64 protein-coding genes and 1 pseudogene (1 of these 65 cut by a window edge) are annotated in these 55,969 nt (G+C 39.5%); 32 read left to right on the plus strand and 33 right to left on the minus strand.

Annotated features, from left to right (window positions below; all coding sequences use genetic code 11):
• Both I6E78_RS03550 and I6E78_RS03555 read left to right on the plus strand, forming a co-directional pair.
• Positions 1-91: pseudogene (locus I6E78_RS03550) on the plus strand (IS5/IS1182 family transposase); the annotation flags it as partial.
• A gap of 55 nt (positions 92-146) precedes the next feature.
• Positions 147-1,181, plus strand: a complete 1,035-nt coding sequence (locus I6E78_RS03555) for an AI-2E family transporter (RefSeq protein ID WP_197181942.1) — start codon at positions 147-149, stop codon at positions 1,179-1,181.
• Between the two features lie 50 nt (positions 1,182-1,231).
• Here I6E78_RS03555 and I6E78_RS03560 read toward each other — a convergent pair whose 3' ends face one another.
• From I6E78_RS03560 to I6E78_RS03585, 6 genes are all read right to left on the minus strand, one after another.
• Positions 1,232-2,326 (minus strand): flavin monoamine oxidase family protein, encoded by a 1,095-nt coding sequence (locus I6E78_RS03560; RefSeq protein ID WP_197181943.1) that lies wholly within the window; start codon positions 2,324-2,326, stop codon positions 1,232-1,234.
• Positions 2,327-2,416: 90 nt separating this feature from the next.
• On the minus strand, positions 2,417-2,827 hold the full coding sequence (locus I6E78_RS03565) for a hypothetical protein (RefSeq protein ID WP_197181944.1): 411 nt from the start codon (positions 2,825-2,827) through the stop codon (positions 2,417-2,419).
• Complete coding sequence (locus I6E78_RS03570; RefSeq protein WP_011327965.1) at positions 2,814-4,151, minus strand: ATP-binding protein; 1,338 nt, start codon at positions 4,149-4,151, stop codon at positions 2,814-2,816. The genes I6E78_RS03565 and I6E78_RS03570 overlap by 14 nt, the downstream gene beginning before the upstream one ends.
• Positions 4,145-4,819: a response regulator transcription factor gene (locus I6E78_RS03575; protein ID WP_007375447.1), complete on the minus strand. Its 675-nt coding sequence runs from the start codon at positions 4,817-4,819 to the stop codon at positions 4,145-4,147. Before I6E78_RS03575 ends, I6E78_RS03570 begins: the two co-directional genes overlap by 7 nt.
• Before the next feature lie 3 nt (positions 4,820-4,822).
• Positions 4,823-5,080, minus strand: a complete 258-nt coding sequence (locus I6E78_RS03580; protein ID WP_011327966.1) for a PepSY domain-containing protein — start codon at positions 5,078-5,080, stop codon at positions 4,823-4,825.
• Positions 5,081-5,239: 159 nt separating this feature from the next.
• Positions 5,240-5,542, minus strand: a complete 303-nt coding sequence (locus I6E78_RS03585; protein WP_197181945.1) for a YciI family protein — start codon at positions 5,540-5,542, stop codon at positions 5,240-5,242.
• 188 nt (positions 5,543-5,730) lie between these two features.
• Between I6E78_RS03585 and I6E78_RS03590 the strand changes: the two genes are divergently transcribed.
• Entirely contained in the window at positions 5,731-7,155 is a 1,425-nt protein-coding gene (locus tag I6E78_RS03590) for a sodium-dependent transporter (RefSeq protein WP_197181946.1), read from the plus strand.
• Positions 7,156-7,352: 197 nt separating this feature from the next.
• Positions 7,353-7,622, plus strand: a complete 270-nt coding sequence (locus I6E78_RS03595; RefSeq protein WP_058373229.1) for an HU family DNA-binding protein — start codon at positions 7,353-7,355, stop codon at positions 7,620-7,622.
• An 84-nt stretch (positions 7,623-7,706) separates the two neighbouring features.
• On the opposite strand, the gene trpA is transcribed toward I6E78_RS03595, so the two are convergent.
• The 6 genes from trpA to I6E78_RS03625 are packed head-to-tail and all read right to left on the minus strand — an operon-like array spanning position 7,707 to position 14,325.
• Complete coding sequence (trpA, locus tag I6E78_RS03600; protein WP_197181947.1) at positions 7,707-8,528, minus strand: tryptophan synthase subunit alpha; 822 nt, start codon at positions 8,526-8,528, stop codon at positions 7,707-7,709.
• Entirely contained in the window at positions 8,525-9,709 is a 1,185-nt protein-coding gene (gene trpB / locus I6E78_RS03605) for a tryptophan synthase subunit beta (RefSeq protein WP_011327971.1), read from the minus strand. The genes trpA and trpB overlap by 4 nt, the downstream gene beginning before the upstream one ends.
• Before the next feature lie 7 nt (positions 9,710-9,716).
• Positions 9,717-11,081, minus strand: a complete 1,365-nt coding sequence (gene trpCF / locus I6E78_RS03610; RefSeq protein WP_197181948.1) for a bifunctional indole-3-glycerol-phosphate synthase TrpC/phosphoribosylanthranilate isomerase TrpF — start codon at positions 11,079-11,081, stop codon at positions 9,717-9,719.
• On the minus strand, positions 11,074-12,096 hold the full coding sequence (gene trpD / locus I6E78_RS03615; protein WP_442960314.1) for an anthranilate phosphoribosyltransferase: 1,023 nt from the start codon (positions 12,094-12,096) through the stop codon (positions 11,074-11,076). The genes trpCF and trpD overlap by 8 nt, the downstream gene beginning before the upstream one ends.
• A gap of 56 nt (positions 12,097-12,152) precedes the next feature.
• Complete coding sequence (locus I6E78_RS03620; RefSeq protein ID WP_058373233.1) at positions 12,153-12,755, minus strand: aminodeoxychorismate/anthranilate synthase component II; 603 nt, start codon at positions 12,753-12,755, stop codon at positions 12,153-12,155.
• Position 12,756: 1 nt separating this feature from the next.
• Positions 12,757-14,325: an anthranilate synthase component 1 gene (locus I6E78_RS03625; RefSeq protein ID WP_197181950.1), complete on the minus strand. Its 1,569-nt coding sequence runs from the start codon at positions 14,323-14,325 to the stop codon at positions 12,757-12,759.
• A gap of 487 nt (positions 14,326-14,812) precedes the next feature.
• Between I6E78_RS03625 and rnm the strand changes: the two genes are divergently transcribed.
• From rnm to I6E78_RS03650, 5 genes are all read left to right on the plus strand, one after another.
• A complete protein-coding gene (gene rnm / locus I6E78_RS03630) occupies positions 14,813-15,667 on the plus strand; it encodes an RNase RNM (RefSeq protein ID WP_058373235.1) in 855 nt (284 codons plus the stop codon).
• On the plus strand, positions 15,664-16,284 hold the full coding sequence (locus I6E78_RS03635; RefSeq protein WP_011327977.1) for an L-threonylcarbamoyladenylate synthase: 621 nt from the start codon (positions 15,664-15,666) through the stop codon (positions 16,282-16,284). Before rnm ends, I6E78_RS03635 begins: the two co-directional genes overlap by 4 nt.
• 96 nt (positions 16,285-16,380) lie before the next feature.
• Positions 16,381-17,133: a segregation and condensation protein A gene (locus tag I6E78_RS03640; RefSeq protein WP_231617945.1), complete on the plus strand. Its 753-nt coding sequence runs from the start codon at positions 16,381-16,383 to the stop codon at positions 17,131-17,133.
• Between the two features lie 233 nt (positions 17,134-17,366).
• Positions 17,367-17,921: a cytochrome b gene (locus I6E78_RS03645; RefSeq protein WP_197181951.1), complete on the plus strand. Its 555-nt coding sequence runs from the start codon at positions 17,367-17,369 to the stop codon at positions 17,919-17,921.
• 67 nt (positions 17,922-17,988) lie between these two features.
• A complete protein-coding gene (locus tag I6E78_RS03650) occupies positions 17,989-18,567 on the plus strand; it encodes a YceI family protein (protein ID WP_197181952.1) in 579 nt (192 codons plus the stop codon).
• Positions 18,568-18,602: 35 nt separating this feature from the next.
• Here the strand turns inward: I6E78_RS03650 and I6E78_RS03655 are convergent, their stop codons facing one another.
• Positions 18,603-19,454 carry a transporter substrate-binding domain-containing protein gene (locus I6E78_RS03655; RefSeq protein ID WP_197182081.1) on the minus strand — a complete coding sequence of 284 codons (852 nt, stop codon included), beginning with the start codon at positions 19,452-19,454 and terminating at the stop codon, positions 18,603-18,605.
• A gap of 137 nt (positions 19,455-19,591) precedes the next feature.
• Complete coding sequence (locus I6E78_RS03660) at positions 19,592-19,759, minus strand: hypothetical protein (RefSeq protein ID WP_007375427.1); 168 nt, start codon at positions 19,757-19,759, stop codon at positions 19,592-19,594.
• 344 nt (positions 19,760-20,103) lie between these two features.
• Between I6E78_RS03660 and I6E78_RS03665 the strand changes: the two genes are divergently transcribed.
• Together I6E78_RS03665 and icd are read left to right on the plus strand one after the other, a co-directional pair.
• Positions 20,104-20,664, plus strand: coding sequence for a hypothetical protein (locus I6E78_RS03665; RefSeq protein ID WP_197181953.1), 561 nt, complete (start codon positions 20,104-20,106; stop codon positions 20,662-20,664).
• A 223-nt stretch (positions 20,665-20,887) separates the two neighbouring features.
• On the plus strand, positions 20,888-22,138 hold the full coding sequence (gene icd / locus I6E78_RS03670; protein WP_197181954.1) for an NADP-dependent isocitrate dehydrogenase: 1,251 nt from the start codon (positions 20,888-20,890) through the stop codon (positions 22,136-22,138).
• Between the two features lie 12 nt (positions 22,139-22,150).
• Here the strand turns inward: icd and I6E78_RS03675 are convergent, their stop codons facing one another.
• Complete coding sequence (locus tag I6E78_RS03675) at positions 22,151-22,597, minus strand: hypothetical protein (protein WP_058373237.1); 447 nt, start codon at positions 22,595-22,597, stop codon at positions 22,151-22,153.
• A 307-nt stretch (positions 22,598-22,904) separates the two neighbouring features.
• On the opposite strand from I6E78_RS03675, the gene I6E78_RS03680 reads away from it, so the two are divergent.
• Complete coding sequence (locus I6E78_RS03680) at positions 22,905-23,273, plus strand: MliC family protein (RefSeq protein WP_197181955.1); 369 nt, start codon at positions 22,905-22,907, stop codon at positions 23,271-23,273.
• 112 nt (positions 23,274-23,385) lie between these two features.
• On the opposite strand, the gene I6E78_RS03685 is transcribed toward I6E78_RS03680, so the two are convergent.
• Positions 23,386-24,333: a LysR family transcriptional regulator gene (locus I6E78_RS03685; RefSeq protein WP_058373239.1), complete on the minus strand. Its 948-nt coding sequence runs from the start codon at positions 24,331-24,333 to the stop codon at positions 23,386-23,388.
• A gap of 102 nt (positions 24,334-24,435) precedes the next feature.
• On the opposite strand from I6E78_RS03685, the gene aceK reads away from it, so the two are divergent.
• From aceK to I6E78_RS03725, 8 genes are all read left to right on the plus strand, one after another.
• Positions 24,436-26,214: a bifunctional isocitrate dehydrogenase kinase/phosphatase gene (aceK, locus tag I6E78_RS03690; RefSeq protein WP_197181956.1), complete on the plus strand. Its 1,779-nt coding sequence runs from the start codon at positions 24,436-24,438 to the stop codon at positions 26,212-26,214.
• An 89-nt stretch (positions 26,215-26,303) separates the two neighbouring features.
• On the plus strand, positions 26,304-27,266 hold the full coding sequence (locus tag I6E78_RS03695) for a zinc-binding dehydrogenase (protein WP_197181957.1): 963 nt from the start codon (positions 26,304-26,306) through the stop codon (positions 27,264-27,266).
• Between the two features lie 83 nt (positions 27,267-27,349).
• Positions 27,350-27,601 (plus strand): DUF2999 domain-containing protein, encoded by a 252-nt coding sequence (locus I6E78_RS03700; RefSeq protein ID WP_058373242.1) that lies wholly within the window; start codon positions 27,350-27,352, stop codon positions 27,599-27,601.
• A gap of 141 nt (positions 27,602-27,742) precedes the next feature.
• Positions 27,743-28,393 carry a signal peptidase I gene (lepB, locus tag I6E78_RS03705; protein WP_197181958.1) on the plus strand — a complete coding sequence of 217 codons (651 nt, stop codon included), beginning with the start codon at positions 27,743-27,745 and terminating at the stop codon, positions 28,391-28,393.
• A gap of 27 nt (positions 28,394-28,420) precedes the next feature.
• Positions 28,421-28,918: a nucleoside deaminase gene (locus I6E78_RS03710; RefSeq protein WP_231617938.1), complete on the plus strand. Its 498-nt coding sequence runs from the start codon at positions 28,421-28,423 to the stop codon at positions 28,916-28,918.
• Positions 28,919-29,009: 91 nt separating this feature from the next.
• On the plus strand, positions 29,010-29,426 hold the full coding sequence (locus tag I6E78_RS03715) for a thiol-disulfide oxidoreductase DCC family protein (protein ID WP_058373244.1): 417 nt from the start codon (positions 29,010-29,012) through the stop codon (positions 29,424-29,426).
• A 52-nt stretch (positions 29,427-29,478) separates the two neighbouring features.
• The gene (locus I6E78_RS03720) at positions 29,479-30,003 is read left to right on the plus strand and encodes a DUF2937 family protein (RefSeq protein WP_058373245.1); all 525 of its coding nucleotides are present in this window, start codon (positions 29,479-29,481) and stop codon (positions 30,001-30,003) included.
• 111 nt (positions 30,004-30,114) lie between these two features.
• Positions 30,115-31,665, plus strand: a complete 1,551-nt coding sequence (locus I6E78_RS03725; RefSeq protein WP_197181959.1) for a phospholipase D family protein — start codon at positions 30,115-30,117, stop codon at positions 31,663-31,665.
• 89 nt (positions 31,666-31,754) lie between these two features.
• On the opposite strand, the gene I6E78_RS18620 is transcribed toward I6E78_RS03725, so the two are convergent.
• Positions 31,755-32,117 carry a Tll0287-like domain-containing protein gene (locus tag I6E78_RS18620; RefSeq protein ID WP_331459139.1) on the minus strand — a complete coding sequence of 121 codons (363 nt, stop codon included), beginning with the start codon at positions 32,115-32,117 and terminating at the stop codon, positions 31,755-31,757.
• Positions 32,118-32,471: 354 nt separating this feature from the next.
• On the opposite strand from I6E78_RS18620, the gene I6E78_RS03735 reads away from it, so the two are divergent.
• On the plus strand, positions 32,472-32,654 hold the full coding sequence (locus tag I6E78_RS03735; RefSeq protein WP_058373248.1) for a hypothetical protein: 183 nt from the start codon (positions 32,472-32,474) through the stop codon (positions 32,652-32,654).
• Positions 32,655-32,682: 28 nt separating this feature from the next.
• Positions 32,683-33,471 (plus strand): hypothetical protein, encoded by a 789-nt coding sequence (locus I6E78_RS03740; RefSeq protein ID WP_197181960.1) that lies wholly within the window; start codon positions 32,683-32,685, stop codon positions 33,469-33,471.
• Positions 33,472-33,536: 65 nt separating this feature from the next.
• Here I6E78_RS03740 and metG read toward each other — a convergent pair whose 3' ends face one another.
• A complete protein-coding gene (metG, locus tag I6E78_RS03745) occupies positions 33,537-35,558 on the minus strand; it encodes a methionine--tRNA ligase (RefSeq protein WP_197181961.1) in 2,022 nt (673 codons plus the stop codon).
• A 176-nt stretch (positions 35,559-35,734) separates the two neighbouring features.
• On the opposite strand from metG, the gene apbC reads away from it, so the two are divergent.
• Positions 35,735-36,811, plus strand: a complete 1,077-nt coding sequence (gene apbC / locus I6E78_RS03750) for an iron-sulfur cluster carrier protein ApbC (RefSeq protein WP_058373249.1) — start codon at positions 35,735-35,737, stop codon at positions 36,809-36,811.
• Between the two features lie 6 nt (positions 36,812-36,817).
• On the plus strand, positions 36,818-37,402 hold the full coding sequence (gene dcd / locus I6E78_RS03755; RefSeq protein ID WP_011328000.1) for a dCTP deaminase: 585 nt from the start codon (positions 36,818-36,820) through the stop codon (positions 37,400-37,402).
• Between the two features lie 17 nt (positions 37,403-37,419).
• Here the strand turns inward: dcd and I6E78_RS03760 are convergent, their stop codons facing one another.
• On the minus strand, positions 37,420-38,205 hold the full coding sequence (locus I6E78_RS03760; protein ID WP_197181962.1) for a CLCA_X family protein: 786 nt from the start codon (positions 38,203-38,205) through the stop codon (positions 37,420-37,422).
• Between the two features lie 33 nt (positions 38,206-38,238).
• Positions 38,239-38,832, minus strand: coding sequence for a tRNA-uridine aminocarboxypropyltransferase (locus I6E78_RS03765; RefSeq protein WP_197181963.1), 594 nt, complete (start codon positions 38,830-38,832; stop codon positions 38,239-38,241).
• A 137-nt stretch (positions 38,833-38,969) separates the two neighbouring features.
• On the opposite strand from I6E78_RS03765, the gene I6E78_RS03770 reads away from it, so the two are divergent.
• Complete coding sequence (locus tag I6E78_RS03770; protein WP_058373251.1) at positions 38,970-39,314, plus strand: Hpt domain-containing protein; 345 nt, start codon at positions 38,970-38,972, stop codon at positions 39,312-39,314.
• A 129-nt stretch (positions 39,315-39,443) separates the two neighbouring features.
• A complete protein-coding gene (locus I6E78_RS03775) occupies positions 39,444-40,661 on the plus strand; it encodes a pyridoxal phosphate-dependent aminotransferase (RefSeq protein ID WP_197181964.1) in 1,218 nt (405 codons plus the stop codon).
• A 72-nt stretch (positions 40,662-40,733) separates the two neighbouring features.
• Here the strand turns inward: I6E78_RS03775 and I6E78_RS03780 are convergent, their stop codons facing one another.
• The 4 genes from I6E78_RS03780 to I6E78_RS03795 are packed head-to-tail and all read right to left on the minus strand — an operon-like array spanning position 40,734 to position 43,648.
• Positions 40,734-41,201, minus strand: a complete 468-nt coding sequence (locus I6E78_RS03780) for a glycine zipper 2TM domain-containing protein (protein ID WP_197181965.1) — start codon at positions 41,199-41,201, stop codon at positions 40,734-40,736.
• 16 nt (positions 41,202-41,217) lie between these two features.
• A complete protein-coding gene (gene lpoB, locus I6E78_RS03785) occupies positions 41,218-41,838 on the minus strand; it encodes a penicillin-binding protein activator LpoB (protein WP_197181966.1) in 621 nt (206 codons plus the stop codon).
• An 11-nt stretch (positions 41,839-41,849) separates the two neighbouring features.
• The gene (locus tag I6E78_RS03790; protein WP_058373255.1) at positions 41,850-42,275 is read right to left on the minus strand and encodes a YcfL family protein; all 426 of its coding nucleotides are present in this window, start codon (positions 42,273-42,275) and stop codon (positions 41,850-41,852) included.
• Between the two features lie 8 nt (positions 42,276-42,283).
• The gene (locus tag I6E78_RS03795) at positions 42,284-43,648 is read right to left on the minus strand and encodes a COG3014 family protein (RefSeq protein WP_197181967.1); all 1,365 of its coding nucleotides are present in this window, start codon (positions 43,646-43,648) and stop codon (positions 42,284-42,286) included.
• A 205-nt stretch (positions 43,649-43,853) separates the two neighbouring features.
• On the opposite strand from I6E78_RS03795, the gene I6E78_RS03800 reads away from it, so the two are divergent.
• Positions 43,854-44,735 (plus strand): DMT family transporter, encoded by an 882-nt coding sequence (locus I6E78_RS03800; protein WP_197181968.1) that lies wholly within the window; start codon positions 43,854-43,856, stop codon positions 44,733-44,735.
• Here I6E78_RS03800 and I6E78_RS03805 read toward each other — a convergent pair.
• Genes I6E78_RS03805 through I6E78_RS03825 form a run of 5 tightly spaced genes read right to left on the minus strand, consistent with a single transcriptional unit; the run spans position 44,722 to position 47,771 of the window.
• Complete coding sequence (locus I6E78_RS03805) at positions 44,722-45,405, minus strand: M15 family metallopeptidase (RefSeq protein ID WP_197181969.1); 684 nt, start codon at positions 45,403-45,405, stop codon at positions 44,722-44,724. The genes I6E78_RS03800 and I6E78_RS03805 overlap by 14 nt on opposite strands.
• Positions 45,405-46,535 (minus strand): succinyl-diaminopimelate desuccinylase, encoded by a 1,131-nt coding sequence (dapE, locus tag I6E78_RS03810; RefSeq protein ID WP_197181970.1) that lies wholly within the window; start codon positions 46,533-46,535, stop codon positions 45,405-45,407. The genes I6E78_RS03805 and dapE overlap by 1 nt, the downstream gene beginning before the upstream one ends.
• Positions 46,535-46,879, minus strand: coding sequence for an ArsC family reductase (locus I6E78_RS03815; RefSeq protein ID WP_197181971.1), 345 nt, complete (start codon positions 46,877-46,879; stop codon positions 46,535-46,537). Before I6E78_RS03815 ends, dapE begins: the two co-directional genes overlap by 1 nt.
• 4 nt (positions 46,880-46,883) lie before the next feature.
• Positions 46,884-47,381: a PTS glucose transporter subunit IIA gene (locus I6E78_RS03820; RefSeq protein ID WP_197181972.1), complete on the minus strand. Its 498-nt coding sequence runs from the start codon at positions 47,379-47,381 to the stop codon at positions 46,884-46,886.
• Positions 47,382-47,384: 3 nt separating this feature from the next.
• Positions 47,385-47,771 (minus strand): ACT domain-containing protein, encoded by a 387-nt coding sequence (locus tag I6E78_RS03825; RefSeq protein WP_058373262.1) that lies wholly within the window; start codon positions 47,769-47,771, stop codon positions 47,385-47,387.
• Between the two features lie 411 nt (positions 47,772-48,182).
• Here I6E78_RS03825 and yfbV point away from each other — a divergent pair, with 411 nt between their 5' ends.
• Positions 48,183-48,629, plus strand: coding sequence for a terminus macrodomain insulation protein YfbV (gene yfbV, locus I6E78_RS03830; protein ID WP_011328017.1), 447 nt, complete (start codon positions 48,183-48,185; stop codon positions 48,627-48,629).
• A 13-nt stretch (positions 48,630-48,642) separates the two neighbouring features.
• Here yfbV and I6E78_RS03835 read toward each other — a convergent pair whose 3' ends face one another.
• The 3 genes from I6E78_RS03835 to xthA are packed head-to-tail and all read right to left on the minus strand — an operon-like array spanning position 48,643 to position 50,919.
• Complete coding sequence (locus tag I6E78_RS03835) at positions 48,643-49,464, minus strand: putative RNA methyltransferase (RefSeq protein ID WP_197181973.1); 822 nt, start codon at positions 49,462-49,464, stop codon at positions 48,643-48,645.
• Entirely contained in the window at positions 49,461-50,108 is a 648-nt protein-coding gene (locus I6E78_RS03840) for an energy-coupling factor ABC transporter permease (protein ID WP_058373264.1), read from the minus strand. The genes I6E78_RS03835 and I6E78_RS03840 overlap by 4 nt, the downstream gene beginning before the upstream one ends.
• A gap of 4 nt (positions 50,109-50,112) precedes the next feature.
• Positions 50,113-50,919, minus strand: a complete 807-nt coding sequence (xthA, locus tag I6E78_RS03845) for an exodeoxyribonuclease III (protein WP_058373265.1) — start codon at positions 50,917-50,919, stop codon at positions 50,113-50,115.
• A gap of 315 nt (positions 50,920-51,234) precedes the next feature.
• On the opposite strand from xthA, the gene I6E78_RS03850 reads away from it, so the two are divergent.
• The 3 genes from I6E78_RS03850 to rluB all read left to right on the plus strand — a co-directional run bounded on the left by I6E78_RS03850 (position 51,235) and on the right by rluB (position 53,368).
• The gene (locus I6E78_RS03850; RefSeq protein WP_197181974.1) at positions 51,235-51,756 is read left to right on the plus strand and encodes an EF-hand domain-containing protein; all 522 of its coding nucleotides are present in this window, start codon (positions 51,235-51,237) and stop codon (positions 51,754-51,756) included.
• A gap of 152 nt (positions 51,757-51,908) precedes the next feature.
• Positions 51,909-52,499 (plus strand): SMC-Scp complex subunit ScpB, encoded by a 591-nt coding sequence (scpB, locus tag I6E78_RS03855; protein ID WP_197181975.1) that lies wholly within the window; start codon positions 51,909-51,911, stop codon positions 52,497-52,499.
• Positions 52,496-53,368, plus strand: a complete 873-nt coding sequence (gene rluB, locus I6E78_RS03860) for a 23S rRNA pseudouridine(2605) synthase RluB (RefSeq protein ID WP_011328023.1) — start codon at positions 52,496-52,498, stop codon at positions 53,366-53,368. Before scpB ends, rluB begins: the two co-directional genes overlap by 4 nt.
• Before the next feature lie 86 nt (positions 53,369-53,454).
• Here rluB and I6E78_RS03865 read toward each other — a convergent pair whose 3' ends face one another.
• The gene (locus I6E78_RS03865; RefSeq protein WP_011328024.1) at positions 53,455-54,201 is read right to left on the minus strand and encodes a YciK family oxidoreductase; all 747 of its coding nucleotides are present in this window, start codon (positions 54,199-54,201) and stop codon (positions 53,455-53,457) included.
• A gap of 206 nt (positions 54,202-54,407) precedes the next feature.
• Between I6E78_RS03865 and I6E78_RS03870 the strand changes: the two genes are divergently transcribed.
• Positions 54,408-55,969, plus strand: partial view of a VolA/Pla-1 family phospholipase gene (locus tag I6E78_RS03870; protein WP_197181976.1) — the 5' portion only. Its footprint extends 868 nt past the window's final position; 1,562 of the gene's 2,430 nt are visible here — the first part of the coding sequence; its start codon is at positions 54,408-54,410; its stop codon lies beyond the right edge, outside the window.

Consider the following 55,969-nt stretch of genomic DNA (forward strand, 5'->3'; position numbering starts at 1 on the left):
AGCCACGCGGTATGAAAAGCTTGAACGAAATTATCATTCAATGCTCGCTTTAGCATTTACTATGATGTGGCTACCAATGTGGGCTGATTGATATATGTACTACAAAGATCAACAGCCCCTAATAAAAAATAATAAGGATCATAATATTGGCAAGTTTAACTGGGGTAAATAAAAGCTTAATTATTTTTGCTGCACTGGTTATTGTGCTCGCAGGGATCAAGTCGGCCAGCGCTATTATTATTCCCTTTATTTTAGCGGCGTTTATTGCAATTATTTGCAGCCCGCTAATTAAATTTTTTGCTCGCTATCGTATTCCCAAAGGCATTGCTGTTATTTTTGTGGTGCTTATTATTGTTGGGCTAGGAGTCAGCCTTGGCGGCTTGGTAGGGCAGTCAGTTAATGATTTTTCGCAGCAACTTCCGCAGTTTAAAGTTAAATTAAAAGAAGAATTTGTTTGGCTGGTTGATATAGCGTCACAGTACAATATTTTAATTAATAAAGAACAAATATTATCTATGTTTGATCCAGGTAAAATGGTTGATGTTGCCACTAATATGCTCACCGGCTTAGGTGGGGTAATGGCGAATATGTTTTTAATTATTTTAACCGTGGTTTTTATGCTATTTGAAGGGCCGTCACTTAATTATAAAATACATTCGGCGCTTAACGATCCTGACAAAAAAATGAAACAAATTAATCGTTTTTTAGACTCAATTAACTCTTATTTAGCTATTAAAACCTTAGTAAGTTTAGGAACGGGTATATTAGCTGCTTCTTTGCTGTGGTTTTTAGATGTCGATTATTTTGTATTGTGGGGCGTATTAGCCTTTATGTTTAATTATATTCCCAATATAGGTTCAATTATTGCCGCTGTACCTGCGGTATTATTAGCACTTATAACACAAGGCCCATTAGTTGCTGGTTTAGTGGGAGCCGGATATTTAGTTATTAATACTGTGATGGGTAATATAGTAGAGCCTAAATTTTTAGGTAAAGGGCTGGGGCTTTCTACCTTAGTGGTGTTTTTGTCTTTGATATTTTGGGGCTGGTTATTAGGCTCTGTAGGTATGTTGTTGTCGGTACCTTTAACTATGATAGTTAAAATAGGGCTTGAGGCAAGTGACGAAGGCCGCTGGGTGGCAACTTTACTAGGTACAGGCGAAGAACTTACTGAAAACTAATTTATAGCAAAGTAGTATATTACTTTGCTATAAGTATTACTTTACGGCTATTAAACTTTTAAAGCGTAAATAGCCGTATCTGCTGCGTTTATTGCACCTTCTAAGTATCCTGCCTCTTGCTGCGCAAATTCACTGCCAACAAAATGAATATTTAAGTTAGCTAACTGTGAACTTAGCCCAGAGTAGTTAAACTCTGGGTGTTGCGAAGGCCCTGTTTTATCATCTTCATTTGCCACATAGGAGTCAGCTGCCCAGTCCTTAATAAAATACCCTGTAGCTGCGTATACTTCATCGCCATAAAAATAAGCAAGTTGCTCTATACATGCTTGTTTTAATTGCTCAGTGGTTACTGTACTGCGCGTTGAATAAGGTACACCAATAAAGCCAAATAGGGCGGGGTGACCATTATGACAGGCGCTTGCATCGTGAACTTCTACTAATGGGCCAACACGGCTAAAACATTGGCCAGATAAGTTTTTATCACGCCAAAAAGCATGTTCAAAAGTTGCTATAAATTTAGCTTGGCCTGCCATCCAAGTAGGCACTGCAGTTAAGCGATTTATAAGTGTTTGGTTAGCCCAAAGATCAGGGGTTAAGTGTTGGGTTATCATACGCGGGGGGAGCGCTGCAATTAGTTGCTTTGCGCTAAAGTGCTTAACTTCGCCATTGTGGTTAGCAGTTATATGCCAGGTATTTTGTTGTTTATGTAATTTAACAACGTGATGTTCTTTTAGGATTGAAGCCGGGTTAAGCTGCTCATACAAGGCTTTAATTAAGCTGTACATGCCGCCAGTTAATCTTAGGAGATGCATTTCGCCTGCACCGGCTATTTGTTGCGGCTTTAGCGTTTGCGATGCCTGATATAACACATCACCTTGTGTATATTGTGCAAATACAGGTAAGCGTAATAACGAGATAAGTTGTTGGATTTTAGGTTGATGCTCAAAAATCCAAGTTGGTCCTAAATCAAAGCTAATAGCGCTATTGTGAGTAGCATGTGCTGCTTCAATTCGCCCGCCTAACTGTGGTTTTGCTTCTAATAATAGGTAGGGAATATTGCGTTGCTGTAGCAGGTATGCACTATACAACCCAGCTAAGCCGCCACCAATAATAATAACGGGTTTATTTGTAGTGGGTTTACTCATAGTAACGTTTTATACCTTTGTGATTTGCATTGTTAGGCGCTGCACTATTTATTAGTATCGCTTGTAATATCGCAGCACTTATTTTGAATATTAAAGAGGCCGCTTTAAGTCTAAAGTAAATTGCTCTACTAGTGATAGCTCGCAGGTTTTATAGGTTATTGCGGCGCTCAAAGCATTAGGTAACTTTAATAAGTAGCGCCACTGACAACTACGCTCAATATAATTTTCGTTACTAGCAATACTTTTTATAAACAGCTGTAAAATTTGCGTATTGCCGGTTTCAAATTCTAATTTGTTTAACTCAAATTTGCGTTTTTGGATCCAAGTATTTTGTAGTTGTTTAGCTGTATTTAATTGATCATCAAGGCACTGAATATAACGTTTAGTAACATCTGGAGTTGCTTGAGCAGGTAATTTACATGTTTTTTGGGCAAAGCTTACAGAGCTAAAAAATAATAAAACTAAGCTTAATGAATAAATTATAGGGTTACTTTTTTTCATGGTAATTAAACTCTAGCATAAACTTGGCTCCGCCTAATTGCTCAGACTTAGAAATTGTGAGTAATCCACGATACGACTTAACTAAGTCAGATACGATTGCCATACCTACACCATGGCCGCTTTCGTAGGTATCTAAGCGTGTTCCTCTGGTAAGTAGAGATTCGCGTTTGTCCTGTGGTACACCTGGGCCGTCGTCGCTAATACTAATACACAGGGTTTTACCTTGCGCTACTTTAATAGTTACTTGTGAGCGACATGCTTTACAGGCGTTATCAATTAAATTACCGAGTAATTCCATTAGGTCGGTTTTATCACCTAAAAAGTAATCTTTTTTACCTACTTTACAATCAAAAATAATATCTTTATCGCGGTATACTTTACCCATAGCGCTTAAAATAGAGTCTAAAACAGGTTTAATAACGGTTTGTTTTTTCCAAGTGTCGGAAGCACCTGTAGCAGCACGTTTTAATTGATGCTCGATCATCACATTAATGCGATCGAGTTGTTCTTGTGCATCGGCATCATTTGCCAATGGGCTGGACTTTAGTACGGCCAATGGTGTTTTAAGTGCGTGTGCTAAGTCGCTTAATGACGCTCTGTATCGCTCTTTTTGGCGTTGTTGCGACTCAAGTAATAAGTTTAAATCAGCTTTTATTGTTTGTAACTCTACAGGGTATAAGCCTTTTATTTCTTGTATATCGCCAGACTCTATCGCTTTAATTTCTTTATCTAGGCGCTGTAGTGGGCGAGCACTCCAAATAAAACCAATGGCCATTAACCCAGCAATTGCTATTCCCATGATAAACATCCAGTCAACCAGTGTTTGTTTAAAGCCATCCATAAGCTTTACTAGCGCGTCGTTACGTTTGAGTAAAATAAAGCGTGCTTGCTCAGACTGATCAATATTATTGAGAATAACAGTTAAGCTTAATTGCCAATAGCTGGTGTTATTATACTCTACACGCCTAAAGTCAGCAGCGCCGGCTTTGGGCTCAATATACTCTGGCGTAAAATTAACATTCACCGCCGACTCAGAATACCAAATAGGTACATCATCGCGGTATATCATTGCGTAGGTATCTGAATTTAAATTATTAAGTTCGGGGGTTAAAATAGTGCTGGGCATAATAATGCCGCGCTCAGTAAAGTCGACTTCAGAAATAAGGGAGTACAGGTGAGCTTCTAGGTTTTTTTCTGTCGCATCAACTAAAGAGGCATAATAAGCGGTGCCTATAGAGTAAAACAAAATAGGCAGGGCGACTAATAAAACAAAGACAAGGATAAATCCTTGCCTTATTTTTAACGATATTTGCGGTGCTACCACTGGCTTTTAAGCCTGTAGCCGCGTCCTCGTAGTGTTTCTACAGGGTTTAATACGCCTTCAGGATCTAATTTTTTACGTAAACGCAGTACAAATACTTCAATTACGTTTGAATCAAGGTCAAAGTCTTGGTCGTAAATATGCTCAGTAAGCTCTGATTTAGAAATTACCTTTTGCGGATTAACCATGAGGTATTCTAGTACTTTGTATTCGTATGCAGTTAAACTTAACTCTTTATCGTCAACCCAGACTTGCTGCGAGCGAGTATGAATTTTAATTGGTCCTGCTGTCATTTCTGGGTTTGCTTTACCTGCGCTGCGGCGAATTAGTGCATTACAACGGGCAATTAGCTCCTCAACATGAAACGGTTTTGTTAGGTAGTCATCTGCACCAGCATCTAAGCCTTCTACTTTGTCTTGCCAACGATCACGCGCTGTTAATATTAAAATAGGAATGGTAATGCCTTGAGCACGGGCTTTATTAATAAGCTCAATCCCGTCTATTTTAGGTAAACCTAAGTCAACCACAGCCATGTCCAGAGGGTACTCGGTGATATGAAAAAGACCCGCTTCACCATCGTGGCATAAGTCTACACTGTAACGTTCTTTTTCTAGAGCATTACGCAGGTTATCTGCTAAGTGTAAATCATCTTCTATAACTAAAATTCGCATCAATCAATCCTTTTTCACTTCGCCAGTTTTTTTATTTATTTTTAAATCTACGACGTGGCCGTCAGATTTTAAAATTCGTACAGTATAAAAATTTATTTTTTCGGTAATTTTTAATGTCGTACCGTCAGTGGTTTCTTTTGCAAGTACTACCGCTTTCTTTTTGCTTATCTCAACACTATTAACCTTGGTTATTGTATTAGCTTGCAGCGTATTAGCAAAACAAATACAAGCGAAAAAGTTGAGGATTAATAATACGCGCATGACGGGACTCCTAGATCAGACCTACTCAGTTTAGTAAACCGAGTTACCAAAATTCAATTAAATACTTAATAAGAATTTTACGGTAACAGTTTAATAATTAACGAGTGAACAAACCCTGAATTTTATAGTGTGATCATTCAGGATTAGGTACATGTGTTATTAAGCAGGGAATACTTTTTTATACGGTTTAACAATTGAGTTTTCATATACACCAGCCGCAACATAAGGGTCGGCTGCTGCCCATTCTCGGGCGTCCTCTAAAGAGTCAAACTGAGCAATTACCAGTGAACCGGTAAAACCAGCATCACTCGGGTCTTCATTATCGATAGCCGGAAGCGGGCCTGCAGTCAGTAAACGGTTTTGCGAATCAAGTTCACTTAAGCGTGCAAGGTGCGCTGGTCGGGCCTCTTTACGCAGTGCTAAGCTGTTTTCAACATCGATTGAATAAATCATGTACAACATAAAGAATCTCATAAAATTTGTTAAATTTAGTTAAGCGTATACTAGCATAGCGTTGAAAAATGGTGAATTAAAAGTGTTTACAGCTTTGTTTACAGTGAGAATATTTTTTTACTGTGTAATTGCTTGAAAAGCGCTGTATAACACTGTTAGAGTCCCATGGATAAGATAAATAATAACAAGGTTTATACATGAGTGAAAATAGAGAGCATTTTAGCTCCCGCCTAGGGTTTATATTAGCAGCGGCGGGCTCTGCTGTGGGCATTGGTAATTTAGTGGGCTTTCCTGTTTCTGCAACAAAAAACGGTGGTGGCGCATTCTTGCTCGTCTATGCCTTGTTTGTCGCATTTATTTGTTTACCCGTAATGATGGCTGAAATGGCCATGGGCCGTAAAGCGCAAAAAGATCCCCTAGGTTCATACAAAATATTGGGCAACAACGACACAAAATGGAAGTTGGCTGGTTTTTTAGCTGTGTTTACGCCTTTCATGATAGCGGTTTTTTATATGGTTATTACCGTATGGATTTTTGGCTATTTAATGCAAACCGCACTTGGTAATTTAGATTCGCTGGCAAACCCTGGACACTTTGGGCTGTTTATTAATAGCTACACTGTATTTGCTTATATGGCAGCTGTGGTACTTGTTGTTAACTTAATTTTGTTAGGTGGCGTAAAGCAAGGAATAGAAAAAGCGGCTAAATTTTTAATGCCGGCATTATTTGTCATGTTAATTGTGTTAGTGGGTTATGTATTAACGCTAGATAACGCGATGGCAGGTGTTAAGTATTATATTATTCCTGATTTTTCTAAAATGAATGCCAGTGTGTTAAATGGTGCGTTAGCGCAAGCATTTTTCTCATTATCGCTAGGTATGGGTATTTTAATGACGTATGCGTCTTATATATCTAAAAAGGACGATATTGTAGGCAGTGCAAAAATGGTCGCGATTACCGACTCATTGGTTGCGTTTGTTGCAGGTTTAATGGTGTTACCGGCTATTTTTAGCTTTGATCCTAATACAGATCCTGCGGCGCTTTCTGATTCATCAGTATCGATGATATTTGTATACCTTCCTAAAATATTGTTAGCACTGCAACATGACATTGGTTACTTTGGTGCATCAGCAGTGGCGTTCTTATTCTTTTTATTAGTATTTTTTGCTGCAATTACATCACTCGTTTCTATTGTAGAAGTACCTACAGCAACATTAAGCGATCGCAAAGGCATAAGCCGTAAAAAAGCATTGGGTATTTTAACCTTAGCCACAGGCGTGCTTACAGTTTTATGTACTATGTCGTTTGGTATGATAGATAGCTTAACGTCGTTTACTGGTTACGGCGGTCAAAGTAAGAGCTTTTTTGATGTGGTTTACGATGTATTTTACGACACCATCTTACCGTTTAACGGTTTAATGGTGTGTTTATTTGTAATGTACCGCTGGAAAAAAGCAAATTTAAGTAAAGAGTTGAGCATAGGCTCGCCTAATTATGCAGGCAGCTTTATGGAAAAGTATGTTAACTTTTCGCTTTCAACTTTTATTCCAATTATTTTAGCGACTATATTTATAAACACAGTTGCAACTAAGTTTTTTGGATTGAAATTATTTGGTTTTTAAAACTGATTAATATTAATTAAGCCGCGTATTTCGCGGCTTTTTTATGTCTGTAATAAATGTACAGCTAATATCAATTGTATTAACGCTGCAGGGTTGACTTGCGTCCTTGTAAGCCTTAGCCTCCCTGACTTTATTTTATATTATGGTTAAATTCCCACGCTTAACTAATTCATTTTGCGTGTATTTAGGAGCATTCAATGAATAAAGCACAACTAGTTACCGCTATGGCTCAAAAAAGTGAGTTAACTAAAAAAGACGCACAAGCAGCACTTACTAGTTTACAAAAAGTAATTACTAAGTCGCTTGCAGAAGGGGATCAAGTACAAATAAACGGTTTTGGTACTTTTGCATTAAGCTATTACCCTGCACGCACTGGGCGTAATCCACAAACCGGTGCTAGTATTGAAATTGAAGGGGCTAATAAAGCGGTGTTTAAAGCTTCTAAAACGTTAAAAGACCTTCTTTAATTTAATTCCCCGTTAAACACTTTGTTTATAAAAACAAAAAAGGGCATTTTTAAAATGCCCTTTTTTAATTTCCGTTGGAGCTAATTAAAGCGCTGTAGCGGCTTTCATTTTAGTTACAAAGGCTTTTAATTGCGCTGTCATGGTGGGTAAGTCATCAAGGTTTGCTTCGATAATTTTAACCACTGCCGAGCCAGAAATAGCCCCCGCAGCACCGGCATTTAATGCGGCTTTTACATCATCAGGCGTTGAAATACCAAAACCTAATAGCGCAGGTGCGCTATGGTATTCTTTTAATTTAGTTACAATGTTGCCCGCGGGCATTTGCGCTTTTTCGTCAGTGCCGGTAACTCCCGCACGCGACAGTAAATAAGTGTAACCTCTGCCATACGATGCGCATGCACGAAGCGTGTCATCATCTGCATTAGGGGTGGCAATAAAGATAGGGTCTACACCGTTTGCCATGGCTGCCTTTCTAAACATTTTTGACTCATGCAGTGGCACATCGGCCACTAAAATAGAGTCTACGCCGGCGGCTTTAGCATCTTTATAAAAGGTGTCGATACCGCGTTTAAATACTAAGTTAGAATACAGTAATAAACCAATTGGAATATCTGCATTGTACTGGCGTATTTGCTTAATAATATCAAAGCAGTCTTGGGTGTTAATGTGTACATTAAGGGCGCGAATATTTGCTTTTTGTATTACTGGTCCATCAGCAATTGGGTCTGAAAACGGGATACCAAGTTCAAGGGCATCGGCGCCGCCATCAATTAAACTTTTAATAATAGCAATACTTTGCTCTTTACCGGGGTCGCCAATGGTTACAAAGGGTACGAATGCCCCGTGTTTATGCTCATTTAGGGTTGCAAACATTTTACCGTAGCGATCTGTTTTTACTTGGCTCATATTTGACCTCCTTGCGACAATACATTGTGAACGTGGGCTAAGTCTTTATCGCCTCGGCCACTTAAATTAACCACTATAATGCTTTCATCAGTTAGCGCCTCTGCATATTTAAGTGCATAAGCTAGGGCATGGCTAGATTCGAGCGCCGGAATAATACCTTCATTTTTGGCAAGCGACTGAAAAGCGTCTAGTGCTTCGGTGTCGGTGATGGCTACATATTGTGCACGACCTGTTTCGTGTAAAAATGCATGTTGCGGCCCAACAGCCGGGTAATCAAGACCGGCAGATACAGAGTACGACTCTTCTATTTGGCCGTCGTCATTTTGCATAATATAAGTGTAAGTGCCGTGCAATATACCTTTAGTGCCTTTACAAATAGTGGCACCGTGCTCGTGTGTATCTAAACCTTTACCTGCAGGTTCAACACCAATGAGTTTTACGCTTGGCTCGTTAATAAAATCACTAAACATACCAATGGCATTTGAGCCGCCGCCAACACAGGCAATAACGGCATCTGGTAGGCGGCCTTCAGCTTTAAGCACTTGTTGTTTTGCTTCTTCGCCAATAATTTTTTGGTATTCACGCACAATAGTTGGGAATGGGTGTGGGCCCGCCGCGGTACCAAGTAGGTAGTGCGCATCTTGATAATTTGCTGACCAGTCACGTAGTGCTTCGTTTACTGCATCTTTTAATGTGCCTGACCCCGCTGTTACCGGAATAACAGTCGCACCCATTAGCTCCATTCTAAATACGTTTGGTTGCTGACGTTCAACGTCTTTTGCACCCATGTAAATACGGCATTTTAAACCCAATAGAGCACAGGCAAGTGCTGTAGCAACACCATGTTGGCCTGCACCCGTTTCGGCAATAACCTCTGTTTTACCCATACGTTTAGTTAATAACGCTTGGCCTAGTACTTGATTAGTTTTGTGCGCGCCACCGTGCAGTAAATCTTCACGCTTTAAATACAGTTTAACCTTTGGGTTTTTAATTAAATTACGCGTTAAAGTAAGAGGCGTAGGACGACCCGCGTACTCGTTAAGTAATTTTGAAAGCTCAGCCTGAAACTGTGGATCTTTTTGTGCTTTATTAAATTCGTTTTCTAACTGCTTAAGCGCAGGAACAAGTAGCTCGGGTACAAACATACCGCCAAACTCGCCAAAATAAGCTGGATTTTTCATTTTAACCTCAATAATTTCTAATACTTGTAAATGCATTTTGTAATTTGTTAGGGCACTTTTTGCCCGGAGACTGTTCTACTCCAGAATTAAGGTCTAGCCCTAAGGCGCCTTGAAAAAGTGCCTCTTTAATGTTCTCAGGATTTAAGCCTCCAGCAAGCATAAAGGGGGTGGTGGCATCACGTAGCACCGACCAATCAAAGGTTTTACCTGTACCGCCAGCTTGGGTGTTGCTGTGGGTGTCGTACAGGATGCGATCAACACCGTTTACTGGAGTCGGCAGCGCATCTTTTATTGCCTGTGCTTTCCAAATTTCGCAGTCGGTAGGTAGTTGTGTACGCAAGGTGGTAATGTAATCATCACTTTCTTGACCGTGTAATTGCACAGCCGCCAATTTTAATACACTTGCGTAGTGGGCTACTTGCTCTATAGGTGCATCTACAAATACCCCAACAAAGTTAAGCGGTGCACTTTGGCTAAGCTCTCTGGCGCAGTCTAAGTCGACATAACGAGGCGATTTTGGATGAAAAATCAACCCGCCATATACGGCACCATTTTCATACGCTGCAAGCGCATCTTGGCTGCGCGTTAAGCCACATACTTTGTTATCGCCTAATATAACTCTTTTGCAGGCTTGCTCTAAATCGCGTTCGCTCATAAGTGAGCTGCCAATTAAAAAGCCATCACAAAGCGGCGCTAATCGTTTTACGTCTTGGTGGGTGTAAATACCCGATTCAGAAATAACGACTTTATTAGCCGGAATAAGTTTACGTAGTTTTTCGGTGGTGGCCAAATCTGTGCTTAAATCGCGTAAATCGCGGTTGTTAATGCCAATTATTTTAGCATCAAGGGCAAGTGCACGGTGTACTTCTGCTTCATTACTTACCTCAGTTAGCACCGACATGTTTAACGATTCAGCAACGCTATGCAGTGCTTTATAGCTTTCATCGTCAAGTACCGAGAGCATTAATAATATAGCGTCGCCGCCATAAATACGCGCCATATATACTTGATACTCGTCTATAAAAAAATCTTTGCAAATAAGAGGCTGTTCTACTTGGCTACGTACAAACTCTAAGTAATCAAAGCTGCCTTGAAAATACTTGGTGTCGGTTAGCACGCTCATACAGCTGGCATACTTTTTATAAACCGAGGTTATTTCAGTTAAGTTAAAAGGCTCTCTTATAAGTCCTTTGGACGGCGATGCTTTTTTACATTCTAAAATAAACTGAGTGCCAGGGGCTGCAAGTGCTTTATAAAAGCTGCGAGTTGTTGGCACCGCAAGGTGCTTAAAGCTATCAAGTGGGCGAGCGGCTTTGCGCTCAATTAGTTCTAATTTTTTATCAGCAACAATTTTGTCTAATACATTAGCCATTACTTACCTCAATAATTGCATTTAGTGTGTTCATGGCTTGCCCTGAACTTAATAACGTGTGTACTTGTTGTGCGCCGTCTTTTAGCGATTGCGCTTTACCACTTAGGTATAACAGTGCGGCCACATTAACAATAATAGCGGCATTATGCGCTTCATTGCCCTTACCTTGTAAAATAGCAAGAGAGACATTAGCGTTGTATTGTGGGCCTTCACCGGTTAGTTGTTCAAGTGAATAGTTTGCAAGGTCAAAGTCACTTGGGTTAAGCGTATACTCGTTAATGTTGCCATTATTTAACTCAACCACAGTAGTTGGGCCGTGCAGAGCAATTTCGTCGGTGCCAGAGCCATGTACTATCATTGCGCGCTTGGTGCCTAGAGTTCTTAATGTTTGTGCCATAGGTAGGCATAAATTGGGGTCGTATACCCCGAGTAACTGTACTTCAGGCGCTGCTGGATTTACCAAAGGCCCTAAAATATTAAAAATAGTGCGTGTTTTAAGGGCAGTACGTACTCCCATTGCGTGGCGTACGCCTGGGTGATACTGAGGTGCAAACAAAAAAGTAAAGCCTGTTTGTTCTAAGCAATTTGCAGCTTGTGCTGGCGTCATTTCAATATTGATGCCCAATGCTTTGAGTAAATCGGCAGAGCCTGAGTTACTAGAGACACTGCGATTACCGTGTTTTACCATGTTAATACCTGCCGCTGCTGCAACGATAGCGGCGGTAGTGCTAATATTAATTGTATTAGAGCCATCGCCACCGGTACCGCAGCAATCAGCAAGTTGGTTACTGGTAGTATTAAAGGCGAGCGCATTTTCTCGCATAGACGCCGCAGCGCCAGCTATTTCATCGCTGATTTCGCCTTTTGATTTTAACGCTATAAGTAGCGCGCTGAGCTCAATATCACTCATATTACCTTGCATTATTTCATCAAACAGCGCTTTAGATTGCGTGTAGCTTAATGATTGGTTGCTTATCAGTTGCTCAATTGCAGTTTGAATGCTCGCATTGTGCATATTAGCACTGAGAACATTCATGTTTTGCTTGGCTTGTATACTCATAATGTTCTCCTTTATTGGCTAGCGGTTAAGTAGGCAATGCTTTGCTGTAATAGCTGCGCGCCGTTTGGGGTTAAAATAGACTCAGGATGAAACTGATACCCTAAAGCATTGTCATCATGATGATAAATAGCCATAGGAATATCTTGGTACTGGGCAATTACTGCAATATTATCGGGCACTTTAGTGGCCATTAAAGAGTGATAACGCGCTACGGGCATAGTGCTGCCCATACCGTTAAATACCGGGTGATCACCTAAATCAATAATTGACGACTTACCGTGAACAGTCTCACCAGCATGGCCAATTACGCCGCCATAACTTTGGGTTAAAGCTTGCTGGCCTAAACAAATACCCAGCATAGGGAAATGACCTTTAGTAAGCGCTATTAAATCCATTAAGCAGCCTGCATTGCTTGGTGTGCCAGGGCCTGGCGAAAGCACTAATAGCACTTGGCCTTGCTCTTGGCACATTTTATTAAAAATAACTTCTGCGCTAATATTGTTTCTGTAAACAACAAGTTCACAGCCAAGCATAGTTAGCTCGTCAACTAAGTTATAGGTAAACGAGTCAAAGTTATCTAAAAAGTAAATTTTAATTGGGTGTTGCTGGCTCATGTTAACCCGCCTCGTATGTAGATTTAATTGCGGTAATAACCGCTTGTGCTTTAGCACGGGTTTCGTTTGCTTCTGACTGCGGATCTGAGTCAAACACCACTCCGGCCCCGGCTTGCACGTAAGCAATATTATTTTTTACAAAGGCTGAGCGAATAACAATACAGCTATCCATAGCGCCATCTCCGGTTAAATAGCCTACAGCGCCGCCGTAGCTACCACGGCGCTTACCTTCGGTTTGGCGCACAAGTTCTGCAGCACGTACTTTTGGTGCACCAACTAAGGTTCCCATGTTCATACATGCTTGGTATGCGTGTAGTGCATCAAGCTCTGGCTTTAGCGTGCCGACAACGCGCGACACTAAATGCATTACTTGAGAATAGCGGTCTACTTTTAATAGCTCTTTGGCAAAGCGCGTACCGGCTACGCTAATACGGGCAACATCGTTACGGGCTAAATCAACTAGCATTAAATGCTCAGCGCGCTCTTTTTGATCGTTTCTGAGTTCAAGCTCGATGCGGCTGTCTAAGTCTAGATTTATTTGACCATTAGCAAATTTGCCACGCGCTCGAGTTCCTGCAATTGGATACACTTCGACCTGTTTTGATGCCACAGTATATTTAAGTGCTGACTCGGGGGATGCACCAAATAAAGCAAAGTCTTCATCGCGCATATAAAACATATATGGGCTGGGGTTTTGCTGTTTAAGTTTGCTATAAGCATGAAGTGGGTCGGGGCAAGGCAGCGAGAAGGTACGCGAAGGCACAACCTGAAATATATCGCCATCTACAATATTCTTTTTCAGCTTAATTACTTGCTCGCAGTAAGTTTCGTCGCTTATATCAACAGCAACATCGCATTCACCGCTTTGCATCTTGGCGCTAAATTGTGCAGCGTTATCGCATAAGGCATTTAAGCGCTCTAGCTCTTTGCCTACTTCAAAGCAGTTTGCATGTACGTCGGGGCCATTAAATACATTACCAATAAGTTCTGTGGTTTGTTTTTGATGATCAATAACAACTAAAGTTTCGGCTAAATAAAACACGTAATCGGGGCAGGTGTTTTCGCCGTCAGGCACATCACTTAACTGTTCAAAATTGGCTACCATGTCGTAGGCAAATACACCGCCTAAAAATACCGAAAAAGGATTGTTGGTGGTGCTTTTAATACTATTTATACAGGTGCGCAGTGCACTGAATGCATTATCGGCAACCAGCTTACTCGCTTCGTCAATATCATTGTTTGAACTTAAGTACTCAAGCGTTAATCTTGTATCGTTTAGCGTGGCTTCACAGCTTTTTACATTAGCATGTAAGTAGCTTAGTAACTGTTGCCCATTATTTGATTGCGCTGTAATAGTTACAGTTTTACCCTGGCATACAATACGCAGTGCACAATCAACTAAAATTAAACTTTTAACACTGTCTTTAGACTCAATTTCGGCCGACTCAAGCAGTAGTGAATTTGGCTTATCAAGTGCGCTATATAGTGCAAGTGGGCTACTGATATAGTCGCGTACTTGCGTAATACTGGTTACTTCGCCTGGTGTGGTAGTTATGTGACTAAAAATCAAACCTCATTCCCTCAAAAAAATAAAACCCCGCAATGCTGTGCAATGCGGGGTTTAAATAACGATATCTAAATTACAAACAGATCATTACCGTCCCGCTAAATTAAGCGCCACCAACGATGTGTAAGAGTAAGATTGTTATTCATGTTTTTTAGCCTCTAATGCTTTTATTTTTTCCAGTCGTTACTGGTTAAAAAGATACGTGTAAATAATAATTATAAAATTTAGTAATAAAAAAACCCGCACAGTTGCGGGTTTTGAATATTTGTTAGACACGACAATTCATCACCCGGAAATTACGAGTGCCACCACCAAATAGTGTTTAGAGTAGAATTGTTCATTATTGTTAATGCTTATAGTGTCTTTAAGTGGCTACAGTAAAACGTATCATATGCTTTGATGTCAAGTGTTTATTTAAAAACAATTTAGTTAAAAAACTTGTTATACTAATTACCGATACTTTCCACACTTAATTTTAAGTAGTTTTCTTTTGATAAAATATGATTTACATAGCCATACAACACATTCCGATGGGCAGCTAAGCGTTGCAGAGCTGTTGCATCGTGCTGTTGATAAAAATATAGATGTGTTTGCTATTACAGATCACGACACTGTGGCGGCCATAAAGCCTGCTCAGCATATTATTGATACCGAAAACCTACCATTATCGCTGATCACCGGAGTTGAAATATCAACTCGCTGGGAAAGCTTTGAAATTCATATTGTGGGATTAAATATTGATACCGAAAATTCAGACCTAACGGCTTTATTGCTAGAGCAACAGCAAAAACGCGAAACTCGCGCATTAGAAATAGGTACACGCCTAGCTAAAAATGGCTTTGATGATATTTACGAGCAAGCAAAAGAGCTTGCAAAAGATGCGCAAATTACTCGCGCGCATTTTGCTCGCGCTTTAATAGCACGCGGTGTTGCAAAAAACTTTCCCGGGGTATTTAAAAAATATTTAGGGCGCGGCAAAACCGGTTATGTACCAAGTAGTTGGTGCGATATGCAAACGGCTATTAAGGCGATTCATGCCGCTGGTGGAGTGGCGGTTTTAGCTCACCCTAGTAGTTATCAAATGTCTAATAAGTGGCTACGTAAATTATTGGTTGAGTTTAAATATGTTGGCGGAGACGCAATGGAAGTTGCTCAGCCTCAGCAGGCACCAAGTGATCGCCAATTTTTAGGCGAGTTAAGCCGTGAGTATGATTTGTTGTGCTCGCAAGGGTCTGATTTTCATTTTCCGACAAGCTACTTAGAGCTTGGTAAAAATCTATACTTACCTAAGGATTGCCGCGGCGTTTGGCAAGCTTGGGAAAAGCAAGAAGGAGCAGCAACATGAGTCAACTATTTCATATTCATCCAGAGAATCCACAATCAAGATTAATTCAACAAGCTGCCGATATAATTAAGCAAGGCGGCGTTGTTGTTTACCCTACAGATTCGGGGTACGCCATAGGGTGTAATATTGGTAATAAACAAGCAAAAGAGCGTATTGAGCGTATTCGTGGCATAGAAAAGCACCATAATTTTACTTTAGTGTGTCGCGACTTATCTGAGCTTTCTACTTATGCACGCGTAGATAATCAAACCTTTAGATTAATAAAAAACAATACGCCAGGGCCTTATACTTTTATTTTTAAAGGCACTAAAGAAGTACCAAAACGTTTATTAAACGACAAGAAAAAAACCATAGGTATACGCGTTATAGCGCATCCTATTGCGTGTGCATTGCTAGAAGAACTTGGCGAGCCACTCATGTCGTGTTCACTTATTTTACCAGGTGAAGAATACACAGAGTCAGATCCAGATGAAATTATTGAGCGATTAGATAAACACGTAGATTTAATTATCCATGGTGGTTATTTAGCAGAGCAAGCAACCACAGTGGTTGATTTATCTGAAGATGAAGTGCAAATTTTGCGTGTTGGCTGTGGTGATACCAGTCCGTTTGAGTAAAAAGTAGTGAACGAAGAAAACACCAAACCAATAAGCACCCCCATTGAAAAGCCAGTGCAGCAAAAGCTGCCACTGGCTTTTTTACATGGTAAAGCCATGGTCGATAAACCTTCAGATTTATATATTCCGCCAGACGCGCTGGAAATTATTTTAGAAACGTTTGAAGGCCCGCTCGACTTACTGCTGTATTTAATAAAAAAACACAAGCTTGATGTACTCGAACTGTCTATTTTTAGTATTACAGAGCAATACATGAGTTATGTTGAAATGATGACTGAGTTTCAACTCGAACTTGCGGGCGAGTATTTAGTCATGGCCGCCTTATTGGCGCAAATAAAATCTCGTTTACTGTTGCCCGTACACAAAGAGCTAGAAGAAGAGGAAGATCCTCGCGCAGAGCTTATTAAACGTTTGCAAGAGTACGAGCAATTTAAAAAAGCCGCCGAAAACTTAGATGAAATTCCGCGAGTAGGTCGTGATATTTTTGTAGCTCATGCTGCTATGCCAGTAGCTGAAAATACTACTGAGCAGCTTCCTGAAGTGCAGCTTAAAGATTTACTTTTTGCCCTGAGCGATATAATGGCACGCGCTAAAACTCTAGAGCATCATTTAATTAGCGCCGAAGTACTTTCTACCCGTGAACGTATGAGCCAAATATTGCAGCAGTTATCACACACTCAATCGGCTTTACCATTTAGTGCGCTTTTTACGGTTAATGAAGGGCGAAGCGGTGCTGTGGTGAGTTTTATTGCAATACTTGAGCTGGTAAAAGAAGGGTTAATTACCTGCCTACAAGTCACATCTGATAGCCTTATTTATGTGAGCCTCAGTAAAAATACTACTCAATAGTTATTAATAAGCACTCAAAAATAGTCTCTTTTAATAACGATTACAATTACCAGTAGTTATTAAAAACCTCCGCTTGCAAGTCCCATAATTCTCTATTTATTACCTGCTAGTTAATAAAATTGGCTGCATAAATATACTTCTGTGCGTATATGCACGTAAAGTGTTTGTAAATGTTATTTTCATTTATGCTCTTGCGCGATATTGTAGGCGTAATAATACAAAGGAATAAAGACATGTTTAAAAATTCGCCTGCATCTTATGGGCTCATTGCGATTATTTTACATTGGCTAATGGCATTAACTATCTTTGGTTTATTTGGCCTTGGCTTGTACATGGTAGAACTTACCTACTACGATAGTTGGTATAAAGGCTCATTAGACTTGCATAAAAGCATAGGTTTAACCTTAGCTGCGGTGTTTTTGTTTAGAATTTTATGGCGCACTTTTTCGATTCAACCTAAGCCACTGGGTACTAACAAAGCGATGAACCAAATAGCGCATACTGCCCATATTATTATGTACGTTATTTTGGCGGTTATTGTTGTAGCAGGCTATTTAATTTCTACCGCAGATGGGCGAGCTATCGAAGTATTTACGTTATTCAATGTGCCAGCAATAAACTTTACATTTGACGGACAAGCCGATATTGCTGGGGAAGTGCATTATTACGCAGCCTGCACTTTAATTGGTTTTGCCGTATTGCATGCATTGGGTGCTTTAAAACACCATTTTATAGATAAAGATAAAACCTTAATTCGAATGATTAAACCAATTAACACTAAAAAGTAAATAGCCAATTTGAACTCAGGTTAGCTATTTATGTTAACGGGTATTTACCAATAAAAGGATGATTACAATGAAAAAATTACTATTAAGTACCGCGGTATCTGGCGCTATGCTGCTATCGGCAAGTACTGTAAACGCTGCTGACTATGTGATTGATACACAAGGTGCACACGCGTTTGTAAACTTTAAAATAAAGCATTTAGGCTATAGTTGGTTACACGGTCGCTTTAATACCTTTGACGGTACATTTAGTTACGATGCAAAAACGCCAAACGCATCACAGATCACGGTAAACATTGATACCACGAGTTTAGATTCTAACCACGCAGAGCGCGATAAGCACCTACGAGGTAAAGATTTTTTAAATGTTAGTAAATACCCAACGGCAACGTTTAAAAGCACTAGCATAAAGTTTGATGACGACGACTCTGGTGAAGTAACGGGTGAGTTTACTTTGCATGGCGTTACTAAAACCATTACCTTTGAAATAGATAAAGTAGGCGAAGGTAAAGATCCATGGGGTGGTCATCGTGTCGGTTTTGAAGGCGAAACTAGCCTTAAGTTAGCCGATTATGGCATTGACTACAATTTAGGCCCTGCATCAACTCATGTTGATATTGGTTTATCTATTGAAGGTATTCGTCAGTAATATCTAAAGTAAACACTGTCGATAAAAACGTCACATTATGTGGCGTTTTTTGTTTCTGCCATGCGTGTTTTAAGCTTTATTTTTAAATGCTGAGGTAACCAGCGCATTAATATTTGCGTATAAGCTTGGGTTTGTTTAATTATTTTTAGTTGTTCATTTAACAAAGCAATGTGTTTGGCACCTTGCTGGTTTTTAGTGCAACCTATATAGCCATAACTTAATTCAGGCGACTCTAGAAGCGGTCGCTGTGTTAGGTTTTTATCAAAATTCATAGATTTAGCTAAATAGTAGTGCTCGCTTGGATAACCTAATAACAAATCAATGCGTTTTAAATTAAGCATATAAGTAAGGCTTGCTAAGCTATCTCGGGTGGGTCTAATAATTAAGTTTATATCGGGTGTGGTATTAATAAGTGTGTCTATTTCGTTGCCGTAAGAGCGACTCATAGAAATACCTAAAGTTAACTTATCAGCCGTAATTAAAGAGGCTAACGACACCGCTTTACCAGCAGGTAGTTTAAGTGCTTTACTGAGCTTAATATGCATAGCGACTGATGGAGAAAGGCCTGTGGTGGAGCTTTCATTAGTAAAGTAAATGCGCTCTTCTCTAAAGCTATTTTTATACAGTGACAAAGCACACGTATTGGCTGAGGTATTGGAGAGTTCTTGAATAACTCTGCCCGAAGGAATGAGTATTCTATTAAAAGTAATATGGGGAAGTTGCTTTTCGAGTAAAGAAATAATGCTTTCGTCGCGACCTTGGCGTTTGTTTTCCCCATTTAAAATGTAGTAGGGGGCAAAGTCATGCGTTAACCAGTTAATGGTATTAGCATTGCTTGGCGAGCTGAATAAGCTAAGTATAAAAACGACTAAAAATGCGCGGAGCATTACAAACATTACCCACTATTATTTTATTAACCTTAAGTGTAGCTAATAAAGTGATAAAAAGTAAAATGCCAGCAACAAGGCTGGCATTTAATTTTGATTATTGCGCTAATAAGTAGGCAAATTATAATCTGTGTAGGTTAACTAGCTTTTAGCCATTTAACAAATTGACGCGCATCGCTTGCTTTTTGAAACAATGCATTTTTTAAACCTTGTGTATCACTAAAAATTACACGATGTTTGTTTACTGAAATTGACTGCACTGGATGTGCAATTTGGATCATAGACCCATTATATTTATAAGACATAATAAAACTCACTTTATTCTTGTTATTTATTCTGCGCTATTTTTTATAGCTATATGCAGTTAATAAATTAACGATGTTGTGTTTAGCTTCATTACAGTGTTGACGATCTTTATGACACTTTTGCGATGATAATAAAATCATCTCGGTATTATTTAAGGGGTTCTCGCCGTACAATAACTTAGCTTTTGAATATACGTTTTGCGGGGCTTACTGGATCAGGGTAAATGGTTAACCGCGGTGGTTTATTTAAACCAGAGAGGGAAGGTAACCCAGTTGCATTTCATATGCAAGCCTTTTGTTTTATTATTTATGACAGCCACTATCAATAACTTAAAAGGGAAATCATGCAATACCTAGTTATCAGCGATATTTACGGTAAAACACCTTGTTTACAACAATTAGCTAAGCACTTTAATGCCGAAAACCAAATAGTTGATCCCTATAATGGAGTTAATCAAGCCCTTGAAAATGAAGATGAATACTATAAGTTATTTATTAAACACTGTGGCCATGATGAATATGCAGCCAAGCTTGAAGAATATTTTAATAAATTAAGCAAACCCACTATTTGTATTGCATTTAGTGCCGGCGCTAGCGCTGCATGGCGGGCACAAGCGCGCACTACAACGGCGCACCTTAAAAAAGTAATTGCTTTTTACCCTACGCAAATACGTAATTATTTAAATATAGATGCCATTTCTCCATGTGAATTTATTTTTCCTGGGATTGAACCGCACTTTAATGTAGATGAATTAATAACTAATTTATCGACCAAAAATAATGTGCGCTGTTTAAAAACACTTTATTTGCATGGTTTTATGAATCAGCAGTCACAAAATTTTAGTAAATATGGTTACCAATATTTTTATAAAGTTATAAAAACAGCGAATAGCGAAGCGTATTAAAATGCTTGGCTGCAAATAATAAGTGCCTGCAAAAACACTAAGATTACTTTTCCAGTTTTAATTATTATAAGCTGCGCCAATTCAAAAACTCATTTATTAACAGCTATAAAATGGTAAGTTCTGACTATTCATTACTGTAATAGTCGCTATAAAAAGCAACTGCAGACACGCTTAATTTAACATGCTTTAATCGAGGGTAATGTACTTTTGATGGATGTTAGCTTTGCAGTATCAACATATTAATGTGCCCGAGCAGGGGCAAAGCATAAAAATAGCAAAAAATGGCCAATGGCAAATTCCGTTGCAACCTATTATTGCTTACATTGATGGTGATGGCGTAGGCCAAGATGTGATGCCGGTAATGCGAAAAGTGGTTGATAGCGCGATAGCGCATTGTTATCAAGCAAAGCGAAAAATTCATTGGATGCAAGTGTACAATGGTGAGCAAGCAGCCAAACTATATGATGGTGATTGGTTTCCACAAGAAACCATAAATGCAGTGAGAGAATGTAAAATAGCAATTAAGGGGCCATTAACGACTCCTTTGGGTGGCGGTTTTCGCTCGCTTAACGTAGCACTTAGACAAGAAATGGATTTATTTGTCAATATGCGCACTATAAAGGGCTTTAGTGCATTGCCATCGCCGTTAAAAAACCCTTATTTAACTAATATCACCGTGTTGCGCGATAGCAGTGAGGATGTTTACTCGGGTATAGAGTGGCAAGCAGGCAGTGTTGAAAGCGAAAAAGTACTCGATTTTTTATGCGAAGAAATGGGGGTTACGCGTTTAAGGTTTACCCAAGAGTGCGGAATTGGGATTAAAAATATTTCTAAAGAAGGCTCAGAGCGCCTAGTACGTTACGCAATTAATTATGCGCTAAAAAATAACAGCAAATCGCTGACTTTAGTACACAAAGGCAATGTGCTTAAATTTACCGATGGTGCATTTAAGCGCTGGGGCTTTGCACTCGCTAAGCGTGAATACCAAGCCATTGACGATGAAAACGGCCGTTGGTTACAGATTCCACGACAAGGGCAGCCGCCACTTATAATTAAAGAAGTTATAGCCGATAACATGTTACAGCAGTGTTTAATGCACCCAGAGCAATTTGATGTAGTTGCAACGACTAATCAAAATGGTGACTTTTTAGCCGATATGCTTAGTGCACAAGTAGGTGGGGTAGGCATAATGCCGGCGGCTAATTTAAATAATGAGGTAGCATTCTTTGAGCCCACTCACGGTACATTTGCGCGTATTGCTGGGCAAAATAAAGCGAATCCGAGCAGCAGTATTTTAAGTGCGGTATTAATGCTTAAGTTTATGCAGTGGCATGAGGCGGCTAACTTAATAGAAAATGCCTTAGAGCGCACGTTGGCGGCGGGAGAGGTTACGTTTGATTTGCTATCTGAGCCTCATAACTCGATGCCCTTAAGTTGTACAGACTTTGCACTTAGGGTCATCGAGCATTTTTAAACAACACCATTATTAGGCTGCAGATACGTTAACAAGGTTTACGCGATGCGTACACGCACGATTAGTTAACTGCGCAGCACGATGATAAATAGCATGTGCATCTTGGTCGGTATTAAATGTGCCGCTAAGCGTATCCATTAACGCAACTACAATAATGGCTGGCACTTGGCAGCAATGCTCATCAAGAACGGCTTCTGTTGTTTGCGAGTCTACATTGCAATATGGGTGGTTATTATGCTGATAAGCATTAAGCAGTGTTTGCACGTCTAAAACATCATCCGCATTATGTTTAGTTTTTCGACAAGTACAGCCAAATTCATCTACTAAAGTGGCAAGTACCTGGTAAATATCATCGCTTGGCATCGCCGCTTGTGGTGATAACTGCTGCTCAATAAATTGATGAAAATGGCTATTAATAAACAATCCGTCTTGTTGGGTGAAGCTTGATGTAGTTTGCATAATTATTACTCTTAGTTAGTTGGCTTAACTTCACTCTAGCGCTAACTCTAGTATTAATAAAATTGTTGTTTTCAATAACTGATATTGATTATATCAATACTGTTAAATTGCTACAAATTTTAGTGTGTTTAGCAAGGCTACATTAAGCCTAATTAGCTTACAGTAGCCATAGTTGTTAATTTTACAAACTAGATACACAGGCTTAACCACATTGGTATAAGTATCTATTATTAGTAAGTTAACAGGTAACAATAACCTTGTAACTCAGGCAATGGTTTAATCACTAACTAACAATAAAGAGACTGCTATGAAAATTTTTGCTCCTGCTATTATTATCACCACATTAATGCTTTCGGCTTGTGGTAATGAGCTACAAGACAACAGCAATACCGACGTGAAAAACACTGCACAAACAGCAGTAATAGTGCATAACTATCAGTGTGAAAGTGGTAATACAATAGCGGTAACTTACTCCTCTACAGACACTGCAACAGTTGACTATTTAGGTACAGAATACGAGATGAAGATTGCTGTGTCGGCCAGTGGCGCACGCTATATGAATGACAAGTATGAGTTTTGGACCAAAGCATCAGGTAATGGCTCTGAAGGCACGCTGTTTAGCCATATGCAAGATGGTAGCACGGGTGATGCAATTGAAACGTGTACAGCGCTATAAGCCTTATTAATATGCATTAAAGCCTAAACTGAGGCGAATTAAACGAGTAATTTGCTACACTTACAGTGCAAGTTACTCGTTGTAAATTTTATATACCTTTGCACTAGTATTACTACCTGTCGGCAATTGTTTTTGCAAATTCCAGTAATTCTCTGCGTAACCACTGATGCGCTGATGCATGATGCAACAAAGGGCTCCAGATCATTTTTACCTCAATAGGTACAATTTGAAAAGGCACAGGGCTGATGACCAAGTTAGTATGTGTAGTTAACAGCTTAGCTTGGCGACGTGGTAGTGTAGCAATCAACTTATCTGACTGGCACAGTAAACTGGCAATCATGTAATGGCGTGTAAAAACGCGTATTTTTCGAGTTTGTTCTAATTGCCACAGTGCTTCGTCTACCCAGCCTAACTTTTGCTTACCAGATTTATTAGTAACTGCGGGCTCTGGCCCCCAACCTGCACGGTTTACCCAAATATGTTCGCTTTTTAAGTAATCTTCTAGGCTCGATTGCTGTAAAAATTGATTGTTGGGATGTGTTAAACAGCAATAATTATCGCGCCAAACCGTAGCCTGGTGAAACGAACGTGGTAGACCATTAAAGCGGTTAATTGCTAAATCTATGGTGCCTTTTTCCATATCTTGCAGATTTACATCACTTGGGCTGAGTATATCAAAATTTATTCCCGGGTTTTTACCCAGCTGTTCGGTTATAAAAGGGGCTATTAACGTCGACTCTAAATAATCGTTTGCCATAATTCTAAACGTTACTTTGGCACTTGTCGGATCAAATAGCTCAGTGGGCTGAGTAATTTCTTCAGCCATTTTAAGCAATAACTCTATTTCGGGCTTTAGTACCAGCGCTTTTGCTGTGGGCGCCATAGAGCCTGAAGCCCGCACTAAAAGCGGGTCGTCAAATAAGTCGCGCAGCCGCTTTAACGCATTACTCATAGCAGGTTGGGTGAGTGCGAGTTTATTAGCCGCTTTAGAAACACTTTTTTCGTCTATTAGTACGTTTAGGTACACAAGCAAGTTGAGATCGACATTTCTTATATTCATTTAATCAATCTTATTTATTTACTGTATTAATTATCTAAATTAAAGCCTGCTTGCTAAGGTGTAAACAACTAAAAAATAATAGCCGTAATAAGTCTAGTAAATATGCCAGATATAATAACGAATAAACTGCAAAATAGTACAGTGCAAGATGTGATTGCGACTAAGTTAGCGCGCGCCGTATTTGCTGGGTTTGAAGCTATGTTTGCCACCTTTTTAAATATAACCTTGGGTGCACAAAGCCGCTTTGAACAGCGACAATATCACGAGGTACAAAGTGCTATGCGCGAGCGTTTACAAGTGTATGAGCGCCAAGTTAAAAGTGTAAGTGAAGCGGTAAAGGTTATTGCCTACGCGGAGTTAAGCTGTCCACAGACCTGGCAATTAGCTAAAAATATTTATGGCGATATGGTAAAAAACCATGAAAACGAGCCAATAGCGCATACTTTTTTTAATTCTACCTTTGGTGCCATTTGGGACGATAAAAAAATACGTACTGTGCATTTATTTGTATTAAAAGCTAAATATCGTACCCAACCACGACCATACGACAGCTTAGTTAAACGTATTTCATTACAGCATGGCTTTAATAGCGCAATAAAAACGCTGATCACTAATCAGGTATTTAGAGTGCCATTTAGTAACTTAAACCAAGATGTTGCCACCTTACAAGCTACTTTAACGCAAGGTGCTAAGCAGCAATGCCGACAAGTCTATGAGTTAATAAACTTAAACGACGGCTATATAGAATACGCATATTCACATTTTTATAGAAACAAAGCCTGTTACTTAATAGGCCGATGCATTGCTAAAAATGGCGATAATATGCCCTTTGCTATTGCCATTTTAAATACCCCTAACGGGCTTAAAATTGATGCGGTAATGATGGGCGCCGATCAGCTAAGTTTACTATTTGGTTTTGCGCGTACGTATTTTATGGTCGATACCGACCAGCCAGCGCGTTATGTAGATTACTTAAGTGTACTTATGCTGCATAAACAGCGCTTTGAGCTATTTAATGCGATTGGCTTTATAAAACATGCCAAAACAGAGTTTTATCGTTATAAAGTAGATACCACTAAAAATAGCTCCGCGAGTTTTAAATATGTAGCTGCGCCAGGTACGCCGGGCATGGTAATGCTAGTGTTTACTATTGCTGGCTCCGACCATGTTTATAAAGTAATTAAAGATAAATTTAGCGCGCCAAAAACCGCCACTAAAGCGCAAGTAAAAGAAAAATACAACTTTGTAAAACAAGCCGATAGAGTAGGGCGACTGGTGGATACGCATGAGTTTAGGTATTTAGCATTTGATTTAAGCCGCTTTAGCGAGCAGTTACTGCAACAAATGAAAGAGAACATTGGGTCTAGTTTAATTATTTCGGGCAAGGCGCTTATTTTAAAACATGTTTATGTTGAGCGAAAAATGACGCCGCTTAATTTATACATAAATGATTGCGACAGCAAAGCACTTGCACAAGTGATGCTAGATTACGGCAGAGCAATTAAAGACTTAGCAGGTGCTAATATTTTCCCTGGCGATATGCTAATGAAAAACTTTGGTGTTACGCGCTGGGGGCGGGTGGTGTTTTATGATTATGACGAAATTTGCCCACTTACCGATTGCAACTTTAGAGAAGTGCCGCAAACGCAAAATGCGCTAGAAGAGCTAAGCTCAGACTCGTATTTTGACATAGAGCCAAATGATATTTTTCCGAGTCAATTTAAAGTGTTTTTTAGTGCTAATGAATTGGCATTTAATGCTTTTAATAGTCATCACAGTGATTTATTTAACGCCCAGTTTTGGCAAACGTGCCAACAACAGGTACAACAAGGCTATTTACCCGACGTGTATCCATATAAACAAAGTTGGCGCTTTAAATAAGGTGTGTTGATCCCCATATATAAATTACATTAATTTAGTTATGTAACGTTTAGTATTAGCGTTTAGTTATATAAAGCTTAGGAGTGGCAATGAAATACATTTCTCATGAAGATGGCGTACTTGCATTTAATGAAACCAATAAACCGGTTTTAAAGAGCCATGAAGTACTGGTAAAAGTAGCCGCTATTGGTGTAAATCGCGCCGATTGTATGCAACGCCAAGGTAAGTATCCGGCGCCAAAAGACGACAGTCAAATATTAGGATTAGAGTGCGCAGGCACCGTTTGCGATATTGGTGGTAAAGTTGACAAAATTTGGCTAAATAAACGCGTTTTTGCTTTATGTGCTGGTGGTGCTTACAGTGAATATGTTGCGGTTGATGCCAAACAGCTAATGGAATTACCTGATGATGTATCTATGACTGAGGGCGCTGCAATAAGTGAAGTATATTTAACAGCATTTGGTGCTTTGTTTGAATTAGGTAAATTACAAGCTGGGCAAACGGCGTTAATTCATGCAGGTGCAAGTGGTGTGGGTGGTGCTGCAATCCAAATGGCTAAAAGTGCAGGAGCAACCGTGGTTATAACCGCAGGTTCAGATGAAAAATGTGCACATGCCAAAGCACTGGGTGCCGATCATGCAATAAACTATAAAACCACTGATTTTGTAGAATATATGAAGGCTAATAACCTAACGGCTAACACAATTGTAGATCCTGTTTCGGGTAGTTATTTAAACAAAAATGCGGCTGTTGCGGCTATGGATTGCCAAATTGTAATGCTGGCATTTTTAGATGGTCGCTTTGCTGAAGTTGATTTTGCCCGTTTACTGCAAAAACGTATCTCGTTTCATGCATCAACACTTAGAAACCGTAGTATAGAGTTTAAACGCGTATTAAGAGATGATTTTGTAGCGCGTTTTTATAGCGATATTGCAAGTAAAAGCTACGATTTTAATTTATATAAAGTGCTACCTTGGAGCCAAGCAAGTGAGGCTCATGCTATTTTAGAGCGTAATGAAAACGCCGGTAAAGTAGTGCTAAGTGTAGAATAAGCAAGTACGTGTAATGTATAGGCATTGTTTATGTCTTTGGTAGTCAATATAATTTAGTTATAACACACAGAATAAGGTTAATAATGAATCCAATTATCGCCACTTTAAAAGAGCATAATGTTAGCGACGAGCAAATAGCCGAGCTATTTGAAGCATTAACGCAAAACCCAATGATGGCAATGGCCATGGTGCAACAACTTGGTATACCACCCGAAAAACTACAGCAACTAATGGCAGTAGTGATGACTCAGCCGCATTTAATTAAAGAAGCGACAGACGAGTTAGGTTTAGACTTTTCGAAAGTACAAGCCGCAAAAGATAAATTAAATCAGTAACCTCTCTGCACTTTTAACCAAGGTATAACCTTATACCTTGGTACTTTAGCTCACCTTAAACATGTTTTGTTACATTAGCAATTGAACTGCAATTGATTTTTAGCGTCTTAGTTTTAGTCGATAAAATAGTGGTAATATTGTATGAAAACACTGATTAAGTTTTGGAAAAGTAATCGTTCATTAATCATATTTATTGCGTTAATGAGCGTATTTAGAAGTGCAGTTGCCGATTGGTACGAAGTACCTACAGGCTCTATGCGGCCCACCATTGAAGTAGGCGACAGAGTTTTAACAAATAAAATGGCTTACGACTTACGCTTACCTTTTACTCATATACCACTAATGAAGTTAGGCGACCCTCAAGCAGGCGACATCATAGTATTTGATTCAAAAAAGGCTGATAACCGCTTAATAAAGCGGGTAATAGGCGTACCTGGCGATACTGTGTCGCTTGAGCATAATGAGCTTATTATTAATGGTAAAAAACTTAACTATGCTAGTTTGCACAGTAATTTGGGCTCACTTGATAAAATTGAAAATTTAAACGGTCATAAACACTCAATAAGAGTAGCCAATAGAGGGTCGCGATTAGCTGGGTTTGATAAAATCACAATCCCGAATAATTACTATTTAGCCATGGGGGATAACCGCGATAAGAGTGCCGACTCTCGTGTAATTGGCTTGATCCCGCGTAGCGAAATGCTAGGTAAAGCAGAGCGAGTAATAGTATCGCTTGATTACGATAACTACTATTTACCGCGAACAGAAAGATTATTAAAAGTGCTCGAATAAGCTTGTTTAATATTTAAGGAATTATAAATGGAAGATGTATTAGTTTTGCATGAATCAGATCTGCAACACTTAAATCGCAGCGTTGAGCTGGCATTAGAAGCACTTGAAGCTGGGGATGAGCCATTTGGCTCTGTATTGGTAGATGCTGATGGAGTTGTGCGTTTTGAGGATCGTAATCGGGTTGCTGGAGGCGATCACACGCGTCACCCTGAGTTTGAAATTGCCCGTTGGGCGGCAAATAACATGAGCGTAGAGCAAAGAGCTGCTGCAACTGTTTATACCTCCGGCGAGCATTGCCCTATGTGCGCTGCCGCTCATGGTTGGGTAGGCTTAGGGCGAATTGTTTATGTGAGTTCTGCAGCGCAATTAGCCACTTGGTTAGCCGATTTAGGTATGCCAGCTTCTCCCGTTAAAGCATTGTCTATTTTAGATGTGGTGCCTAATTTAGTAACGCAAGGACCCGTAAGTGGACTTGATGAGCAAGTACATGACCTACATCGTCGTTTTCGTACAAAAAACAGTTAAAATATAAAGTGACTCAACTAAACTAAATTAATAACAGCGACGTAGACTGAACGTTCCGTTTAGTGCGTCTCTTCAAAGCGCAGGCGCAGATATGACCATAGTTGCTAAGCAACCTCCTATATTACTGTTCGATGGCGTATGCAATTTATGCACAGGGTCGGTACGCTTTGTGATTGAACATGATGCTAATAAAAAGTTTCGCTTTGCGTCATTGCAGTCAGCGGTGGCAAAAAGCTTACTCAAGCAGCGGGGAAGTGAAGTGACAAGCAAGTTGGGCTCTGTGGTGCTTATTGACGATAGTGGTATTTGGTTTAAGTCAACAGCGGCACTTCGTACTGCTGGGCAGTTATCGGGTTTGTGGCCGTTGTTGCAAGTGTTACTTATAATACCTCAGCCATTACGAGATTGGGGCTATGACTTTATTGGTGCTAGACGTTATAAATGGTTTGGGCGTACAAATGCCTGTTGGTTGCCAGCAGAGGATATAAGTGATCGCTTTTTAGATTAAATTTATAAATAGATTTTTAACTTTAATACGTAAATGCTAAGGGGAATTGCTCATGATTGTAAGAATATTTGATAAGCTAACCTTTGCCGTTGCATTAATTATAGCGTTGCAAGTACCGCAACTTACGGATCATTATCAGCAACATTTAGCAGGCTTGTACCAAGCCACAAAATGGCAAGTTGATGGCTATAAAGCCACCGCTAAAATGCACGCGTTTCCGAGTGTTAAAGCAATGATTGATAGGCACCTACGCAATAGCGAGCCAAGTGTTAAAACTGATGCACAACAAAAGCTGTTAACTCTTGATTTATTTGCAGATTTAGAAGGTGGTATGGCTATATTTAAACAGGGTAACTTTTTTGAAAAACTAATTTATATGTTTACTCCTACCCGTTTTGATACATTAAAAAACACTATTAATAACTTTAAATTAGGCATACCGCTTACTTTTACCGGCATTGCGTTTGGCCTAGTATTTGGTTTTTTATTAAATCAATTAATTATGCTACCTTTTACAATTTACTCGGTTAAAAAAAGGGCAACTAAAGTTAGCACTATCGAGAAACCAGCCCAATAATAGTATAATCATTTAAATCACCTATATAACTAGGCTCACATATTATGAGAACTGATAGTATTTATGCGATATTTTCCGGCAATTTCCCTTTGTTTATTTATGGTTATAAGCATGCTTTTTGGCTGCGCTAGTTATCCTAAGGTTCAAGCCGAACCTAGCTATGCATTTAGCAAAACGCAAAATACTAGCTTAGCTAAAGGCATTGCATTAGAGGCAAGTAAACACCCTGAGAGTTCGGGGTTTTATCTACTTGGTGATGGCCTAGATGCATTTGCAACTAGGCTGTTATTAATAGAAAAAGCCGAAATGTCTATTGATGTGCAGTACTATCTATTTCATAACGATACTACGGCCAAAATATTCACCCATTACTTACTTCGTGCAGCCGACAGAGGCGTGCGGGTACGCATGTTACTAGATGACTTTGGCCACGAAAGCCAAGATACTTTATTTAGTGCGTTGGTGCAGCATCCTAATGTGTCAGTACGGTTATTTAATCCGTTTTCAAATCGTACTTTACCTTATGTTGATTTTTTAACTAATTTTAAACAGATCAATAGGCGCATGCACAACAAGTCTTTTATTGTTGATAATAAGGCAGCTATTATTGGTGGCCGTAATATTGGAGATACTTATTTTTCTGCCAATATTTACACTAACTTTTCTGATTTAGATGTACTTGGCGTGGGAGAATTTGCACCACGAGTGGCAACTGCATTTGATTTATATTGGAATCATTCACTCTCGGTAGCGATTAAACATATAGCGCCTGCATCAAGTGCAGCTAAACTAGAACAAGTACGAAAACAACTTGCTAAAACATACACTAGTGAGCAAAGTAAAGCCTATTTAAGGCGTTTAGAGTCACTGGATATTATTGATAATTTGCTACGCGGACAGCTAGCACTTTACTGGGCAAACTCTGAACTAGTATACGATCATCCTGATAAAATAATGAATGTGAGTGATGATAATACCGGTTATATGGCCCCAGCATTAAGTAACTTACTAAATGATGCACACAGTGAAGCATTAATTGTTTCACCTTATTTTATTCCCGGTGATGCAGGCGTTGCAAGCTTAAAGCGTTGGATTAATACCGGTGCTAATGTGACTATTTTAACCAATTCGCTCTCGGCTAACGACGTACCCGTTGTGCACGCCGGCTATGCAAACTATCGCGAGCCACTTATAGAGGCGGGCGTTAAATTATGGGAATTACGCGCTACAGTAAAACCTAAGCCTAAGAGTAAATCTAAAAATAAATCAAAACATAAAAAAATCACCGATTTAGCAGGTTCATCAAAAGCGAGCTTACACGCCAAAACAATGATTTTTGATCGTAATACACTTTTTGTTGGCTCAATGAACTTAGATCCACGTTCAATTAATTTAAATACCGAAATAGGTGTTGTAATTTATAGTGACAAAATGGCAAGCACAGCAGCAGATATATTTTTAGAAGAGTTACCTCGCCATGCATGGCGGTTAGATGTCACAAAAACTGAGAATTGGTGGGGTTTTAATCACGACTTACTGTGGTTAGATGAATCAATTACACCCACTAAAGTGGTAAGTAAAAACGCTGAGCCAGAGGCCAGCACCTGGGTACGTTTTCAGGCTTGGTTATTTGGCTATCTGCCTGTGGAACACTTACTTTAATATGTGTTAAATAAGGCAGAGTAACCCCAATATTAATACTTAACCAGCACTCAGGGTAAGAGGTTTAACAGTTTGAATAATAATGGTATTTAAGGGTGTTTTTTTACAACAAAAGCGCCTCGTATATCTCCCAAATTAAAACCAGTTGCTTTATCACTTGGATAAAGCTCAGTTAATTTATTTTTTACTTCAGGCTTTAATTCACTACCATGGCAGGCTAAGCAAGCTTGCCCAGTAGGAATTGCTTTAACTAAATACCAAGCATCGGCTTTTTGCTCTTGATGTTCAATACTTGCTATAGGTTCGCCATTTTCTTTACGCTGCTCAAAATCGAGCAGTATTGAATTTAACCAGTCGTTAGCTTGGTTGTTAGGATTACGCACTTTTAATGATGCACGACTAATTTCCCACTCCTTCGCACTGTGTTGTAGAGTAATAGCTGGCGCACTGATATTTCATACTTCAATTGCTGCAACAGGGCCTTTCGCTTTCATAGTGCTTACTAAAACATTTTTTAAATCAGTTGAAAATGCTTTAACAGTGCTACGAGCAAAGTATGCATCGTCGCTATTAGCTAATACGCTTGATGAAACAAGCAAGCTGGTAAATAATAAAATAGAGCAAATAATACACCTTTATACATTAGCAGATGCTAATGTATAGCTAGGCAATAATTTGTTCAAGCGTTTTTATCGCTAATTATCTGGAGGTAAGGTTAATTAAAGTACTGTATAAATTATAGCTGCAAAGAGCTTAGCTAAATGACGGTAAACCCAAAATATAAATTACATAAAAGGTAGCTAATAATGACAATTAAAAATGATGACAGCGCTGAATATGCATTATCGCAGCAAAGTAGGGCGCTTGACGATCCGCTAGAAGCAATTAAAAACATGCGTTTAGAGCAGTTGGCCGTATGTAAGCTAAAAGCCGATAAAGAGATGCAAACTATGAAAGCAGAATCTACCCCTGACAAAAATAAACAATAACGTAAAGCAGCTTACTGGAGTTGTTTTTATGAATAAACATATTACGCTTTCGTTTTTAGCTTGGTTAGCGGCTATTTTTGTAGGGGCTGCGGGTATATATGGTTTATGGCCTTCACCACAGAGTAAAGTGCTTTTAGCTATTGAAATAATAACCTTAATTATTTTGTTATTTAATAGCGCCAGTATTACCCGCTGGGTATATAAACACACGAAAAACAAACAACAACGTTATATTGCTCTATTATGCATGGCCTCCTTAGTGCTATGCATTTGTGGAGACGTGGTAAATTTTAATTTAAGCAATCAATATTACCGTTATAACGAGGTAATTAAGCACGACTATTTAGCTGACTCTGTGTGGTTTTTTGTACCCGGATACAGCTTACTCTTTATTGCTGTACTACTGGCGAGCCGTAGTTTAGTTATGTATCCATTGTATTATGTGGCTGCTTATTTAGGGGGCACGCTATTAATATCGCTGCTTTGTTTTTACTTTATGTATATTCCTGAGGCAGGTTATTATGTACTGCTATTAACTGGGCTTCATAGTTTTGTTATAACCAGTGTGGGATTAATGAGTTTAGTGCTGCTTAATACATATCGCGGGTTAAACGCGCCTTTGGGAGTATGGCTGGTTAGTTTGGGGTTAGTATTAGCGGCAATTGCCGATGCATTAATTGGTTTATATTGGATTTATGGTAATAGTGGTGAAGGGTACTTTCCGCAAATTAGGTATATTAATTGGGTAATTTATATTAGCTCGCAATGCTTAGTTATTCATTTAGCTAAAATAAATATAACCTATAAGTTAGGTTAATAATTTACTTACAAAAAAGCCGCTAATAAATTCAGCGGCTTTTAATATATAAGAAAGCTTACATTTTACATTACACGCATGCCAGGCTCTGAGCCGTCGTCTGGGTTAAGAATGTAAATCTCTTTACCGCCAGGGCCTGCAGCTAATACCATGCCTTCTGACATGCCAAAACGCATTTTTCGTGGTTTAAGGTTAGCAACCATAACAGTAAGCTTACCTTCTATATCCTCTGGAGCGTAAGCTGATTTGATACCCGCAAACACTTGGCGCGTTTCGCCGCCTAAATCAAGCGTTAGCTTAAGTAGTTTATCGGCGCCTTCTACGTGCTCAGCTTTAGCAATTTTTGCTACGCGTAAGTCTACTTTTGCAAAGTCGTCAAATTCAATTTCATCACTAATTGGCTCTTTAGCCAGTGGGCTATTAGGGTCAATAGTCACTTTTGATTCTAAGCTTTCTTTTGACTCTTCAACCATTTTATTTACTTTGTCCATTTCTACACGTTGCATTAACGGTTTAAATTTATTGATAGGGTGGCTTACTAATGCATTTTGCACGCCGTCCCATGCAAGGTCGTCGTTTAAGAATGCTTCTACGTTATCGGCCATTTCAGGAAGTACAGGCTTTAAGTAGGTAATTAACACGCGGAATAAATTAAGCCCCAATGAGCAAACTTCGTGCGCTTCTTGTTGCTTAGTTTCGTCTTTAATGAGTACCCAAGGTGCTGCGGCATCTATAAATTGGTTTGCTTTGTCGGCAAGCGCCATTATTTCGCGAATTGCACGGCTAAACTCACGGTTTTCGTAATGGGCTGTAATGCTTGGTGCCGCTGCTTGAAATTCTTTAAGCAACTGTGGTTGCATAACGGTTGCGCTTAGCTTGCCATCAAACTTTTTAGTAATAAAGCCCGCACAACGGCTTGCTATGTTTACTACTTTACCTACTAGATCTGAGTTTACGCGTTGCGCAAAGTCCTCTAGGTTCAAATCAAGATCAACAATGCCACCGCTTAATTTTGCCGCGTAATAGTAACGTAAATATTCTGGGTTTAAATTATCTAAATAAGTACGCGCTTTAATAAACGTGCCTTTAGATTTAGACATTTTTTCGCCATTTACGGTAACAAAACCGTGGGCAAATACGTTAGTTGGCTTTCTAAAATTAGCGCCTTCTAACATTGCTGGCCAAAATAAACTATGAAAATAAATAATGTCTTTACCAATAAAGTGGTAAAGCTCAGCGTCTGAATCTGCAGCCCAAAAAGCATCAAAGTCGATACCTTTTTTATCACACAGGTTTTTAAAGCTGGCCATATAACCAATAGGCGCATCTAACCAAACGTAGAAGTATTTACCTGGTGCGTTTGGTATTTCAAAACCAAAGTAAGGCGCATCACGGCTAATATCCCACTGTTGCAGGCCATCAGTAAACCACTCATCAAGCTTGTTAGCCATTTCTTGCTGAATAGTGCCCGAGTGTAACCACTCTTTTAACATGCCTTCAAATGCTGGCAGATCAAAAAAGTAATGCTCAGAGTCTTTTAAAATAGGCTCAGCACCAGACATAACCGAGCGCGGGTTAATTAAATCTGTAGGGCTGTATGTTGCGCCACATGAGTCGCAGTTGTCGCCATTTTGATTTTCAGACTTACAAGTTGGGCACGTACCGGTTACAAAGCGATCGGGTAAAAATATGCCTTTTTCTGGGTCGAATAACTGCGAAATAGTGTGTCTTTTAATATGCCCTGCATCGTTTAGGCGATTATAAATAAGCTCACTCAGCTCTTTGTTTTCTTGGCTGTGGGTACTGTGATAATTATCAAACTTAATATTAAAGTCGGCAAAGTCGCGTTGACGCTCAATACTTACTTTTTCTACCGCTTCTTCAGGCGTGATCCCTTGCTTTTGCGCGTTAAGCATAATAGGCGTGCCATGGGCATCGTCGGCGCAAACATAATAGGCTTCGTGGCCTTGGAGTTTTTGAAAACGTGACCAAATATCAGTTTGAATATATTCCAATAAATGACCTAAGTGAGTAGGGCCATTTGCATAAGGTAATGCGCTGGTAATCAGGATCTTTCGCTGTGCCATAATCATTCCGAATTGACGGTTCCTATTAAGGAACGGATGAAAATCATTAATTTATTTACAAGCTAAGCGCTAACAACGCAACAGCTTGTGGATTTGTATTAATTGACTGGTGTTAATGCCCTGAATGTTACATAATTCCGAGGCACTTTTCATCAAAGAAACGTTATTTAATTACTATGTTTGGACTGTCGAAACTATTCTCTTCTAAATCGGTGCAAAAACAACCGATCTTTGCTGCCTTAGCCGCGTATCGTAGTGCCGCTTTTGCTGTGGGTATTGATGAAAGCTTCATTAAGAATATCACTCAAAACGATGACAAATCGCTCGCTATTACTTTAATTTTGCCATTTGCGGCACAGTCAGAAATGCCAATGGTGGCAGAGCATGTCACTAACGCTCTCAAGGTGGCAGTAACCGTGTCGGCCACGGTAGAGCTTAAAGAGCCTGCAAAATTTAAAACAATTAAACATATTGTGCTTATTGCCTCAGGTAAAGGCGGTGTGGGTAAATCGACTACGGCCGTTAATTTAGCAGGCGCGCTGCACAGCGAAGGCGCAAAAGTTGGCATTTTAGATGCCGACATTTATGGCCCGTCAATCCCTATGCTTTTAGGTTTGGTAGGCGCAGAGCCCATCACTAAAGATAACAAACAGTTACAGCCTTTTGATGCAAACGGCATTAAAGCGCAATCAATCGGCTTTTTAGTACCCAGTGATGATGCCACTGTATGGCGCGGGCCAATGGCATCGGGGGCGCTTAGCCAGTTGCTTAATGAAACCGATTGGGGCGAGCTTGACTACCTTATTGTTGATATGCCACCAGGTACGGGTGATATTCAACTTACCATGAGCCAAAAAGTACCGGCAAGTGGCACGGTAATTGTTACCACACCCCAAGATTTAGCCTTAGCCGATGCGCAAAAAGGCATCGCCATGTTTAATAAAGTAAACGTGCCAGTGCTGGGCTTAATTGAAAATATGAGCCATTATATTTGCAGCCACTGCGGCGAGGCAAACCACGTATTTGGTAAAGATGGTGCACAAAAACTAGCACACAAACACGGTGTGCCTGTGCTATCGCACATTCCGCTTGCAATAGATATTCGAGAATACTCTGAGCAGGGCAAACTTATTGCTTGCGATAACACGGCAGCAATAAGCAAAACTTACAGCGCAGCAGCGCGGCTAATAGCCAGCACGCTTTACTATCAACAGCATCACAATTCGGTAGAGATTGTGATTACGGATGATTAATACACCATGAGACTTTCAGATACACATATTAAAGAATACTTAAACGATGGCCGTATTGTTATTGAGCCAGCACCCACAGATGAGATGATTTCGGGTGTAACTGCCGACTTACGCTTAGGTAATAAATTTAGAACTTTTCATGCACATACAGCAGCATATGTAGATTTAAGTGGCCCTAAAGATCAGCTCAATAAAGCCATGGAGTCAATCATGAGCGACGAAATTGTGCTTGATGAAGGCGAAGCATTTTTTTTACACCCAGGCGAGCTTGCACTGGCTATTACCTATGAAAAAGTAACACTGCCAGCAGATATTGTAGGCTGGTTAGATGGACGTTCATCGCTGGCACGATTAGGTTTAATGGTGCATGTAACAGCGCATCGTATAGATCCCGGCTGGAGTGGTAATATTGTTTTAGAGTTTTATAACTCAGGTAAACTCCCTCTAGCACTAAGACCTATGATGAAAATTGGTGCTATGAGTTTTGAAACACTTACAGGCCCTTGTGCTAATCCTTACAATACGCGTAAAGATGCTAAGTACAAAGATCAAAATAGTGCCGTAGCAAGTCGTATTAGCGACGATAGGTAATGATTAAATAAAGCACTTTACTCATCTAACTTATGAAGCGCATAACCTAGTAGTTCAAAATACTGGTTAAGCGCTTTATTTGCAGTGTTGATGTGCTCATCATCTGGGTATATTAAATCACTACTTTTTAGCCCACTGACTAAAAAGCTATTTTTTATATGCGGGTGGCAGGCTATACAGGCTTCAAAGCAACGCGCTGCAAGCTCTTCGGGCATACTCATGTAATTCATATTGTTTGCTTTATCGTATTCAATGCACGTTTGTACAAAGCGGTTTGCAGCAAGGCCCTGTGCATCTAAAAATACGTTTTTATAAAAATCATTAAGTGTATTATTGAGCGGATGCGATAAATTAGGCGTGTTTGATAACCACAGTTTAGATGCAAAACCAAAGCGTGGTTTTGCTGCAAATAAATGCTCACTTATATGATGGTCAAAAGCATGAAACCATTCATGGGCGAGCGCACCCCCGCCGGCATTTTTTGCAAGGGCAAGCGTTTGGCTTGCTGCATTATAATGCGCTTGTACATGTTTTTGCCCGCCAGCACCAAAAGCAAAATTGAGTTTACCGCGCAGACCAATTGCTTTAGGTGGTAAGTGCAGTATTTGTGCTAAGTCGGCAAGCGCATCATAAATTAAATTTGCACTAATATAGCGCTCTTCTTTGTTTACCCATTTACCTACCACCATAGATCTAAAACCAAAAGTGTCTCTTATATCGCTAAAATCAACTTGATCGTCAAAACGATAATCGGGACCTTGACGGCTAAAACCGCGTTTTAATCTATTTTGATAATTACGCATTGCTAATATCATTTATAAAAAACTAATCATACATTATAAGTAACGTGCTTTTACGTGAGCAGGCATGTGCTGGGTTTGTTTTTGTATTAATTCATCAAGTAAATTATAAAGTGGGGCAGGGTTTAACTGTTCAATAAGCTGTAAACTATGTGCAACGGCCTCAAGCGTTGACAAGCTATCTGCGCGGGGAGCTTTACGTATTGTGTAACGATTTTTAGGTAAATTAGCAAAGCTTACAGTTTTAAATCGTTGCAGTAGCGAGCTTAGTTGTAAAATTTTATAGGCTTTTTTCCACGTACCATCAATAACAATTAAGTGCGTAATAGGCTGTAGTGTGTTTAGCGCGCCGTTATTATCTAAATTTATAGCTTGCTCGTTAGGGTAAAGTAAAACGGTTGAACTGGCAGGTAGGGCGCTAAGCTGCGCAAAGTCGTTATTACTTTCGCCTTTGATTATTTGGCAATCAGTTAGGCATAAATTTAATAGTTTAGCGGTGTTTTTTGTTACCTTTTCTTCACTAGGGTGCTGTAAAATAATCACTTTTACTTTATTGTGAATAGAGGTTACAGCACTGCAAATACAAGTATTAAGTGCGAACAAACAAAAATTACACAGTGGGCGAGCCATTTAAACTACTTTTGGTAAAGGTATATTATGAGTAATTATACATTTATAAGGTAATTAAGTTGGATTTTTTTACGCTTAGCTATAGAGTGTTGTAGATTAAAGTTAATTAAGTATAGATTGTTTTTAAGGGTTAAAATATGACAGAAGTAAGTATTAACGAAGCAGCATTAGAGAGTATGGAATCGTTATTAGGTGAGCAATTTGCAGCTACTCTCGACTTTTGTTGTGTAGAATTTGAGCGTTTAGGCTCAGAAGTGTTGGCCACAATTGGGCAAGACAAAGAAGCATCGGTGCGCCACGCCCATAGTTTAAAGTCGAATGCGGCTCAGTTTGGTGCCGATAGCTTAGCCGCAGTAGCGGGTGAAATTGAACAAAGTTTAAATAACGATAACTTAGCTCAAGCCACTGCTGCATCAGCGCAGTTAATGACGCAAGTAACGCAATCTCAAACGCTATTAAATAACTGGTTGGCATCACGTTAAACAGATAAGTAAAGGCGTAGGTTTAGGCATTAAACATGAATTTATTTCAGTATTAAGTTACTAAATTGACTAGTGTTTTACGTCTTTACTAAGTTATTCTAAGGGTATTCGTGCCCTTTAGAGGTAGTAATGTCAGAAATTAAAAAGAGTCATAAATTAGACGGTGTCTGTTATGACATTCGCGGCCCTGTTTTAGTCCAAGCTAAAAAAATGGAAGACGAAGGCCAAAAAGTTTTAAAGCTAAACATTGGTAATCCGGCTGCGTTTGGCTTTGATATGCCAGAAGATATGCACCGCGATATTATTCGCAATTTATATTCAGCCCAAGGTTATTGTGATTCTAAAGGGCTTTATTCGGCGCGAGTGGCTATTTATCAGCATTATCAACAACGTGGTTTATATAATTTAGATGTAGATAACATTTATATTGGCAATGGCGTTAGCGAACTGATTCAAATGGTTACGCAGGCATTGTTAAATAATGACGATGAAGTGCTGATCCCCGCTCCCGATTATCCTCTGTGGACCGCTGCAGTTAAGCTCTCTGGTGGTAATCCGGTGCATTATTTATGTGACGAAGAGCAAGATTGGTTTCCGGATATTGCGGACATAAAAAGTAAAATTACTTCTAAAACCAAAGCATTAGTATTGATCAATCCAAATAACCCTACAGGGGCTGTGTATAGCGATGATTTACTGCAGCAGTTAATCGACATAGCACGTGAGCACAAGTTACTACTGTTAAGTGATGAAATTTACGAAAAGATTTTATACGACGGTATTACGCATAGCTCAATTGGTGCATTGTGCGACGACGTGCCTATTATTACCTTTAACGGTTTAGCAAAAACGTACCGTGCTGCGGGCCTAAGAATGGGCTGGATGGTGTTAAGTGGGCGTACGTCGGTTATGAGTGACTTACGCAAAGGCCTAGAAATTTTATCATCTATGCGTTTGTGCGCTAACGTGCCTGCTCAATATGCCATTCAACAAGCATTGGGCGGAGTACAATCAATCGACAACCTAATTAATCCAGGCGGGCGTTTGTATGTACAGCGTGATATAGCGTGGCGCGGGCTAAATGCAATAGAGGGTATTAGCTGCGTAAAACCAAAAGGTGCCTTATATGCTTTTGCTAAAGTAGATACCGCGCGCTTTAATATTAAAAGCGATGAGCAAATGATGTTTGATTTACTCAAAGCTGAGAAAATATTACTGGTGCATGGCCGTGCATTTAACTGGCCTGAGCCTGATCATTTTAGATTGGTGTTTTTACCCAACAAAGATGACCTAACGGATGCAATGACTAAAATGCAACGCTTTTTTAAAGATTATCAACAAGCCTAACTTTTAAAACATACAAAAAAACGAGCCAATTTAGGCTCGTTTTTACTTATGCTAAAGTTAATATAATTGCTATTAATAGGCTTTATCAACACGTACGCTGTTATCGTTTAAATACACCAGCCTTACACTATCGCCTTTGCTAAAGCGCATTGATTGGTCTTGATTTTGAACCACCATAAATTGGTCGCCATTTTCAACTTGTATTAATAACTCTACCAAACGAGTTTGTTGGTAATGGCTTTTTTGCTGTTGATTATGCGCTACATTGCCGCCAATCACTGAACCCAAAATAGTAGCAACGGTACGCCCGCTACCACCGCCAAACTGATTACCAACAACACCGCCAAGCAAAGCACCGCCAAATGTTTTCCAACCACTACTTTGATCTTGTACTAGCTCTTGCTCAGTAATATTACGCACTGATTGCACATCGCCAAATAGCACTTGTTGTACTGCTACTGCTTTATTACGCTCGTAATTAGCCAATGCAGGTGCACTAATTGTAAGTAATGCACACATTAATACAGTAATCGCTTTCATAATTAACTCCTATTGACTACCAGCCAAAGGTTGATTTTTCTTTCGTTTTACGAATTTCTGTTTCGTCAGCCCATTCAACTAAGCCACTTTCCATATCCATTAAACGCATGGTAAATTTATAGTATACGTCTGATTTGTCAGCATTAGATTTAACTATGCTTGATAAGTTGCCGTACAGCATATACTGCGCCCCAATTTGTTTACCAAATGCCACAGCCGTCGTGGGGTTAACTAATGCATCTTCGTTTTGAAATTTAAGTTGCTCACGTATAGCTTCAACTCGGGTCATATCAACAAATCTAAATTTTCCGCTACGCAGTAACTGAGTTGAAATAGAGTCGGTGATTGATTCGGTATCAATGTGCTCGCTGGTTTTGTTTTTAATTCTTTCAACAAATACCACAGGGCGTTTATTGGCGGTCATAGTGCCAACTACCGCAGAGCTTAATAGTGAATCGGTCATTTGGCTGGCTACTTTTTGTAAATCGGTAGAGCCAAAGTTAATGTCAGTGGTTTCTACGGCTTGTGCGTCGCCATAACTAACTACTGCTTTATTTGCACAACCACTTAATACTAATGCACTTAAACCAATAAGCGCGTAAGTTGAAGCTGTTTTGAATTTTTTACGTATGATCATTGTTATTTCCTTTATTCTTTAAATTCTTGCGCATCGGTAGACACTTCTCTTACTGCTAATGAGAAGGTAACTGCATCTGGGCTGGGTGCTAAGCCTGGTAATTGTGTTTGTGCAAAGCCAAATAAGGTAATTGCTTGCCAAGGGGAGTGATTACCCTTAATAACAAAGCCGTCTTTGTCGTACCAGTTAAATTGATACTGTAAGTATTGCGACTTTTTATATTGGCTTGCTAAGGTAACTACCACGTCAGTTAATTGGTTTGTTTGACGTGTTTTTACGTCACTAATAGCCAGTTTTTCACCAAGCTCTGGGTTATCAACACGTAGTTGCTGATTAAATGTTTTATTACCTTGCTCAATTGCTATACCCGATGTGTCTGGTTTGCCAGCACAGGCACTGAGTATTAAAACCGCAAATAATGGCATTATGTATCTCATAATCGCTCCTAGAGTTGTACTACATGATAATTAAAGTAGTTATTTATAGAGGTTAGATAAATTAAGGTTAACCTTTGCTTACTAACGGTAAAATTTATTGGCGCTTGCGTGCCTATGGTTAATGAATGCGCGCCGCTGTTTAAGCTACTTCGCGCCACACTTATTTGATTTGGTAGCGTGAGCCAACTGCGTGTATCGGCCTGCTCAGAGGCTAAGTTATAAATGTTCGCAATTATATTACCTACGTCTCCGGTGCTACGCGCCAGTTCGGCTCGTACTTTTTCTTTGGCAACTAAACGCAGTATTTGCCGCGCTATTTTGGCAGGTATTTGATCTTCTAACGTTTTAGCAGCCAGTGACTCTATGTGCACTAGCGGGCTTAATACTAAGTTTTGGGCATTAATACTGATGTTATTAATGCTGCGAACATAGGCGTTGTCTTTATAAACTGGCATGGCTAAGCTATAAAAACGTGCATTACCACTAGAAGTAAAAATAGGTAAACGTAATTTAAATTCGTGTTGTTTAGGCACTAAGCCTTGTTCAAATAATATAACGACTTCGCCTTGTTCAGACGGTATATTTGCTGCCTCACCAAAGCGCTTTTTAAAGTCGCTTAAGTCTTGATCAAAGCCTTGTTTTTTAGCAAGGCGAAGTACATCACGTTGCAAATAAATATTGTTGGGTTGTATTTCGAGTGCTTTTTTATAGTCAATGTAAGCATCATCATACTGTTTACTGCTTTGGTACAATAAAGCGGATAAATAAAAAGTATAAGCATTTTGAAAGCCATTTTTAACGTCTCGGGTAACCTTGCTCATACTAGGATAATGCTGCTGCGCTTCTTTTGTTGCGGAATCTAGCGCTGCCTGATTTTGAATAAGTGCGTCTACTTGTACTTTATTAGCCCGTCTAACTTCAACTAATGCACCTTCAACATCATTTTTATATACGTAATTAAGCGCTTTATAGCTATGCAGCATGCTCATTTCATAAGGGGCAGGTATATAAGTAATGGCCGAGTCGTTGGTAAATAAAGCATTACTTTGTTCAAGCCCACTACTGAGCTGAACTTTGGCAGCCTCGCGCTTGTTTTGTACTTGTTGATAAACGTTTTCAAATTGGCTTTGTGCATCGGCTTGCATATTAGCTAAGTCGGCTAGGCGCGCTTGCTCTAACTGATTAAGTAAGTAGCTACTGTGCATACTACTATTTTTAGCAATAAGCGACTGCGCTTGTGCTATGTTGTTACTCTCTATTGCTTGTCTTACAGGGGTTACTTGAGTCGCATAGTCATTAAATAGATCGCTAAATCCTATGGTACTACAACCACTTAAAATAAAACAAAAACTAAATATTAAGCTACGGCGCACTGAGCACTCCTTTAAATTTACTTAATAAGATTAACATACACCCATTAAAAAAATATGTGAAATATTGTAAAAAAGCGTAGCATAACTGCCGAGCAGTGAACGAAGCGTTAATCGTATTAATATCGCACTGTTATTATAATAACTAAATCTAAAAACCACTGAATTGACAGTGTTAAACTGTATTTATTTTAGCTAAGGATTGTTTTTGAAAACAACGTTGTACACTTTAAGTGCTTTAATTGCGTTTGCCGCTAATTCTTTATTATGCAGAATGGCGCTAGCACAAGGGTATATAGACGCATGGAACTTTACTGTTATTCGCTTACTTAGCGGGGCTGTATGTTTAGCCATTATTATGCTGCTTTATACTAATACTACAAAACGTAACGGCACGTTTAATAGCGAAATATTAAAAGATACAGGAAGCTGGCGAAGCAGTATTAGTTTGCTGGTTTATGCATTGTGTTTTTCCATCGCGTATATAGAGCTTGATACCGGCACTGGTGCACTTATTTTATTTTCCGCAGTACAACTTACTATGATTGGCTGGGGAATTTATAATAAAGAGCAATTAAGCCTATTACAATGGTTGGCATTTATAAGCGCTTTTGCCGGCTTTGTTTATTTAATGTTGCCCTCTGCTGCAATACCTTCATTATTTGGAGCGACCCTTATGGCCATTAGTGGCATAGCGTGGGGTGTGTATAGTATACGAGGTAAAGCTTGTGTATCACCACTGAGAACCTCTGCATTTAACTTTATTCGCAGCTTAGTTGCTTTGCCTATATTGCTAATAATAGGCATGGGGTATATAAAAAGTATCCGCATAGAAGGGGTGTTACTTGCATGTGCCAGTGGCGCAATAGCTTCAGGTATTGGTTACAGTATTTGGTATACGGCAATGCCAAGATTAAAAAGCACCCAAGCAGCAGTGGTGCAGCTATGTGTACCTGTGCTTGCTGCCATTGCAGGCGTGGTGTTTTTATCTGAGCAGTTAACTGTGCAATTTATAGTTGCCAGCAGTGTTATTTTGGGCGCAGTACTGGTATTTACGCTCAATAAAAAACAGTTTGCTAAACAGGGCTAACGTTAATTATAAAGCGCTCATAAAGCATGGGTAAGTTGGCTAAAATAGCCTCTTTGGCTAATAAGTCACTATTACTTATACACTCATACAGCACTGGCAGGCTAAGCATATTAACCAGTAATTGCGACTGCTTAATATGGCTAATATGCCAAAGTTCGGGGGCTACACCACCTAAGTCATGCTGATAAGGCCGATAAAATCCAAACATTGCTAAGTTAGCATCTAGCCAGTCGCTCAGTGGTGCAAATGGGCCACTATGTTGATATTCTTCGGGCGTGAGTTGCAACTGGTAATCATCACTCACTGCCGCTTTATCAAACACATCTAAATCTGTTCCTAAATGATGTCTACTTGCGCCAGGCAGTGCAGAGTAGAGCATAATGGCAATACATTTATCTATATCGCTTAAGCCATCTAACTCAACAACTTGCTGTTGTTTATTATAAACAGGGCGTGCACCTGAAAATTTAGCATTGAAAATAGCCGCTTGGCGGTTAAAGTCACGAAAGCTGGAGGCGATTGTAAGCTCAAACCCTGCTGCTTTTGCGGCACTTTGCAGTGCTAAAAAATCATTAACGATATTGCAGTGCAAACGATGATTTTGAATTTGGGTTAAATGTGTATCACTTTGTCCTGTAATACACATTGTGGTTATTTTTTTTGCGTTCATTACGTTAGTAGGTTTTCTAAAATTTGCTCGTAAATATCGCACAGTGCAATTAAGTCATCGGTACTTACACATTCATCTACTTTATGAATAGTGGCATTGCGCGGGCCAAGCTCAATTACTTTAGCGCCGGTTTGAGCAATAAAACGCCCGTCAGATGTACCGCCCGTTGTTTCTAGGTTTGTTGTTAAACCGGTTACCGATTTGATTGCCTTTACTGTGGCGTCAACCAGTGGGCCGTGCTCTGTTAAAAACGGTTGGCCGTTTACAATCCAGCTTAATTCATAATTTAAATTATGCTGTTGTAAAATAGCGTTAACGCGTTGTTGTAATTGCGCATGAGTAACTTCAGTACTAAACCTAAAGTTAAACTGTACTTCTAACTCGCCGGGGATCACATTACCGGCCCCGGTGCCGCCATTTATATTTGAAATTTGAAAACTAGTGGCGGGGAAGTACTCGTTACCGTGATCCCATACTGTTTGGCTTAGCTCAGTGAGTGCTGGGGTAGTTAAATGAATAGGGTTTTGCGCTAACTGCGGGTATGCCACATGCCCTTGTATACCTTTCACCGTTAAAAAACCAGTAAGTGAGCCTCGGCGTCCATTTTTAACTACATCGCCTAATACATCACGAGATGAAGGCTCGCCAACTAAACACATATCTATCTTTTCACCGCGCGCTTCTAAGGTGTCAATTACCCGAGTAGTGCCGTTTATAAATGGGCCTTCTTCATCTGAAGTAATTAAAAAAGAAATAGAGCCTTTATGGTCTGGGTGCTTTGTTACAAAACGCTCAGTAGCAACCAGCATAGCAGCCAATGAGCCTTTCATATCGGCTGCACCGCGCCCGTGTAATAAACCATTTTCAACTAGGCCAGAAAATGGCGGGTACTGCCAGTTTTTTTCAGGACCAGTGGGAACTACGTCGGTGTGCCCGGCAAAGCAAAAATGTGGCGATTGCGTCCCTTTACGTGCCCAAGTATTTAAGGTATCAGTAAAAAATAACGATTCGATGTTAAAGCCAACTGCTTGCAATCTATCGTTCATCATTTGTTGGCAGCCAGCATCTTCAGGTGTTACCGACTCGCGTTGTATTAAGGCTTGCGCTAGAGCGATTACGTCATCTGTCATTATTTAAAAATCTCATCGTATTGTGCTGCTTTAAAACCTAAGTGGTACTCGTTGTTATTAACCAATACAGGGCGTTTTATCATTGCAGGTTGCTCAACTAATAACGGTATCGCTTTTTCTTTAGTTAAGCTTTGTTTTTCATCATCGCTTAAAGCGCGATAAGTGGTGCCACGCTTGTTTACAAGCTGCTCCCAATCAAGTTTATCAGCAAAGTTACTAATCATACTCTCGTTTACGCCATCTTTGCGATAGTCATGAAAAGTAAACTCAATGTTGTTATCGGTTAAGTATTTTTTAGCTTTTTTTATAGTGTCGCAATTGCTTATGCCGTAAAGGGTGATCATAAATCTACTTCTTTTTAATAATAGTTAATAAAGTATCGACACCCGCATTTACCTGCGAGTGTGAAAAGTGAAATGTACCTAGGCTGTGGCCATTGAGCAAAATTAAGCTTGCTAGCATAGGTGTGTCAAGTTCGCGTAAATCAAAATAAGCAAGGCGTTGGCCTTTACATATTTTGCTACCATTTAACTGAGCTATGTGGGTATGGGTAATGTGTTGCGAACTCAAAATAGTTAAATTAATTAGTACTTTTAGGCCGTTTTTAGCTTGTAAAATAAATTCGGTGCCGGCATTTTTTACTTGCAGCAAAGTGCCATCAAATGGGGCTAAAATTTTATGGTTGCTTAGCTGTACCATAATGCCTGGCCCTAATGTGCCAAAGCGAAAAAGAGGTTCGGGGTGTTCGTTAAGTGCTATTACTTTTCCTGAAAATGGGCTAGTAATATTAATGGCATGACGAGGTAATTTATTTTGAGCTAAATAATCTATTGTTTGCGGTTTCATAAGTCACTCAAAAATTATGTTATAGCCATCTTTTTTTAAAGCGGTAATAGCTAAGTCTACGGTGTGTTTTTTTACTAAGATATAATCGGTATCGTAGGTCGAAATTGAAAATATAGATACCTTAGCTCGCGCCAGTACTCCCGATATATTAGCCATAATTCCTGTTAACGAAAAACCAAGTGGGCCAACAACTTCAAGCGCTTGCCAGTGCTGCTCACAATCTAAGCTATCAATAGTAAAGCTACTGGGGCATACAATTGATAGCTCATCGTGGGTTTTTGAAATAAAAAACAATGCCTGTTTAAACAACGCCACAGGTATGTCGGCATCAACCGCTAAACTGTGGATTGATAAAACAGTGCTATGCAATTGTAATGTTTGTTTTGACATTAAAAGCCCGACGAACAGCAATAACTATAAGGTTATAGTATAGATTATTAACCCTAAATTAAAGCAGTAACAGTAACTAAGCGAGTTGTGGTTACGTTAGCAAAAGTAAGGGTAATTATGTTGTCCACATTTTCTGTGGATAACTGTGGGAATTGTGGCGTATAAGTGGTTTAACATACTGATTATAATGTCTAAAATTATTAGTTTAGAAAAGATCCATTTAGCACTTAATAGCGTATGTATTAATATTGAGGTGAAACCTGTTCATACTAAAAGGCCTTAAAGCATGAGTGATTTTTTACTCATTCAGTGCGTTTTTATGAAAATTCCATATAAAATAATTTGTGTTACACTACAATAATAACAACCAATATTATTGGTAGTGTTGATATTATTGTATGAGGAGTCATGATGCAAAAAAGTGTGATGTCGCAAGTACAAATAGGGCGTGTGTACGCTAAAAAATGGCCAATGCGAAAAGAATTAGCCCCCTTGTTTGCTGAGTTTAAAGTAATAAAGGCGACAGAGTTGGCGATTACGGTAATGCCAATATTAGCCATGCTAACGTTGTTTTTTCAGTTAAATTACCTTGGCTCTGACTTTTTACCGCAAGCAATTGCAAGTGCGCTTTTTTTTATATCGCTCCCTTTACAAGGTTTGTTATGGTTAGGAAAACGAGCGCAAACCGAGCTAGAGCCTGCCATGCAACGTTGGTATAACGAGCTTTATGCTAAAATGGTCGCTAATGGCTATCAAGCACAGCGCAGCGAAAAAAAGCCCCGTTACTTGGAGCTTGAAGAATTACTTAACGATATGTTTGATAAAATGGACAAAACGTTCACTAAAGAGCAATTTTAAGCGCCTGTTGCCTTTATATATGCGCAACAGCTACGCTTTTGTCTCTTGTAAATTGTGTAATATAAAACGATAAGGTGACATTGTGCTCACCTTTTCCTTCGAGCGCTAGCCAGTGCTCGGGTCTGAACTTCCACGCGAATGGTGTCATCATTATTAAGTTTTTAACGTCACTAAAGTTCAAGGTAACTTGCTCAGTGATGAGTGTTTGCGATGTTTGTGTAAACATTGCAGGTACTTCTATTTGTGTATGTTCATTAACACTGGAATAAATATACTCTTTTAACTCTTTTAAATGCTGAGGTCCGGGGCTTGCCACTACGAGTGTTGAACCGGGTTTAGCAAGTCTTGCTAGTTCTTGAGTAAATAATGGTGCGAATACACTGACCAATACATCGGCAAAGTAGCTTTTAAAAGGTGCTTGGCTAATGGATGCCACGCTAAAGTGGCAATTGCTATAGCGTTTTGCCGCATATTTTACCGCCGCCTTCGATATATCAACTCCGTACACAGTGGCTTGAGTATTATTAGCTAAAGCTTGGGTGTAAAACCCTTCACCACACCCTAAATCAATAATATTATTAGCTGCTATGTGACTAATAATTTGGCCAAGTTCGTGCTGTAAAAAAGCATAATAGTTGCGCTCTAAAAAAGCGCGCCTAGCTTGCACCATTTCTAATGAGTCACCAGGTTGTTTTGAGTTTTTTTGCTGTACAGGCAATAAATTTACATAGCCTTCTTTTGCAAAGTCAAAACTATGGTTATTTTCACAGCGAAGCATATTAGCTGTTTTTATTAGTGAGTTGCTACACAGTGGGCAGCTATATTCAAGACTCATGAGCCTAGGTAGTCCTTATCGTAAAAAGTTTTTACCCAATGTGGGCGATAAGTGATCATAATTGTAATAGCCATACCGTTTAACATGGCCTCTGGCAGCCAAATAATAGCGCTTAAGTAAACGTAATTATCTGCTAATTGTTGCCAGCTATACTGACCAATAGCAAGATAAAATAATGCCCCTAAAGCTATTTTTATACAGGCGATAAACCCAGCCGTAATAAACGCACATACAAATATATAAACAAAAAAGTGGCGCGGTAAATACTGATAACTAACAATAAAAGCCAAGTAGCTCAATAAAATAGGGATAAATGCGCCAATAAGCAATTGCACTGGCAGTAACTCAAACTCAATTAAACCAAATGCGGCTAATAGCGCCGTTGCCAGAACACTACTTAAAATAGTTAAACGCCAACCGAGAATAAGTGTAGCTGCAGTAATACCTAAAATATGTAAATCAAGGCCCGTTAAAATGCCTGCTTTAATGCGCCATAAAACAGCAAACACCAGCGCACATGCAAGTACCCCAGTTTGGCGTATGGGTACTTTGTAGAGTGCTTTATAGGTCGCTTTATCAATACTAAATAAGCTTATAGCGATTACAAGGGCCCAAAGTAGCCCTTGCATTGGGAGGCTAAGCATAAGGTTATTTAAATTCAGACCAAATAGGGGCGTGATCCGATGGCTTTTCGATGCCACGTAATTCGTAATCTATACCTGTGTCTATACAACGCGCGGCTAGCTCATGTGTTGCAAGTACAACATCAATTCGCAGGCCTCGGTTATCTAAAAACCCTTTTGAGCGGTAGTCAAACCACGAGTATTGATCGCTGGTTTCTGGGTTTTGCTCTCTAAAGGTGTCTTTAAAACCCCAGTTAAGTAATGTTGCCAGCCATTCACGCTCTATCGGTTGAAAAGAACATTTACCGGTTTTTAACCAACGTTTAGCATTTACTTCGCCAATACCTATATCTAGGCTGGTAGGTGAAATATTAATATCGCCCATTACAATCACGTCTTCATCGGGGGTATGATTTGTTTGCAGGTGGGTCATTAAATCTTTATAAAACTGACGTTTATATGGGAACTTGGTTTCGTGATTAATGTTTTCACCTTGCGGGAAGTAACCATTCATTACCGTTAAATCACGGCCATTGTCTTGCTCTACGGTAACACTGATCATGCGTTTTTGTGATTCTTCAGTATCAGTGGCAAAACCTTTAAATACCGATTTAGGTTCTTTTTTGCATAACATAGCTACGCCGTAATGGGCTTTTTGGCCATGATAATAAACGTGATATCCCATTTTTTGTACATCTTCTAGTGGGAACGCTTCGTCATGAACTTTAATTTCTTGTAGGCCAATAATATCGGGTTGATGTTTGTCGATAATAGCTTGTAATTGATGAAGACGCGCACGCAGACCATTGATATTGAAAGAAATCACTTTCATAGCATATACCTTAAAATTGGTTCTATATAATGCGTTAAATTATATCAGTAAATACACTTACATAACACGCCCGAAACGAGGAAGTTATTGGCTGAACTTTTAAGTGTAAAAACACCCGTTGTTATGTCCGGTATTACACCAAGGCTTTTTGCAAGAATTACAAGGCATGAAGCAAAGCTTTCATTACTATAATGCGCTACGTTAGTTTTTTTACTTGTATTTTTGTTTTAACCAATTGATTTTAAATGGTTAAGGTTTATGGCATTTAACTTGTATTAGTTAAAGTGACATAAATTAACTACAAGGATACGTCTTATGAAAAAGTTAACATTAGCCTCTACTATTTTAGCAACGTTAAGCTTAGCAGCTTGTGCATCTAACCAAGGGTTAGATAAAATTGATAGTGACTTTGCAAGTTTAGATAACGATAGTGATGGTTTTATTTCGAAAGTTGAAGCCGATGACGATAATATTTGGCAACACTTTTCAAATATTGATACCAATATGGACAATCAAATAAGTCGCAATGAATTTAATGCGTACATGCAATTAAATACCGGAAAAGTTGCCACAGACAGTGATGTAAGCGAATCAGCATTTAAAGCAGATATTGCTAAATTTGATAAAATACAAAGCAGTTTCTCGAGTTTAGATAACGATAAAAGTGGCTATATTTCGGTTGAAGAAGCAGACGATGATGATATTTCAAATCACTATGGCTACATGGATGTAAATAAAGACAAACGTGTTAGCAAACGTGAATTTGTAACTTACATAAAAAAATATGGCAATGCAGTCGCTGAAGACGACGCACTTAAAAGCGCCAATAACAGCTAAGCACACTATTTTAAAGTGTGAGAAAGGAGCCAGTGCTGAGCACTGGCTTTTTTTGTAGCTTTGATTTACTAAATTGCTCGATATGTTTTCCTACTTTGCTGTAGTTCTGGCATAATAGTTGGCTGTGTGTGTTTATTAGTTTAAGAGCGTTTATGGTGGGTCGGCGAGTTAGTGATGAGCAATTAATTGAGATCATTGAAGCGGCGATTTTTGTTGCTGACAAACCGTTAAGTAAACGTCATCTAAAGGATGTTGTTTTAGCCGATTTAGCAATATCTATGGCACGTATAAACGATGCAATAACAGCAATACAAACACATTTTCAGACCCGTGGTATTCGTTTGGTAGAAGTAGGCAGTGGTTATCGTTTTCAGGCATGTAGTAGCTTAAGCTCTTGGCTAAGTAATTTATGGCAAGAACGCGCGCCCAAATATTCGCGTGCTTTGCTCGAAACGTTATCGCTAATTGCTTATAGGCAACCAATTACACGCGCCGAAATAGAACAAGTGCGTGGTGTTACTACGGGTTCAAATATTATTAAAACACTACTCGAAAGAGAGTGGATTAAAGTGGTAGGTCACAAAGAGGTGCCGGGTAAGCCGGCGCTATATGCGACTACTAAACAATTTTTAGATTATTTTTCGATAACAGGTTTAGATAATTTACCTGCCTTGCCAGAGCAACAGCAAAGTAAAATTAACCAGTTATTAAGTGATCCTTCTGTGAGAGAACCATCCGAATGAGTGTTATACAAGGTGAAAAGTTACAAAAAGTCCTAGCCCGTGCTGGCGTAGGCTCACGCCGTGAAATGGAAAAATACATTGACGCAAACCGCGTTAGCGTTAACGGAAAAGTGGCTAAATTAGGCGATCGTGTTGAAGAAACAGATTCAATTCGTGTTGATGGCCATACGGTAAAAATTGAAGAAAAAGCGGATAGAATTTGTCGCGTAATAATGTATAACAAGCCTGAAGGTGAGTTAAGCACGCGTAAAGATCCTGAAGGTCGTCGTACTGTATTTGACCGCCTCCCTCGTATTGATGGCGAGCGCTGGATTGCGGTTGGCCGATTAGATATTAATACCGCAGGCTTGATGTTGTTTACTAACGATGGTGAATTAGCAAACCGACTTATGCACCCAAGTTACGAAGTTGAACGTGAATACTCAGCCCGTGTATTTGGTGAAGTAACCAAAGAAACCATTAAAAATTTAACCCGTGGTGTTGAACTTGAAGATGGCCCAGCAAAGTTTCTTACGGTTAACCCTATGGGCGGCGAAGGTATAAACCGTTGGTACAATGTAACGCTTAATGAAGGACGTAACCGAGAAGTTCGTCGTTTATGGCAATCACAAGAGGTGGAAGTTTCTCGCTTAATTCGTATTCGTTACGGTAAATTAGAGCTTGATAAGCGCGTACCACAAGGTGGCTGGATTGAATACGACCTAGACACAGTAAACTATTTACGTAAAACAGTTAAGTTAGGACGTGAAACACAAACTAAGCTTTCTGTAATGCCTGAAAAACGTAAAGATAAGCGTGCCAAAATAAACCAAATACGTAAAGCGGTTAAAAAGCATAATCAACGTGTTAAACCAACTAAACGTAAGTAACCTGCTATTTAGTTAAATTAGTTAGACATTAAAAAAGCCGCTCAAAATTTTGAGCGGCTTTTTTTGTATCTACATTAGAGTAATAGCTATTTTTTTACTTGAGCGTCAAGCGACTCGCCATTTACATTACTCGAATCATCACTCATTAAATATAAGTAAGTAGGCATTAAGTCTTCAGGTGTTGCAAGTTTATCTCGGTCTTCACCAGGATAAGCACTAGCGCGCATTGAAGTGCGTGTAGCACCAGGGTTAATACAATTAATACGTATATTGGTTTTACCGACTTCACATGCCCATGTTTGCATCATGCCCTCTACAGCAAATTTCGAAATAGCATAAGGCCCCCAAAATTCGCGACCTTTACGGCCCACGCCAGATGATGTAAATACTACAGATGCATTTTTAGATTTGCGCAGTACAGGAAACAGCGCTTTAGTGATCATAGCTTGCGCGGTGACATTAACCTTCATTATGTTTTCAAAGGTTGACGAGCAAAAGTGCTCAAGTGGTCCTAACGTGCCTAAAATGCCCGCATTATTTAATAAACCATCAAGGCAGCCAAATTGAGACTCTATAGTGGCGGCCAGATCGCGGTAGTTTTGCTTAGTTGCGCCTTTTAAATCCATAGGGACTATTGCCGGTTGTGGATAACCTGCTTTAACAATTTCATCATAAACACATTCTAGTTTATTAGTTGTTTTGCCTAATAAAATAACAGTTGCGCCGTATTTAGCGTATGTAATTGCAGCTACTCGGCCAATTCCATCACCTGCGCCGGTGATTAAAATAACTTTATCTTTAAGTGCATTTTCAGCAGCTTGATAGGTGTTCATAAATGTACCCATGGATGAATTTTTTTTGATTTTAACATAGCAAAACATTAAGTAATCGAATTTATTGTAAATTTAGGTGGCGAAAGTAGAAAGTTTACGTTAAGTTTAACTGGTCTAATGTCTCATTAATAAACTGATTACATTGTTTTAACTTAATATACTTAATAAACACACTATAAAAATAAGATATGTGCGGAGCCAACAATATGAAAAAAATGCTACTCTCACTCTCGGTTACAGCTGCTCTTGCAGGTTGTGGCGGCGGAGAAACGCTAGAAGATGTTAAAAACGATTCGGTTACAGTTATCCCAAAGGCGACGGTAAAGTTTGATCCCGCTAATGGGGTTATATCTGTACCCAATGATTTATTAATGAGCGGTACCCAAGATGGTACTTTAAATATTCCTGGGGAGTTAAATGACGCTAATGTGTCTATTCCTCGTGCTGCTTATGCTAACCCTCAACTTGCACTGGGTGCGCTTGATGGCTGGTCTACTCAAGTTCCTTTTAAAATAGATTTAACTTTCCCACCAAATGTAAGCCTAGATGCCACCTCTGCAGGTACACCAGGTTCAGTACGTATTTTTGAAGTAATAATGGGAGCAAGTTTAACCGATGAACAATGCTCACAAGCACCTGCAGGTGCTGCCTGTAAACTAGTAGGTGAGTTGCAATTTGGTGTTGACTTTATCACCCAAGCATCTGGTGATGCGGTGGCGGTTATTCCACTTAAGCCATTTAAAGCCGGCAGCTCTTATATTAATGTATTAACCACAGAGCTTAAAGACTCACAGGGGCGTGCTATTGAGCCGTCATCTACTTACGCTACAGTAAAACAAGAAGCGCCATTAATTACGCCATCGCAACTAGCGCTACAGGGGGCTGTTAATAGCTACGAAAATGTAGTGGTTAGTTCAGGCAATATTACTAAAGATGAGATTATTTTTTCTGCTGCAATGACCATGCAATCGGCAGGCCCAGTGCTTGGTACAATTAAAAAGTTATTAGCAGCGAGCCTACAAAATCCAAATTTACCGACACCAGCAATTACTGTACCTAATCAGCCAATGGTAAATGTGCAGCAAGTATTTCAATCACAAGGTGTTGCTGTGAGTGATGCCTTTAAAGGTGTGCAATACCAAAAAGGTAGCATTATGTTGCCTATGTATTTAGGTACGCCTACAGGTAAAGATATTAGCGATTTAAACGACACTTATTGGCAAGGCATGTGTGATAACGCAGTTGCTGTATTGGGTTATAAAGCACAAGCAGGTGCTGCATTTCCTACTGATCCAATTAGTGAAAATGACGGCGCATGTGCCGCATTAAGCGATGGGAAATTACGTGATTTAGGGTTAGATAGCACGCGTCATTTAACCAAATATAACTCTATTCCTAAAGTGCAAAGTATGGCCAATGTGCCAGTGCAAGTAACTAAACCTATTTTGCCTATAATTAATGGTGTACGTGCAAGTTTAGAATTAGCACCTATTGCTATGCCTGAAAGTGGCTGGCCTGTAGTTATTATGCAGCACGGTATTACTACTAATAAAGAAACTATGTTGACATTAACGGCGCAGCTTTCTATTCAGGGTTTTGCCACAATTGCAATTGATCACCCGCGCCATGGCGAGCGAGGAATCGACGTAGATGCTGACGGTATCGATGATTTTAATGCAACCACAGGTTCGGTACTTAGTTATATGAACCTAAGCTCACTGCTTGTTGCCCGTGATAGTTTACGCCAATCAAGCGCCGACTTATTAGG

It is taken from the genome of Pseudoalteromonas sp. NZS127 (genome assembly GCF_015864805.1).
Lineage (GTDB): Bacteria > Pseudomonadota > Gammaproteobacteria > Enterobacterales > Alteromonadaceae > Pseudoalteromonas > Pseudoalteromonas nigrifaciens.

Coding starts and splice junctions, on each gene's coding strand:
- I6E78_RS03560 (WP_197181943.1), bottom strand. CDS start 2,326: ATGAGTAAACCCACTACAAATAAACCCGTTATTATTATTGGTGGCGGC.
- I6E78_RS03565 (WP_197181944.1), bottom strand. CDS start 2,827: ATGAAAAAAAGTAACCCTATAATTTATTCATTAAGCTTAGTTTTATTA.
- I6E78_RS03575 (WP_007375447.1), bottom strand. CDS start 4,819: ATGCGAATTTTAGTTATAGAAGATGATTTACACTTAGCAGATAACCTG.
- I6E78_RS03580 (WP_011327966.1), bottom strand. CDS start 5,080: ATGCGCGTATTATTAATCCTCAACTTTTTCGCTTGTATTTGTTTTGCT.
- I6E78_RS03585 (WP_197181945.1), bottom strand. CDS start 5,542: ATGTTGTACATGATTTATTCAATCGATGTTGAAAACAGCTTAGCACTG.
- I6E78_RS03590 (WP_197181946.1), top strand. CDS start 5,731: ATGAGTGAAAATAGAGAGCATTTTAGCTCCCGCCTAGGGTTTATATTA.
- I6E78_RS03595 (WP_058373229.1), top strand. CDS start 7,353: ATGAATAAAGCACAACTAGTTACCGCTATGGCTCAAAAAAGTGAGTTA.
- trpA (WP_197181947.1), bottom strand. CDS start 8,528: ATGAGCCAAGTAAAAACAGATCGCTACGGTAAAATGTTTGCAACCCTA.
- trpB (WP_011327971.1), bottom strand. CDS start 9,709: ATGAAAAATCCAGCTTATTTTGGCGAGTTTGGCGGTATGTTTGTACCC.
- trpCF (WP_197181948.1), bottom strand. CDS start 11,081: ATGGCTAATGTATTAGACAAAATTGTTGCTGATAAAAAATTAGAACTA.
- trpD (WP_442960314.1), bottom strand. CDS start 12,096: ATGCACAATGCGAGCATTCAAACTGCAATTGAGCAACTGATAAGCAAC.
- I6E78_RS03620 (WP_058373233.1), bottom strand. CDS start 12,755: ATGAGCCAGCAACACCCAATTAAAATTTACTTTTTAGATAACTTTGAC.
- I6E78_RS03635 (WP_011327977.1), top strand. CDS start 15,664: ATGAGTCAACTATTTCATATTCATCCAGAGAATCCACAATCAAGATTA.
- I6E78_RS03640 (WP_231617945.1), top strand. CDS start 16,381: ATGGTCGATAAACCTTCAGATTTATATATTCCGCCAGACGCGCTGGAA.
- I6E78_RS03645 (WP_197181951.1), top strand. CDS start 17,367: ATGTTTAAAAATTCGCCTGCATCTTATGGGCTCATTGCGATTATTTTA.
- I6E78_RS03650 (WP_197181952.1), top strand. CDS start 17,989: ATGAAAAAATTACTATTAAGTACCGCGGTATCTGGCGCTATGCTGCTA.
- I6E78_RS03655 (WP_197182081.1), bottom strand. CDS start 19,454: ATGCTCCGCGCATTTTTAGTCGTTTTTATACTTAGCTTATTCAGCTCG.
- I6E78_RS03660 (WP_007375427.1), bottom strand. CDS start 19,759: ATGTCTTATAAATATAATGGGTCTATGATCCAAATTGCACATCCAGTG.
- I6E78_RS03665 (WP_197181953.1), top strand. CDS start 20,104: ATGCAATACCTAGTTATCAGCGATATTTACGGTAAAACACCTTGTTTA.
- I6E78_RS03675 (WP_058373237.1), bottom strand. CDS start 22,597: ATGCAAACTACATCAAGCTTCACCCAACAAGACGGATTGTTTATTAAT.
- I6E78_RS03680 (WP_197181955.1), top strand. CDS start 22,905: ATGAAAATTTTTGCTCCTGCTATTATTATCACCACATTAATGCTTTCG.
- I6E78_RS03685 (WP_058373239.1), bottom strand. CDS start 24,333: ATGAATATAAGAAATGTCGATCTCAACTTGCTTGTGTACCTAAACGTA.
- aceK (WP_197181956.1), top strand. CDS start 24,436: ATGCCAGATATAATAACGAATAAACTGCAAAATAGTACAGTGCAAGAT.
- I6E78_RS03695 (WP_197181957.1), top strand. CDS start 26,304: ATGAAATACATTTCTCATGAAGATGGCGTACTTGCATTTAATGAAACC.
- I6E78_RS03700 (WP_058373242.1), top strand. CDS start 27,350: ATGAATCCAATTATCGCCACTTTAAAAGAGCATAATGTTAGCGACGAG.
- lepB (WP_197181958.1), top strand. CDS start 27,743: ATGAAAACACTGATTAAGTTTTGGAAAAGTAATCGTTCATTAATCATA.
- I6E78_RS03710 (WP_231617938.1), top strand. CDS start 28,421: ATGGAAGATGTATTAGTTTTGCATGAATCAGATCTGCAACACTTAAAT.
- I6E78_RS03715 (WP_058373244.1), top strand. CDS start 29,010: ATGACCATAGTTGCTAAGCAACCTCCTATATTACTGTTCGATGGCGTA.
- I6E78_RS03720 (WP_058373245.1), top strand. CDS start 29,479: ATGATTGTAAGAATATTTGATAAGCTAACCTTTGCCGTTGCATTAATT.
- I6E78_RS03725 (WP_197181959.1), top strand. CDS start 30,115: ATGCTTTTTGGCTGCGCTAGTTATCCTAAGGTTCAAGCCGAACCTAGC.
- I6E78_RS03735 (WP_058373248.1), top strand. CDS start 32,472: ATGACAATTAAAAATGATGACAGCGCTGAATATGCATTATCGCAGCAA.
- I6E78_RS03740 (WP_197181960.1), top strand. CDS start 32,683: ATGAATAAACATATTACGCTTTCGTTTTTAGCTTGGTTAGCGGCTATT.
- metG (WP_197181961.1), bottom strand. CDS start 35,558: ATGGCACAGCGAAAGATCCTGATTACCAGCGCATTACCTTATGCAAAT.
- apbC (WP_058373249.1), top strand. CDS start 35,735: ATGTTTGGACTGTCGAAACTATTCTCTTCTAAATCGGTGCAAAAACAA.
- dcd (WP_011328000.1), top strand. CDS start 36,818: ATGAGACTTTCAGATACACATATTAAAGAATACTTAAACGATGGCCGT.
- I6E78_RS03760 (WP_197181962.1), bottom strand. CDS start 38,205: ATGCGTAATTATCAAAATAGATTAAAACGCGGTTTTAGCCGTCAAGGT.
- I6E78_RS03765 (WP_197181963.1), bottom strand. CDS start 38,832: ATGGCTCGCCCACTGTGTAATTTTTGTTTGTTCGCACTTAATACTTGT.
- I6E78_RS03770 (WP_058373251.1), top strand. CDS start 38,970: ATGACAGAAGTAAGTATTAACGAAGCAGCATTAGAGAGTATGGAATCG.
- I6E78_RS03775 (WP_197181964.1), top strand. CDS start 39,444: ATGTCAGAAATTAAAAAGAGTCATAAATTAGACGGTGTCTGTTATGAC.
- I6E78_RS03780 (WP_197181965.1), bottom strand. CDS start 41,201: ATGAAAGCGATTACTGTATTAATGTGTGCATTACTTACAATTAGTGCA.
- lpoB (WP_197181966.1), bottom strand. CDS start 41,838: ATGATCATACGTAAAAAATTCAAAACAGCTTCAACTTACGCGCTTATT.
- I6E78_RS03790 (WP_058373255.1), bottom strand. CDS start 42,275: ATGAGATACATAATGCCATTATTTGCGGTTTTAATACTCAGTGCCTGT.
- I6E78_RS03805 (WP_197181969.1), bottom strand. CDS start 45,405: ATGAACGCAAAAAAAATAACCACAATGTGTATTACAGGACAAAGTGAT.
- dapE (WP_197181970.1), bottom strand. CDS start 46,535: ATGACAGATGACGTAATCGCTCTAGCGCAAGCCTTAATACAACGCGAG.
- I6E78_RS03815 (WP_197181971.1), bottom strand. CDS start 46,879: ATGATCACCCTTTACGGCATAAGCAATTGCGACACTATAAAAAAAGCT.
- I6E78_RS03820 (WP_197181972.1), bottom strand. CDS start 47,381: ATGAAACCGCAAACAATAGATTATTTAGCTCAAAATAAATTACCTCGT.
- I6E78_RS03825 (WP_058373262.1), bottom strand. CDS start 47,771: ATGTCAAAACAAACATTACAATTGCATAGCACTGTTTTATCAATCCAC.
- yfbV (WP_011328017.1), top strand. CDS start 48,183: ATGCAAAAAAGTGTGATGTCGCAAGTACAAATAGGGCGTGTGTACGCT.
- I6E78_RS03835 (WP_197181973.1), bottom strand. CDS start 49,464: ATGAGTCTTGAATATAGCTGCCCACTGTGTAGCAACTCACTAATAAAA.
- I6E78_RS03840 (WP_058373264.1), bottom strand. CDS start 50,108: ATGCTTAGCCTCCCAATGCAAGGGCTACTTTGGGCCCTTGTAATCGCT.
- xthA (WP_058373265.1), bottom strand. CDS start 50,919: ATGAAAGTGATTTCTTTCAATATCAATGGTCTGCGTGCGCGTCTTCAT.
- I6E78_RS03850 (WP_197181974.1), top strand. CDS start 51,235: ATGAAAAAGTTAACATTAGCCTCTACTATTTTAGCAACGTTAAGCTTA.
- scpB (WP_197181975.1), top strand. CDS start 51,909: ATGGTGGGTCGGCGAGTTAGTGATGAGCAATTAATTGAGATCATTGAA.
- rluB (WP_011328023.1), top strand. CDS start 52,496: ATGAGTGTTATACAAGGTGAAAAGTTACAAAAAGTCCTAGCCCGTGCT.
- I6E78_RS03865 (WP_011328024.1), bottom strand. CDS start 54,201: ATGAACACCTATCAAGCTGCTGAAAATGCACTTAAAGATAAAGTTATT.